A 44,676-nucleotide genomic window follows, 5' to 3' on the forward strand; every position below is an offset into this window, starting at 1 on the left:
GGCCGAGCAGGAGCAGGAGTGCGCCGAGCATCAGCGCGGCGCCGGCGACCGGGCGCGCGGCAACGTGGTTCGACATGCTGGATCCCCCCGGACCGTGGACGAGCGTCCATGGTGCGTTCGGACCCGGTGCGCGCTCAGTCGAACGACGAGATCACCGGGGGTGGTCTGGACATCGACCCGGTGGGGAGGCGGCGGCCGGACGCGGTCAGGCGGTCAGGCGGTCACTTCGACGGCTCGGGGACGTTCACGTCGACGTCGGCGCAGTCCACCTCCGGGTTGACCCCCATGTAGTTGAGCGGTCCGGCGACGACGGTGAGCGCGATGTTGCCCGCCTCGGCGCAGCTGGTCTCGGTGTCGGAGAAGTAGTCGCGCTGGTAGGCGGCGAACGCACCGATGACGAGCCACACGATGATGAGCAACGACAAGATCCTGGCCATCCCCGGAACGTAGGGGCCCCGTGGACACGTGTCCAGACCCCGCGGGGTGAGGGTGGTGCCCTACGCCCCGAGAACCGCGGGACCATCGACCCTGCTCCGTGGCCCTCGCCCGGGGGACGGTGGGTGTCATGACGACCGAGCGAACCGTCCTGGTGGGGTACGACGGCTCCAGCGACGCCCAGCGGGCCTTGCTGTGGGCGGCTGACGAGGCGGTCCGCAACGACGTGCCTCTGCGGGTGGCGGTGGTGGTGCACAAGATCGCCACCCCGTGGGAGGGCAACACCACGCACGACGTGGACCACGTGAGTGCCGCGGAGAAGATCCTGTCCGGGCTGGACGTCGCCGACTACGAGGCCCGGCAGTACAAGGGCCACGTCGCCGGCACCCTGCTGGAGCTGGCCGAGTCCGCCGACGAGATCGTCCTCGGCAGCCACGGCCACGGGCGCGTGGCCGGGGCCGCGATCGGCTCGGTCACCCAGCACGTGACCCGTCACGCTCCCTGCACCGTGGTGGTGGTGCGACCGGCCAAGAAGCCGGGCTCGGCGCGGATCGTCGTCGGCGTCGACGGCTCGGAGATGGCCCACGCCGCCCTGGAGTACGCCTGCCGCCGCGCCGAGCGGACCGGTGAGGTCGTCGTCGCCGTGCACGGGTGGAAGGAGCACACCCCCTCCTCCGACGTGCTGCGCAGCGAGCCGCGCTCGGTCACCGACGACGTCGAGGACCGTGAGGTGCTGGTCGGGGAGAGCGTCGCCGGCCTGCGCGAGGCCCACCCGGACGTCGTCCTCGCCACGGAGGCCATCCCGGTGGCGCCCGGCTCACTGCTCGTCGACGCCTCCGCGGACGCCACCTTGGTCGTTGTCGGCGCACGGGGGCACGGCTTCTTCGAGGGCCTGCAGCTCGGTTCCGTCACCCAGGACCTGATCCACCGGGCGCAGTGCCCCGTCGCCGTCGTCCGCTGATCCTCCGCTCACGGAGAAGACCAGCCCGGCGTCGTCCTTCACGATCACCAGGACCGAGCCGTCGTACCGCGCGTACTCGGAGCGGCCGTCGACCACAGAGCACGGTCTCCTCGATGACGCCGGTGGTCCGACCGGTGCCACGCTCGCGGACGCGGCCGGAGCACAGCACCCCTGAAGCGGGTGAGCGTGATCCGGCGCGGGAGTCGTCGCCACGGGCGCGTTCACCCGGTTCGGGTGAGTCCCACGACTCCGCTCGCCGACACCATGTGGACGTCATCGAGCCAACGAAGGGGACACACCATGGGAACTCTCACGGTCTGGAAGTTCGACACCGCCACCGGGGCGGAGGACGCGACGCACATCCTGCACGACCTCGCCACGCAGAACCTGATCACGATCCATGACGCCGCGACGGTGAGCTGGGAGACCGGCAAGAAGAAGCCCAAGACCCGCCAGCTCAGCAACCTCGCCGGTGCCGGGGCGCTCGGGGGTGCCTTCTGGGGGATGCTCTTCGGCCTGATCTTCTTCGTCCCGTTGCTGGGCGCCGCGATCGGCGCGGCCACGGGGGCCCTCGCCGGCTCGCTCCGCGACGTCGGCATCGACGACGGCTTCATCAACCGGGTGCGCGACGAGGTCACCCCCGGCACGTCGGCGTTGTTCGTGATGACCTCAGACGCCGTCATGGACAAGGTCAGCGACGCCTTCGCCGAGGCCAAGCCCCAGCTGATCTTCACGAACCTGAGCGACGCCCAGGAGAGCGCGATCCGCGAGKTCTTCGCCGAGCAGGACTGATCCGTGCCCCGGACGCCAGTCGGTCGGGTCCCCGGCCGACTGGCGTCCTGGCGACGCCGCGCTGGGCCACGGGTGGCGAGCGAGGCCGTCTCACCCGGCCAGGATCCGCGCCTTCTGAGCCTCGAACTCCGCCTCGGTCAGCACTCCCGCGTCCCTGAGCTCGCCCAGCTGTCGCAGGTGTCCCAGCATCGCGCCCGGGTCGTGCGGGGCTGCTGGCGCAGCCTCCGGCGCGGGGGCCGGCTCGGCTGCGGACGCCGCCGGCGGTGAGGCGGTCTGGCTCGCCCAGGCCCCCTGCTGCCGGGCCGCAACCCGACCGTGCACCCGCGTCGCGGTGCTGGTCACCACGGCAGTACGAGCGGCCGTCCTCAGCAGTCCCATGTCACCCTCCTGGGGGTCGGTCGGCATCGGTGGCGAGTGCGGCGTCGAGGTCGCGTCCGTCGACCTGGCCGCTGGCCACCAGTCGGCAGCCGTGCCGGTCGAGCGCGGAGGCCAGGGCGGCGGTCCAGACGTTCTCGAAGACCAGCACCAGGGCGTAGCCGCCCGGGGTGACCAGCTCGGCGACCGAGCCGATGTCCTCGGCGTCCAGCAGCCCCGACGCCGCTCCGGCGAGGGCGGCGAGCCCCGTCAGCTCCGCCGACGTCGAGCCTGCACCGTCCACCAGCAACGGGGGCGAGCCGTCGGCCGGGCGGTGGACCACCTCGGCGTCCAGCAGCCGGACCACGTCACGGTCGGCCAGGTCGAGCAACGGCCGCAGGTCGTCGACGGCGAACGCCCCCGAGCCGGGCAGCTCGATGACGAGGTACTCGACGACACCGAGGGCGGTGTCCTGGCTCATGGCGTGACCGTCGCCCTCTCGGCGCGCCTGCGGCTCAGGGCCACCAGGATCGCGATGCCCCCGGAGGCGAACAGCCAGGTGCAGGCCAGCACCACCAGCAGGCCGAGCGAGAGCTGCGGCTTGGCGAGCAGGACACCCCCCAGGATGACGCTGACCGCTCCGGACGCGAGGTCGCCCGTCCGGCGGGACCGGTCGGCATGCAGGAGCGCCTGGAGCAGGTCGAGGACACCGGACGCGACCAGCCACGCGCCCAGCAGGATGCCGAGCGCGAGCAGGCTCTGCAGCGGCTCGCGCAGGCACAGCAGGCCGACGATGAGGGCAAGGGCCCCGGAGAGCGCCAGCAGCGTCCGGGCCCCGGTGTCGAGGTGGCTGGACACGAGAGCCGAGAAGATCCGGTACGCGCCCACCAGCAGCAGTTCGATGGCCACGAGCACGGCACACACGGTCAGTGTCTGCTCCGGCCAGACCGCCAGCACCAGTCCCAGGCCCACCGAGACGAGCCCGAAGGTGAGCAGGGCCTGCCACAGCTCGGGGAGGCCCCGGATCGTCGGCGCGGTGACCGGCACCGGCGGCTCGGCCATCGTCGACTCCTGGCTCACGGCGACCTCCTCGGGCGGGCTCGACGGACATCCATCGTCGCGGGCGGACGTCGAGGCGGCCTCGCCCGTTTCGGGTGGCTCGCCCACTTCTCACCCGCTGGAGGCGAGCCGCGGAAGCGTGGTCGTCGATAGCCTCGTCGGACGCCGAGGGGACCAGTCGTCGGCGACCCGGACGCCGGCGGACAGGGTGCACTGGATGAGCGACAGCACAGGGGCCGTGACCACCCGGCGCTGGCGCCGGATCCCGATGGTCACCTGGCTGCCGGGCTATCACGCGTCGTGGCTGCGCGGGGACCTCGTCGCCGGGGCGGTGGTCGCGGCGCTCGCCGTGCCGCAGGCCCTCGGCTACGCCTCGATCGCGGGCGCACCGGTGCAGGTCGGCCTCTACGCGGTACCGGTGGCACTGGTGGCGTACGCCGTCCTCGGCTCGTCGCGCCAGCTCGTCGTGGGGCCGGTCTCGACCGTGTCGGTGCTCTCCGGATCCCTGCTGGCCACCTTCGGGGTCGCCGGCACGGCGCAGGCGGCGTCGTACACGGCGGCGCTGGCCCTGGGGTCGGGGCTGGTGCTCGTCGCGGCCGGATTCGCCCGGGTCGGCTGGCTGGCGGAGTTCTTGTCCAAGCCGATCGTGACCGGTTTCGTCCTCGGACTGACCGTCCTGGTGATCCTCAACGAGCTGCCGCACCTGCTCGGAGTGCCGACCCCGCAGGGCCAGGTGGTCGAACGCGTAGGGGCCCTGGGATCGAGCCTCACCCGAGGTGAGGCAGACCTCGCAACCGTCGCGGTGTCGGTCGTGTCACTGGTCGTCCTCTTCGCAGGCGCCTGGCTCGTGGCCGCGTTCCCCTGGGGGCTCCTCGTGCTGGTCGCGAGCCTGGCCTCGTCGGCGGCGCTGGACCTGCAGGCGCACGGCGTCGAGGTCGTCGGAACGGTCCCGCGCGGGCTCCCGACGCCGGGCATCCCCACCGTGGCCGCCGGGGACCTCATCCAGCTCCTCACCGCCGGCGCGGCGCTGGCGCTCGTGGGCCTGGCGGAGGGACTGAGCGCCGCCCGGCTCTTCGCCGGCCGTGGCGACTACCGGATCGACGCCGACCAGGAGCTGGTCGCCTCGGGCGCGGCCAACGTCGCCAGTGGCCTGTTCGGCGGGCTCGGCGTGGCCGGCAGCCTGTCGAAGACGGCGGCGCTCAGCGACGCTCGTGGGCGGACACAGGTGGCCGGCCTGGTCGCCGCCGTGGTGGCCCTGGTCGTGATCGTGGCCATCGCCCCCGCCCTCTCCGTGCTCCCCAGGGCGGTGCTCAGCGCGATCGTGGTCAATGCGGTGTGGAAGCTGATGGACCTGCCCGCGCTGCGCCGGTACGCCCGGGTGCGCCGCAACGACATCGTCGCCGCAGGTGTGGCCGCCGTCGGCGTGCTCGCGCTCGGCCCCCTCTACGGGCTGCTCCTCGCCGTCGCGGTGTCGGTGCTGGGCCTGGTCTTCCGCTCCAGCAGGGTCGACGTCGAGGTGATGGGCAGGGTGCCCCACGAGAAGGCGGCCTGGGGCGGCGTCCGCAACCACGAGGAGCGCTCGACCTACCCCGGTGTCCTCGTGCTCCGGATCGACGTCCCGATCTTCTGGGTCACCGCGGCGCCGGTCCTGGACAGGGTCCTGGCCCTGGTCGACGCCGCACCCGACACCCGCGCCCTCGTGCTCGACGTCGAGGCGACCAACCAGATGGACACCACGAGTGCCGATGTCCTGGCGGACCTGTTGGCGGCACTGCGGCAGCGGGACGTCGACCTCCACCTCGTCCGCGTGATGTGGCCGGTGCGCCGGGCGTTGCAGCGCTCGGGGCTGCTCGCCGACCTCGGCCAGGACCACCTGTGGCACAGCATCTCCCAGGGCGTCCGGCAGGCGCGCCGGGTGCACGACCTCACCGACCAGCCGGCCCGCGACGGGACGGTGTATCACGACGAACCCCTCGAGCCCGACCACGAGGAGCACATCGCGGCCCACCATCCGGGCCCCGCCCCGCCCGAGCCCGACGCGGAGTGACGCCGCCACGGGCGGCGGACACCGAACGGTTCAGAGCAGCTCCAGCCGGCGGGCGATCGCAAGCGCCTCGCTGCGTCGCGACGCGCCGAGCTTGCTGTAGAGGCTGGAGACGTGCGTCTTGACGGTGTTCTCGGAGACGAAGAGGCCGGCGGCGATGTCGGCGTACGTCGCCCCGCGCGCGAGCTCGCGGAGCACGTCGCGCTCGCGAGGGCTCAACGCCGTCGGGGCGACGGGCTCGTCGCCCGACGACCGTTCGCGGACCGTGGCGATCGTCGGGGCGAGGGTCGTCACGATGCCCGGCTGCCGGCCCGTGAGCACCACCAGCTCCTCCAGCCACCGGTGCGACCCACCGAGGTCCATCCGCCGCAGGAGCAGGTGCACGGGGGTCCCGTGTCGGCTCCACCCCAGGAAGGGCACGAAGTTGCCGCGGATCTCCGTGATCGCCACCGCGGTCCTCAGCGAGTGGTGCGCGAGCTGTCCGTCCCCGAGGGCATCGCTGAGCTGGGCCTGGCAGGTCAGGGCGAGCGCCCGGCAGGGGGGCTGGTCGATCATGGTCGCCTCCGTCGCCTCGGAGAAGTGCTCGATGGCCTGGCGCAGCTCTCCCACCATGTCCGCGTGGACCCCGCGGAGCAGTGCCGACTCCCCACGGAACCCGTGCTCGTCGAGCTCCTCGGCGAGGCTGCGCAGCCTCATGTGGTCGTCGCACAGCGCAGCGAGGAAGGCACGCTCGATCAGCAGGACGGCTCGCAGGTGGGCGGGCAGGAGCGGGGCGTCGATGAGCCCCTGCAGGGTGCGCTCGGCCTGGACGACCGAGCCCCGGGCCAGCCATGCGCGTGCGTCGCGGATCCGGTGCCAGAAGTGGGTCGTGGTGTCGGTGGGGTTGACGGAGGCGCCATCCGGGGCCGGCTCGTCCGGGGGGACCGGACTGAAGGTGGTGGACATGCGCACGAGGTCCGTCACCACCTGGGCGCGGTTGCGCGGAAACGGGGGCGTCCAGCCCGGCGGAGCGGAGTCCCGCTCCACGAGCACCTCGAGGGTCCGACCGGCCAGCGGTCCGGCCACGTGCTCCCGGCCCTCCATCCAGTAGAGCGTGGCCAGGTGGCTCATGGCTGCCAGGGCGTAGCCGGGCATCCGCAGGTCCTCACTGAGTCGCACCGCCCGGATCAGGTTGGGCTCGGCCTCCCGGAGCCGGCCCAGCTGCATCTGACTGGTGCCCACCTCCCGGAGGAGGTGTGGCCGGAGGTCGGTGGCGACCGACGCGAACCGGGGTGAGTCGATCAGGCGCTGGGCCTCGTCCACGACGGGCAGCGCCGGCTCGAGGGCGAGGCGGGAGCGCAGCAACCGGGCGCACAGGCGCTGCACCTCGAGGCGCCCCGTCCCGTCCGGATCCTCGACGGGGTGCGCGACCAGCCGGTCCAGCCACTGGACCGCCGTCGGCACGTCCTCGTGGCTCCACCGCTCCAGCGCCATCGTGAACCACGTCCCGGGGTGCGCATCGACGACGTCCGGCCAGCGTTGGGCGAAGGTGCGCACGTCCCGCGACCGCCCGTCCATGACGAGGAGCGGACCCTCGACGGCCAGCTGCTCGGCAGCCGCGGTGGTGTGCCCCAGGTCCACCAGCCGCCGGAACGCGCCCGCCGTGACCCCGCGTGCCACGTCGAGACGTACGGCGCGCAGCACGGTCGAGCGGGCACGCTCGACGTCGACACCCCCCGAGACGATGCGGCGACGCACGACCTCGACCAGCAGCGGGTGGACACGGAACCGCGCCTCCGGGGCGTCGGGCACCCCCAGCATGGCGTCGTCGAGGGAGGTCACGCCGTCGACCTCGGTGCGGGTCACCAGCAGCCCGGTCGACTCCAGGCCGTCGAGTGCGGTGCCTGCCTCGGGGTCGTGCGTGAGGTGCCGCGCCGTCTCAGCGCTCACCTCCCCCTCGCTCGCGATGCACAGGAGGAGGTGCCGCTCCTGCGGCGTCAGCGCGGCGAAGACCTCGCTGGCCACCTGGTCGGCGACCCGTGAGTTGCCCCGCGAGACCCGTCTCACCGCTGCGACCGGGTCCGGTGAGGCGGCGACCATCCGCGCGGTCAGCACCACCGCGGCGCACCAGCCCTCGGTGCGGGCGGTGATGGACGACACCACCTCGGGTTCCGTCGTCCCGGAGTGGGCTTCGACGAGGAGCCTGCACTCGTCGTCCGTCAGGCGCAGCACGTCCCCGCGCAGGGTGGTGAGATGCCCCATCATCTGGGGCGCCAGCCGGACGAAGGGCAGGTCCCACCGGCTCAGGAGAAGCACCCGCATCTCGTCCGGTGCCTCGTTGAGGCGGGCGTCCAGGAGGCGGACGGCCGAGGCCGGCAGCTGGTGGGCGTCGTCCACCACCACGAGGGGTCGACGTCCGTCCCGGGCGGTCCCGTCGACGTCGCCGCCGACACCACCGTCGAGGACCTCTCGGAGCCTGGTCTCCACGCCGTCGTCCGTGGCGGCCAGCCAGGCCACGTCGGCGCCGGACGACGTCCGGTGGGTCCGCAACCATCCCGCGACAGCCAGGGACTTCCCGGCGCCGGCAGGAGCCACCAGCAGGGTCATCGGCGCGCCGGTGGCGGCGTCGAGGCGCTGCCACAGGACCGGTCGCGACACGTAGGTGCGCGGCAGGTGCGGGACCCCGGGCGGCACGCCGAGGCCGGCGGCTGACGGCGACAGCCGACGTCCGGGCGGATCTCTCGTCATGGGTGCATCCGTCCTGCCGGCGTCCCTGGAGATGGGTACCGAAATCCAGTCCCCCCTGGAGGGTAGGCCCCTTCGGGGTGGCGCGCATCCCTCAGGGATCGGGGATGGTCAGGACCTCCACCACGTCGATGCCCAGGCTGGAGAGCAGGTTGAGCACTCCTTGGAGCTCCTCCTGGTCGACCATGTCGCCCGACAGCGTCGTCTGCGGTTGCTGTCGCCGGGCGGTCAGGTGCGGGAACGCGCTGAGGACCCCCTCGGAGAGCTCGGCGTCCACCCGGATCATCATCCTCGGCATGAGGCTCCCTCCGTGTGCGGTGAGTGCGGCCCCGTGACGGCTCCCTCGATCCTAGGGACGCCCGGCCGAGCACGGCTCACTCGAAACGGGCGAGGTGTCGCAGGGTCGATGCGGCGAGACTGCAGTGGAGCCCGGCCGTCCGGCGTACGACTGGACCACTCCCGGCGTGTATCTCCCGCCGCGTCCGCGGGTCCTTCCAGTAGGCCACTCGGCCACGACGCCCCAGGAGGGACCATGACCACCAGAACCGCCAGCAGATCGATGGGCAGAGCCGTCAGTGGACGCGCTTCCTGCTACTTCGTGCCGCCGTACGTCGAGGCGGCGCTCGCCGACAACGAGGCGGTGCTGTCGGTCGACGACGCCGACCTGAACCTCTCTGAGGCAGCCCGTCGGCGTCGCGCCGAGGCCACCGACCGGGGCGCGGGGGAGGCCGCACCGTCCCTCGCGCCGCCCCCGACCGGCACGGCGCGTCGGGAGGTCTACGACAGTGCGGGATCCACCAACCAGAGGGTCACCCTGGTGCGGCCCGAGGGCGGTCCGGAGACCAAGGACTCCGACGTCATCAACGCCTACGACAGCGCAGGGGTGGTGCGCTCCTTCTTCCGTCAGATGCTCAACCGGGACTCCATCGACAACCGGGCCCTGGACCTCGTCCTCAACGTCCACTACGGCACCAAGTACAACAACGCGTTCTGGGACGGCGACGAGATGACCTTCGGTGACGGCGACGGCGTCATCTTCTCCGGCTTCGCCCGCTCGCTCGACGTGGTCGGACACGAGCTGGCGCACGGCGTCACGCAGTACGCCTCCGGCCTGGTCTACCAGGGCGAGTCCGGGGCACTCAACGAGCACTTCAGCGACGTCTTCGGCACCGCGATCACGCAGTGGTCGGCCGGCGAGCGCCCCGAGGACGCCGACTGGCTGATCGGCGACGAGATCATGGCCCCGGACCTGTACGGCGAGGCGTTGCGCTCGATGCGCAACCCGGGGACGGCGTACGACAACCCGATCCTGGGCAAGGACCCGCAGCCGGCACGGTACGCCGACCGTTACACCGGCACCGCCGACAACGGCGGGGTCCACATCAACTCGGGCATCCCGAACCGGGTCTTCTACCGGGTGGCCACCGAGCTCGGGGACACCGTCGTGACGGCGCGCATGTGGTACCACGCGCTCCACTTCCTGTCCTCCACCGCGACGTTCGCGCAGGCCGCGGCGCAGGTCGCCGAGTCCGCCCGCGTGCTGGTCAAGGCCGGCATCGTGGAGAAGGGCGCGGCGCAGGTCGTGCGGGGGGCCTGGCGCGAGGCGGGCGTCGGGTGACGTGGCGATCTCGCTGACCTGGCTCGGCCACTCCACCGTCGTCCTCGACCTCGACGGGGTGCGGCTCGTGGCCGACCCGCTCCTGCGGACGCACGGGGGGATCCTGCGTCGGCGGGGGGAGCGGCCGGACAGCACCGCCTGGCGCGGGGCGGACGCGGTCCTGCTCTCCCACCTGCACCACGACCATGCCGAGGTGTCCTCGCTGCGGATGCTCGCCACGGCACCGGTGCTGACGTCGCCGGAGAACGCCGCCTGGGTCACCGGCAAGGGACTGTCCGGGCGCGGGCTGGCCGAGGGGGAGTGGGTGGCCGTGGGGCGATCCGGAGACGTCACGGTCCGCCTCGTGGAGGCGGTGCACCACTCCCGCCCGATGCCGCACCGGCCCAACGGCGCCCACGGCCACCTCGTGCGGGGCCCGTCCGGGGTCGTCTGGCTCGCCGGGGACACCAGCATCCATCCCGCGATGGCGGACCTGGCGGAGATGGCCGGAGCTCCCGTCGACGTGGCCGTCGTGCCGGTCGGCGGGTGGGGCCCGCGGCTCTCGCCGGGACACATGGGACCGGAGGAGGCGGCGGTCGCCTGCCGGATGAGCGGCGCGGCGTGCGCCGTCCCGGTCCACTGGGGGACCTTCCACGTGCCCGGCGGCTCGAGGCACCCGCGAGGCTGGATGGACACCGCCGGGCCGCGGTTCGAGGACGCGCTGGCCCGCGAGGCGCCCGCGTGCCGGGCGGTCGTGCTGGAGGTCGCCGGATCGGCGCGGGTGGCAGGCTGACCGTCGGCCGGTCTGGTGACGGCACGAGCCTGACGCCCTGCGTCAGGCGGTCGCCACGGCTGCCGGGTGACGCCAGGCCCACGGCTGGGCCTCCTCGAGCTGCGCCGCGAGCCGCAGGAGGTCGCCGTCGGAGCCGAGCGCGCCGACGAGCTGCACGCCCAGGGGCAGGCCCGCCTCCGTCCAGTGCAGCGGGACGCTGATGGCGGGCCGGCCGGTGAGGTTCGCCAGCTGCGTGTAGGGCACCCAGTCGAGGTTGTCGTGGATGATCTCGTCGAGCACCCCGGTGGCCGTCAGCACCCGGCCAGCGCGCAACCGGCTGACGACGCGCGCCAGCGTCTGCAGGCGGTCGGGCGTGCGGGTGGCGTGCACCAGCAGCGGGGGGCGGGCGAGGGTCGGGGTGAGGAAGACGTCGTAGCTCTCGTGGAACTCGGCCAGCGCGTGCACGTAGCCGTTGACGTTCTGCATGGCCCGCAGCATCGGGAGCAGCCCGGTGGCGCGACCGATCTCGGCGCTGGCCAGCGTGTCTGCCTCGAAGTGGCTGTCGGGCGCGCCCAGTCGCTCCCTGGCGTCGCTGACCTGGCCGTAGAGCTGGGCGAACCAGATGGTGAGGAAGTCCCGGGCGAGGGCCTCGTCGTTGTGGGGCGGCGAGACCTCCTCGACCTCGTGGCCGAGGTCGGTCAGGAGCTGGGCTGCCTGCTCGACGGCCGCGAACGCCTCGGGGTCGGGGTGGGCGTTGATGGCCGAGGAGACGGAGTAGCCGACGCGGAGCCGGCCCGGCCGCGCGCGGATCTGCTCCGCGAAGGGCTCGTCGTGCGTGGCGGAGCGGTAGCCCGCGCGCGGGTCGGGGCCGATGATCGCGTCCAGCAGGGCGGCGCTGTCGCGCACCGTCCGCGTCACGACTCCCTGGGTCACCATCCCGAACATCGTCTCGCCCGTCTGGGGGCCGTAGGGCCCCAGTCCGCGGCTGGTCTTGAGCCCGACCAGGCCGTTGCAGGCGGCCGGGATGCGCACGGACCCGCCCCCGTCGTTGGCGCCGGCGGCCGGGACGATGCCCGCGGCGACCGCGGCGCCGGACCCGCCCGATGACCCGCCGGGGGTGTGCGCGGTGTTCCACGGGTTGCGCGCCGGACCCCAGTGCTCGGACTCGGTGACGCCCTTGGCCCCGAACTCCGGGGTGTTGGTCTTGCCGAAGACGACGAGTCCCGCGTCCAGGAAGCGCTGGGTGACCAGGGCGTGCCGGTCCGCGACGTCGTGGGCCAGGGCCCGGGAGCCGCTGGAGGTCGGGAACCCGGCGTACTCCTGGCCGAGGTCCTTGACCAGGAAGGGGACGCCGGCGAACGGTCCGGCCAGCGACGGGTCGGCCGCCCGCTCGTCGGCGGCGGCGCCGAGGTCGGCAACCACGGCGTTCAGCAGGGGGTCCACCTCGGCCCGCCTGCCCCGGGCCAGCGCCAGCAGCTCGGCGGCGGTGACGTCCCCGCCGGCGACGAGCTCGGCAAGGGCGGTGGCGTCGTGGGTGAGGTACTCCTCGGGGGTCATGACGGGAGGCTAGCGGGGAGGACCGAAGTCCCGGGCACTGTTCGGAGGTGGTACGGGCCATCCGCACCGCGCTGGCGAGGCTGTCCGCGCCCGGTGGAAGGCTGTGCCCATGACCCGGCTCCAGCTCTCGCGCCTCCCGGCGGAGCGGGTGCTGGTGGTCGAGGCGGACACGGAGCAGACGGTGCCGCTGACCGAGCTGCCGGCGTACGTCGCGACCCGCGAGCCGGACTCGCCACGCTGGGTGTGGGACGACACCGCGCGGTGGTACCCGCCGCTCCTGGCCGCGGGGGTGCGGGTCGAGCGCTGCCACGACCTGCGGCTGGCCCGCCGGTTGCTCCGGCGGGCACCCGCCGTCGACGGCAGGTTGCTCCAGGGGGACCAGTCGGAGCACTGGGACCGGCTCGGCCCCAGCACGCAGTCCGACCCGACCCTGTTCTCGGCCGACGACACCGCCGAGCACCTGCGTGCCGACCTGGAGGACGCCCGCCAGCAGGCCGCTGTGGACGCCTCTCCCGAGTCGGCCCGGCTGGGCCTGCTGCTCGCCGCCGAGTCGGCCGGTGCGCTCGTCGCGGCCGAGATGACGTACGCCGGGGTGCCCTGGCGGCTCGACCTCCACGAGCGCCTGCTGGCCGACCTGCTCGGGCCCCGCCCGCCGCGCGGGAGCCGTCCGCAGCTCCTCGAGGCCGTGGTCGACGAGGTCCGTCGGGCCCTGGGGTCACCCAGCCTCAACCCGGACTCGCGCCCCGAGCTGCTGGCGGCGCTGCGCCGCGCGGGACTCGAGGTGACCGACACGCGCGCGTCGTCGCTGCGTGCGCTCGAGCACCCGGTCATCGTCCCGCTGCTGCGCTACAAGCAGCTGGCGCACCTCTTCCAGACCAACGGATGGGCGTGGATCGACCAGTGGGTCAGCGGTGGCCGGTTCCGTCCGTCGTACCAGCCGGCGGGCTCGGTCACGGGTCGGTGGTCCTCCAACGGCGGCGGTGCGCTGTCGTTCCCGGTGCAGGTGCGACCGGCCGCCGTCGCCGACGACGGATGGGTGCTGGTCGTCGCCGACGTCGCGCAGCTCGAGCCCCGCGTCCTCGCCGGGATGAGTGGTGACCGCGCGCTGGCCCACGCGGCACGCGGGGCCGACCTCTACCAGGGGATGGTCGAGGACGGCGCGGTGCAGAGTCGCCAGGACGCCAAGCTCGGCCTGCTCGGCGCGATGTACGGCGCGACCAGCGGCGAGAGCGGCCGCATGGTCGCCGGACTGACGCGGCGCTACCCCCRGGCCTTCGGCCTCGTCGAGGAGGCGGCCCGCGCCGGCGAGCGCGGACAGGTGGTGCGCACCCTCCTGGGACGCGGTTGCCCGGCCCTGGGCGAGGTGTGGGAGACCGACGCCGAGGCGGACGCGGCGTCCGTCGACCCCGACAGCCAGGCTCGCCGGCGACGCGCCCACGGCCGATTCACCCGCAACTTCGTCGTGCAGGGCACGGGCGCCGAGTGGGCTCTGTGCTGGATCGCCGACCTGCGCAACCGGCTGTGGCGCCTRGGAGGCGCCCGGGATCTCGTCGCGGGTCCGCACCTCGTCTTCTTCCTGCACGACGAGGTGGTCGTGCACACGCCGGTCGACCTCGCCGACGAGGTCGCCGCCCACGCGGCCGACGCCGCCGCGAGTGCCGGGAGGCTGGTGTTCCGCGACGCCGACCTCGACTTTCCGCTGAACGTCTCGATCGTGCGGTCGTACGCCGACGCCGGCAAGCCCGGCGCCACCACCGCCGGGGAGTGAAGCCGTCGTCTCGGTGCTGCCCATCTGGCTGTCGTCGAAGCTGGCCGAGTCCATCGCCGCGGTGCGCTGAGGACGGATCCGCTCAGAGCTCCCAGGCCTCGCCGTCGGGACTGGCGACCGCGACGACGTACCCGTCCGGGTCGCGCACCCAGATCTCGCGGTGGCCGGGTCCGTTCCCGTCGCCCGCGGGCGGGTTGCGGTGTGGCGCGTTGACCACCTCGGCGCCGAGGAGCGCGGCCCGCTCTACGACGCCGTCGAAGTCGCCCACCTCCCCGAACCACACCAGTACGCCGTTGCCCCGGGCGGCGGACGGGTCCCCGACGGGACCGTGGTGGTGGTCGGTCCCCTCGTGGTGGAGCTGCAGGACCAGCTCCCCGTCGGCGAGGAGGCGCTCGTAGTCGGGGCCACCGTGGTCGCTGGTGAGACCGAGCAGCTGCTGGTACCACCGGCTGCTGGCCTCGACGTCCCGCACCATCAGCATCGTCTGTGGGCGGGCCGTCCCGACCGGCGCGACCAGGCCGATCCGGTTGCCCGACGGGTCGTCGACCTCGACCAACCACCGCTCGCCCTGGTCGAGGGCCGGTCGGTCCCGCACCACGCCGCCTGCGTCGACGACCCGCTGCAGCGTGGGGTAGAGGTCCTCGACGGTGAACCAGAGCACGGGGCCGTCCGTGGCGGGCACGAGCTCCGTCGTCCACTGGCCGATCAGCCCGGAGCCCTCGAAGCTGCCGTACGCCGCCTCGCCGTGCCAGCCCAGCACGGAGGCGTAGAACGCGATCGAGGCGTCGAGGTCGGTCGTGGGCAGCTGGAGATAGGTGAGCGCACCACGGGGCGGGTGGTGGCGGGACGGTCGGGAGTCGGTGCTCATCGGTGGGCCTCCTGGGCGGGATGGTCGAGGTCGGGAACGACGTCGACGGGGTCACTCCTCCAACGCGCGCAGCTCCTTGCCCCGCGCCTGCCGCAGCTGCGTCACCCGGACGGACAGGTCGGTGACGTCGGCGTCGCTGCGACTGGTCAGCTGGTGCGGGTCGAGCGACAGGTCGTAGAGCTCCCACTCGCCGCGCTCGTGGTGCTCGATGTAGGCCTGTGGTCCCTCCCGGAGCATCGCCCAGCCCAGGTTGGTGTTCTCGACCAGCAGCCGGCGTCGCCACGAGGACCAGTCCCCGGTGCGCAGCGGGTCGAGCATCGAGCGGCCGGAGAGCTCGCGGCCGGCGTCGGGGTCGAGCCCGGCGATGGCGAGCGTGGTGGGCATCAGGTCGACCTGGGAGACGAGAGCGTTGCGAGCACCCGGCGCGACCCCTGGACCCCGCACGACGAACGGGATGCCGGAGGACTCCTCGTAGGGCTGCTCCTTGCGGAAGAGCCGGTGCTCGCCGAGCAGGTAGCCGTTGTCGGAGACGAAGAAGATCCAGGTCCGCCCGAGCTGGCCCGTGCGCCACAGCACGTCCAGCAGCAGGGCCACCTGGTCGTCGAGGTCCTGCAGCTCCTCGAGCTTGCCCTCCAGGACCCGTCGCATCAGCGCCTGGTCCTGGGCGGGGAGGTCCCGCAACCAGGAGGGCTTGTCGGACAGGTCGGCCTCGTTGAGGGCAGGCGGGTCCCAGGTGACGTCGTCGAAGTCGTGGCGGTGCTCGGCGCTCGGGGTGTAGGGGTCGTGCGGGGTGGACGGCGCCCACACGGCGAACCACGGACCGGAGTCCCGGTGCCGCTCCACGAAGCCCCGCAGCCGCTCTGCGGCGAAGGTGTCGGCGGCGCGCTGGCCGTCGAGCTGGCGCACGTCCCCGTCGACGTTCACCTGCCCGCGCTTGCCGACCGTGGCCACCCACCTCTGCCAGCCGGGGGCGACGTACGTCGGGTCCTCACCGAGGCCGTTCATGTACTTTCCGAAGTAGCCGGTGTCCACGCCGGCGCCCCGGATCCGGGTGGCGACGGTGTCCTGGTCAAGGCCCTGGTCGACGAACGGCCGGTGGGTCCGGTTGTCGTGGCAGCCGTGGTCGTGCGGGTAGCGGCTGGTGAGCATCGACGCCCTGGCCGGGCCACACCACGGCATCGCGGTGTAGCCGCGACGGAACCTGACGCCCTTCTCGACGATGCGGTTCGAGGTGGCGCGCATCGTGGGCAAGGTCGAGCGCATCTGGTCGTCGGTGATGATCCACAGGACGTTGTCGGCCATGCGCACCGACACTACGCTCGCGAGGATGAGCCGCATCTTCACCACGAGCGTCGCCTCGGTCTATCCCCACTACGTCACCAAGGTGGAGAGGAAGGGCCGCACGAAGGCCGAGCTGGACGAGGTGATCGAGTGGCTGACCGGCTTCGACGACGCCGCCCTGGGCCGACACCTCGCCGCGGGGACGACGTTCGAGGACTTCTTCGCCGAGGCGAGCCTCAATCCGCACGCGTCGGACATCACCGGTGTCGTCTGCGGGGTGCGGGTCGAGGAGGTCGAGGATCCGCTGATGCAGAAGATCCGCTACCTCGACAAGCTGGTGGACGAGGTGGCCCGCGGCAGGGCGATGGAGAAGGTCCTGAGGTCCTAGCCGGTGTAGGGGACCTCGCTGACCCACGCGTCGTCGGGTGTGGTGACCGCACGCCAGACGGCGTCGGCGACACGGTCGGGGGTGAAGGCGCCCTCGCGGGCGAGGGTCCCGCGGACGGTCACCGACACAGCGCGGATCCCGTCCGGGGCCAGGGTGTCGTCGAGGCTCCTCACGAGGTTGCGGACCCCCGCCTTCTGCACTCCCAGCGACGCGGCACCGTGCCACGGCCGATCGGCGGCCATGCTCCCGGTCACGCTGACCCGGCTGCCGGCCACCAGGAACGGCCGGGCCGCCTGGACGGCGGTCAGCAGGGCGCCGACTCCCAGCGCGACGTCCTCGAGGAGCTCGGGGACCGTCAGCGTCAGCGGGTCCTTCTCCCGGTAGGCACTGGGGTTGAAGTGCAGGACGTCGATCCGTCCCCACCCCCGCCCGAGCTCCCGGACGGCGTCCGTCGCGGCGCCGGTGTCGGTGAGGTCGACCGGGACGGACCGGACCGTCGCACCACGGCGCTCGAGTTCCGCCGTCAGCTGCTCGAGGGGGCCCGGGCTCCGGGCGAGCAGACCCACGTCGTACCCCTCGTCGGCGAAGCGACGAGCCACCGACCCGCCCACGCCCGGACCCGCACCCACCACGACGACCACCGGTCTGCTCATGGGGACTTTCTACGCCGCCACGGGTGTGGGACGTCTGGGTGGGCCTGACAGGGTGGGGACATGACCGAGCCGAACTCCTTGCCCGCCCTCGTCGTCGTCACCGGAGCCAACGGACTGGTGGGGAGCCGCGTCGTCGCGGCCCTCAGTGAGCGCGGGGCGAGCGTGCGTGCCGTCGTACGCCGGGCCGGCACCGCGCCGGCTCTTCCCGGCGTCGAGGAACGGATCGGCGACTTCGCCGACCCGGCCTTCGCAGCCGACGTGGTCACGGGCGCCGAGGCACTGGTGACCACCGTGCACCCCCTGGGTGGGGACCTGGCCACCCAGCGCACCGTGGGGCTCGACGGCACGCTCGCCATCGCCCTGGCCGCCGCGCAGGCCGGGGTGCACCGCCTCGTGCACGTGTCCACGGCGGCGGTCTACGACCGCAGCCCCGGGCTCGGTGACGTGGACGAGAACGCGGATCTCGCGGCCGACGACGCCGGGGACTACGCGGTCGTCAAGCGCGACGTCGACCTCGCCCTGGCCGAGCTCGAGGGACCCACCCGGGTCCTGGTGCGGCCGCCGGCCATCCTGGGCGCGGGTGAGACCTCGGTGTGGAACTCGGTGCGCCCGGCCCAGGTCCGCGACGACGAGCGCGCCCGGCACGCCGTGCCGGACCAGTCGTTCGCCTGGGTGCACGTCGACGACCTCGCGACGCTCGTCGCCGACGTGGCGGTCGGTGCGATCGCCACGTCCGACGACCCGGCGAGGGGCCCGGTGAGCGGCGGCTGCACGGCCGTCAACGTGGTCGGCGGACCCGCCACCCAGCGCGACTACCTCGGTGCGGTGACCCGCGCGCTCGGCCTGGAGCCGGTGTGGGACGAGGGGGACGCCTGGACCGGGCAGATCAGGGCGGACCGCGCCCGCGGGTGGGGCTGGCAGCCCCGCGTCGACCTGGACCGGGCGCTGGCCGAGCTCGCAGCCGGGCTGCGGGCCCGCGGCTAGCGCCGCAGGTCCGCGGCCATCGTCCCGGCCAGGACATCGGTCACCGGAGCGACGGCGCTCAGGCCATCTCGGGGACGTGCAGGTGGGCGTGGGCGAGCTCGTACTCGTGGACGTCGACGACCTCGCCCCTCGACTCGGTGGCGGTCCGGCTGCGCATGTCGTCGGCCGAGGCGCGGCTGGCCTCCATGGCGGCGCGGTCCTGCCACACCGTGCTGGCGCAGCCCAGACCGGTCGACCGGTTGACGAGCAGGCTGGCCCCGCAGAACCCCGGGGTCTCCTCGAGATCGGGGAGGACGCTGCTCCGGAAGGTCTCGGTCATGGCGTCGAGATCGCCCTGCAGCCAGCTGACCCGGCAGCACTGGCCGTGCTGGTCCCGGTGCATGACGGCGATCTCCCACACGTCGACCTGGAGGGACCCGCCCAGGATGGCTCGTCCGCGGTCCCGCATGACCCGGAGCTGCGCGTCGCCGGAGCGCATGGCCTCCTCGGTCTCCCAGGAGCTGGTGGCGATGCACTGCCCGTCGTGGCGATCGACGAGGAACGAGAGGCCGAGACAGCCCTCGATCTCGTGGAGCATGGGTGCGACCTCGTTCTCGACGAAGGCGATGCCTGCGTCCACGTGGGCCGGCATCCCGTGGAAGGTGCTGGAGCGTGCGTACACGGCGCACTCCTCTCTGGAGGGGCGGTGCCCCGTCCGGCACCGCCGGTCCCTCCTGCCTACTCCGATCGGCGTGGGGTCGCCATACCCAGTTGTCGGCCCGACGTGCCAGGGCGCCGGCCCCGGCTCGTCGTGCTCAGGCCACCCCGACGAGGGCGGCCGAGCGCTCCCAGAGACCGTCGATGATCGACTGGTCGTGGGCCTGCCTGTTCTCACGGCCGTCCGCGTGGAACCGACTGAAGTAGCGCCCGTTGATCTCCGGGTCGGGGCCGCGCTCGGCCAGGGCGATCAGCGGGGCTGCGCCGTCGGGGACGCTGATGGTCGCGAACCGCTTGAGCGGCGAGCGGTAGAGCAGGCCGACGACCCACGAGTCGCGACCGAACGAGCTGCCCACCGGACCGGGGTGCACGGCGACCGACGTGATCCGGTCGTCGGACCACCGTTGGGCGATGCCGCGGGTGAAGAGGATGTTCATCAGCTTGCCGGTGCCGTACGCCGTGAACTCGCGCGCCCTGCGGTGCTCGTAGTCGAGGTCGTCGAGCACGACCTTGCCCACCAGGTTGCCGATGCTGGAGGTGTTGACGACCAGCGACGAGCCGGCCGCGGCGAGCCGGGGCCGCAGCAGGTGGGTGAGCAGGAACGGCGCCAGGTGGTTGACCTGGAAGTTGGGCTCGTGACCGTCGGCGGTCGTCCTTGACGGGACGAACGTGCCGCCCGCGTTGTTCATCAGCACGTCGATCGTGTCGACGCGCTCGCCCACCTGGGCTGCGAGGCGGCGTACGTCGTCGAGACGGGAGAAGTCGGCCACCAGGGGCTCGGTGCCGACGGCCTCGGCGACGGGTCGCAGCTTGTCGGCGGAGCGGCCGGTCACCAGGACCGTCGCGCCCTTCGCCGCCAGGTCGCGAGCAGACTCGGCCCCGATCCCGTCGCTCGCGCCGGTCACCAGGACCGTGCGGCCCGCCATCGTCAGATCACTCATGCGGTGAGCCTAGGTCGGGGCCTCACACACGACGTCAGACGAGCGACGTACCGACGTAGGTCGAGAACGCCGCGGTCATCCCGGTCGTCGCGACGAACAGGGCGACGGTCGTGGCCACACCGAGCACGCGGCGGACCAGCGACGCGTCCTGCGGGATCACCGCCCGCCGTGCGCGGTCGATCAGCCGACCGCCGGAGACCAAGACACGGCGAGCCCAGTCGTACTCCAACGCCAGGAGAGCCGCACCCAGCGCCATCACCACCAGACCGGGTCCCGGAAGCACCAGCATCGCCACGCCGGCCACGATGACGAGTGGGCCGACGACGCTCACGCCGACCTTGACGACGACGGCCCGGACGGGCCCCCGGTGCGCCCACGTCTCGATGGACGTGACGAGCCGGTGGGCTCGCGGTGTCAGTGCCGTGCCGTTCATCGCTTCTCCCTGCTGAGGCCGGCCACCAGTGTGAGGGACGCGACTGAAGGCACCCTGAGGACGGACTCCGCTGATGGAGCTCAACCCCGCCGCTCCAGCACCCGCCACGACGGGACGTTGTCGGCGAATCCGGCTCGGCGAGCAGACGATGGTCACCCTGGGCCACACCTTCTCAGAGCACCGAGAAGCCCGCGGGAGGTGTCGGTCGGCCGGTCGCTGCCAGGAGGAGCTGGCCGGCGCGGCCCTCGCTGACCGCGAGGTCGGCGACGATGGAGAGGGCCTGTGCGGCCGCGGTGGACGGCACCTCCAKGGGCGCTGCGAGCGCCGTCGCGAGATCGGCGGTGTGGACGGCGAGCTCGAAGGTCCGGGTCGGCAGGTAGTCCCGGAGCAGCATCCCGCCCACGATCGTGGTGACCGGCTCCGTGCCGTCCCGGTCCTCGAGCAGGCGCAGCACGCGAGCGGCGACCTGGGCGACGGCGGCCCGCGGATCGGCGCCCAACGCGGCCCCCGCGTCACGCCCGCGCTGCGTCACTGCAGGGCCGCCGGCGACAGCGCTCGCGGCCCGGAAGTAGTCGGCGGGGGAGCCGACCTCCACCACCGGTGCGGGGCGACCGAGGTACGTCTCGACCGTGAGGAACGAGCGGCTCGTGTGCCCGACGAGGGCACGCACGTCCCACTCGCCCAGGCCGACGTGGTCCCAACGGTCACCCACCAGGGCGGTGGTGTCCACGAACCACTCCGCGGCGTCGGTGAAGGCACGACGCGACTCCGCCCACGCGAATCCCATGGAGCGAGGCTAGACCGCGGGTCCGCGCGGACCTTCCCGGCACCGGACCTGCGTGGAAGATTGGTCGTCGTGGCCACCTTCTCCCGGTCCGACGACCTGCGCGGGGCGGATTTCGTCGACGTCGACCTCCGTCGCGCCCGGTTCGTCGGGGTCGACCTCTCCGGAGCGGTGATGCGCGGGGTCGACGTGCAGGGGATGCACGTCGACGCGCCGTGGCTGGGCGAGCACGGCGCTCGCATGTACGTCAACGGTGTCGACGTCGCGCCCCTGGTCGAGGCCGAGCTCAACCGTCGCTTCCCCGGCCGTGCCGACCGCAGGGCCGAGGATCCGGACGGCCTGCGGGTGGCCTGGTCGCGTCTCCAGACGACCTGGGGAGCGACGCTCGAGCGGGTCGTCGCGATGCCGCCTGACATGGTCGACACCTCGGTGGCCGGCGAGTGGTCCTTCGCCCAGACGTTGCGACACCTCGTGATGGCGACGGACACCTGGCTCGGACGAACGGTCCTCGAGCTCGACGAGCCGTACCACCCCCTCGGCGTACCCCACGGCGACTATGCGAGCGACGGCCACGACGTCTCGGTGTTCACGACGCACGTCCCCTCCTGGGCGGACGTCCTCGAGGCGCGACGCGGCCGGGTCGCCATGGTGCGTGACTTCCTCGCCACGGTGACCGCCGACGATCTCGCCGCGACCCGGACCGATCCCTGGGACCCCGCACACCGCGTGACGGTGCTCCACTGCCTCCACGTGATCCTCAACGAGGAGTGGGAGCACCACCGGTACGCCCTGCGCGATCTCGACGTCGTCGCGGCCGGGTCGGGCGACTGAGCCGGGGGCAGGACGGCGGGGTCCCGTGACCACCGACGGCGCACAGATCACCCGGCGGGGATGAGGCACCGGCCGCCCTCCTGTTGCGAGGTTGGCCTCCTTGGCCGGACGGTCCTCGACACTCGAGCGGCGACGTGGCGGCCAACACCGACCGGGAGGTTCTCAGATGGCCATGGACACGCTGATCGTGATCGCAGGGGTCTACCCCGACCTCGCGTCCGCCGAGACGGACTACGACGCCGTGAAGGAGCTGCACAAGGAGGCAGACCTCATGGACGCGTACGACGCCGCGGTGATCCACCGCCGCGAGGACGGCAAGGTGAAGATCACGAAGAAGCACGAGACCCCGACCCGGGTCGGGGGCGTGCTCGGTGGCGGTGCCGGGCTGGCCACCGGCCTCGTCGTGGCGCTCTTCCCGTTCGCGGCCATCGGCGGCGGCCTCCTCGCGATGACCGCGGCCGGCGGGGCGGCGCTGGGGGCGGTGGCGGGCCACGCGTCCGCCGGCATGAGCCGCAACGACCTGAAGGAGCTGGGAGAGTCCCTGGACAGGGGGGAGGCCGGCCTGGTCGTCGTCGGCGTGATGGACATGGAGGCGCGCATCGAGCAGTCCATGCGCCACTCGGAGAACCTCGAGAAGAAGCAGCTCAAGGCCGACGTCGAGGCCATCGAGCGTGACGCGAAGGACGCCTCCGGCCAGGAGGAGTGACGATGGTGTCATCCACCGGGGCGACGCCCCGGGCGTTCACGGCCGAGGACTACGCGTCGCGCATGGCACGCGTCGTGGACCAGGCGGTCGAGGTGGGCCTCGACGGCGTCGTCGAGGCCCCGGGACCCCTGCCCCGACGAGCCGGCGGACTTCCAGGCTCTGGTCGACGACCTCAAGACCGACGACGTGGCGGGTGACTGACGCCATGGACCTGAGGGCCCGGGTCGACGGGCTGATGGCCCAGGCGCGCGACGAGCTGGCCGAGCTCGTCGCCATCAGGTCGGTCGCCAACGCACGTCAGTTCCCGCCCGAAGAGTGCCACCAGGCCGCCGAGTGGGTGCTCGACCGCTTCGCGGACCTCGGGTTCGCCGACGCCCGGCTGGCCGAGACGGCGGACGGCAGCAACGCGGTCGTCGGGTCCCGCCCGTGCGCGCAGCCCGACGCACCCACGGTGCTGCTCTACGCCCACTACGACGTGCAGCCACCGCTCGACGATGCCGCCTGGGAGACGCCGCCGTTCGAGCTGACCGAGAAGGACGGGCGCTGGTACGGCCGGGGGACGGCGGACTGCAAGGGAAACATCCTCATGCACCTCATCGCGCTCCGTGCTCTCGGAGACGACGTGCCCGTGAACCTCAAGCTCGTGGTGGAGGGTTCCGAGGAGCAGGGGACCGGTGGCCTGGAGGCCTTCGTAATCGACAACGCCGAGCTCCTCGCCGCCGACACGATCCTGCTCTGTGACGCGGGCAACGCGGCCGTCGGGCACCCGGCCGCCACCGTCAGCCTGCGTGGGATGGTCAACGTGGTGGTGACGGTCGAGGCGCTGGCCTCCGAGGTGCACTCCGGGATGTACGGCGGGGCGGCGCCCGACGCGCTCGCCGCCCTGATCGCCATGCTGGCGAGCCTGCGGGACGCCGCCGGCAACACCACCATCGACGGCCTGGACAGCTCCCGCCGCTGGGACGGCGAGCCCTACCCACCCGAGCAGTTCCGCGGCGACGCCGGGCTGCTGGACGGCCTCGAGCTTCTCGGGGACGGAGAGGTGTCGGACATGCTCTGGGCGCGGCCCGCGGTCACCGTGCTCGGCATCGACTGCCCTCCCGTGGTCGGCTCGGCGGCGGCGATCGTGCCCAGGGCCGGCGCGCGGCTCAACCTGCGCATTCCCCCCGGCCTCGCTCCCGACGGGGCCCTGGAGGCCCTGACGGCACACCTCCGTCGGGCAGCTCCGTGGGGAGTGCACGTCTCCATCGAGGTGGAGGCGACCGGATCGCCCTTCGAGGCCACGACCGACGGACCGGCGTACACGGCCATGGCGGAGGCCATGCAGGAGGCATACCACCGGCCGATGGCCCGGCTGGGGCAGGGCGGCTCGATCGCGCTGTGCAACGTCTTCACCGACACCTACCCCGATGCCGAGATCATCCTGATGGGGGTGGAGGAGCCGCTGGCCCTGATCCACGCGCCCAACGAGAGCGTCGACCCGCGGGAGATCTCCGCCATGGCGCTCACGGAGGCGCTGTTCCTCCAGCGGTACGCCGCCTCGGCGACCTGACCGGATCGTCGTCCGACGGATGGCGCTCTCCCAACCGGGGGACGTCTACGGGAGTCTCGACCCACCGTCCATCTCACCCGGTGCGGGTGAGGCAGGGCGGGCTTGACGCGGAGCAGGATCGGCGTGCCGACGCAGCGTCGCTGAGGCGGACGACCGGCGGGAGAATTTCTGATGACAGTGTCCACGGGTGGTGCCCACCCGGGCTTGACCGTCGGTCCGACGAGCGAGTTCAGCCTGTTCTTCACGGTGAAGCCGGGTGAGGGGGAGGCCTTGCGCACCGCTCTCACCAACCTCCAGCACACTCCCGGGTATCGGCCCGGGGACTACGGGATAACGATCCAGACCATCCACGAGGCACGGTTCGCGCTGTTCGAGAACGACACGCGGCTCGCGTTCGTCACGAGCTTCGACGGGCCGTGGGAGTCCTACATGGAGGACTTCTTCACGTCCGGCCCGACCCTGGGGCTGTTCAACGAGATCTTCCAGCACGTGGAGGGGTACGACGGCCTTCCGGACCTTGCCGCGGTGCGCGCCTTCGTCCTCGGGGCGGAGGTCCCGGCCTCGGCGTACGCACGCAACTACGGCGGCACGGTCAAGGAGATCCGGAAGGCCCAGCGTGTCAGCGCGGCGTTCCAGCAGGTTCTCGACCACCCGCAAGCGGCCGAGGCCCTCCAGCACCCGGCGCTGGCGCCGCTGCTGGACGAGGCCGCCGACTAGGCCGGCGACCACCGCCGTGTCCGACCACATCTCGGGGCCGCGGGCCCTCGCCGACCCGATCGCGGACATCACCGACGTCTACGCGTTCCCGAGCCCGGAACGGCAGGGCCACCTCACGCTGGTGATGAACACCCTCCCGTTCGCGCAGCCCACAGACCTGTTCTCCGACGGGCTGCTCTACCGTTTCCGGCTGCGGCCGCTCGCCGTGGCCTCCGGCGCGGCGCCCTCGCACGGTGATCGTGGACCCTTCGTGGTCGACGGCGACGAGCTGGTCGTCGACTGCGTGTTCTCCGATCCGACGGATGGCGACGGGACCGGGTCCTCCGGGCAGCAGGGGACCTGCACGCTCAGCACCGGCGGGTCCGTCTCGTTCCCGGTCGGGGACCCGGTCGGCGCCTCGGGTCCGGGCATCCGTGCCTTCGCCGGTCTGCGCTGGGACCCGTTCATCATGGACGCCCCGGCAGCGCTGAAGACGATCGCGACCCGCACGCTGGCGTTCACCGACCCCGGCGCCATCTACCTCGACGGCAAGAACGTGCTCAGCCTGGTCGTCGAGATCGAGGTCGGCATCCTGGGTGGCGCGTCGCTGGTCGGAGTGGTCGCCGAGACGCTCACCCGGGGACGGCACAACGTCCGGATCGAGCGCGTCGGCCGGCCCGAGGTGAAGAACATGATGCTCGCGCCCAAGGACTTCGACCCCGTCAACCGGGACCTGGAGATCCGGGACATCTACAACATGGAGGACGCCTTCCACCTCGAGGGCGGCTACCTGGGCGCCTACCGGGCGAGGCTCAACGCCAACCTCGCCTTCTGGGACGGACTCGACGGGAAGGTGGACTGGCCACCGGACGACGAGGGGACCCACCCCCTGACCGAGCTGGTGCTCGCCGACTTCCTGGTCGTGGACGTCACCAAGCCGTACGTCGAGCAGGGCTCCTTCCTCGAGATCGAGACCGCGGCTCTCGGCGGCCGCAGGCACACGACCTGCGGGGGCCGGACCCTGAACGACGACGTCATCGACACGCTGTTCACCCAGCTCGTCAACGCGGGGAACGGTCCGGTCATCCGGGACGGGGTGGACCACGCAACCCGACCCGGCGGGCTCGAGTTCCCCTATCTCGCGGAGCCCAACCCGGACCCGCCGCAGCTACCCGAGCACCACTAGAGACCTGGAGGAGTGACGACCATGACGTCCACGTCCGACACCGTCCTGGAACTGGACGACATCCAGGCCGGAGCGCTGCGCGAGCGGCCGTCGCCCTACGTCGGGGTCTACCTGCTGCTGCGCATCGACGACCGCGCGGACGGCCGCGAGCTGGTCCGGAGACTCCACCGCCTCGCCAACCCGGCGACCTCGTCGCTCGGCGGCGCAGGGGACACGACCGTCACCGTCGCCTTCACCCACCGCGGCCTCCGGGCACTGGGGGTGCCGCAGGCCTCGCTCGACAGCTTCGCGCCCGAGTTCCAGGAGGGGATGGCGGCCCGCGCCCCGGTCCTGGGCGACGTCGGCGAGAGCGGCCCCGAGCGCTGGGAGGAGCCGCTGGGGAGCCCCGACGTGCATGTCGCCATCGCCGTGCTGACCTCCGACGCCGCGACGCTCGACCTCGTCGCCGAGAGGGCCCGCCAGGCGCACCAGGAGCTCGGTGGGATCACGCTTCTGTGGCGCCAGGACTGCTACCAGCTGGAGAGCGGCCGGACGTCCTTCGGTTTCAAGGACGGGATCGGCCAGCCGGCGGTGGAGGGCAGCGGCCGGGCGCCCACCAACCCGCACGACCCCCCGCTCCGGGCCGGGGAGATCGTCCTGGGCTACCCGGACGAGTCCGGTGAGCTGCCGCCCATGCCGACCCCGGACGTCCTGGGTCGCAACGGCACCTACGTGGTCCTACGCAAGCTGCACACCAGGGTGGCTGCCTACCGCCGTTACCTGCGTTCCCGGGCGAGCGACCGGGCGGACGAGGCCCTCCTCGGCGCCAAGATGGTCGGGCGCTGGCAGAGCGGAGCACCGTTGGTGCTCGCGCCCGACGAGGACGATCCGACGCTCGGCGCCGACCCTCGGCGGCACAACGACTTCGGGTACGCCGCGGACCCTCGCGGCCTCAAGTGCCCGCTCGGCGCCCACGCGCGCCGGGCCAACCCTCGGGACGCCTTCGACCAGGACGGGGGCGTCGACGTACGGCTGCACCGGATGATCCGGCGGGGCACCAGCTACGGCCCGCCACTGCCCGACGGCGTCCTCGAGGACGACGGCGCCGACCGGGGGATCATCTTCGTCTTCGCCGGGGCCCACCTGCGCAGGCAGTTCGAGTTCGTCAAGACCCAGTGGCTCAACGACGGCATCTTCATCGGTGCCCCGACGGAGAGGGACCCGCTCGTGGGAGCGAACGACGAGACCAGTGGCTTCACCATTCCGCACCGCCCCATCCGACGGCGCCTGGACGCCCTGCCACCCTTCGTGGTCACCCGGGGTGGCGAGTACTTCTTCGCACCGGGACTGCGGGCGATGCAATGGCTGGCGGAGCTCGAGTCATGACCGGCCGGTGGGACGCCCTCGACTTCGGGCCGCCGCCCGCGGACATCGAGGAGACGGAGCCGCCGGTGCTCCTGCACTACCGCTCCGAGGGCCGGGTCGCGGTGGTCACGCTGAACCGTCCGCACGCCGACAACGCCATCAGCACCGAGATGGGTGTCCTGCTGACCGAGGTCGTCGAGACGATCGCCGTCCGTACCTCGGTGCGGGTCGTCGTCCTGACCGGCGCCGGGCAGCGAGCGTTCTCGGTCGGCAGCGACCTGCGCCAGCGCAGGAGCATGACCAAGGAGGACTGGCTGCGCCAGCGGCAGGACTTCGATCGCACCCTCTACACCGTCCGGCAGCTGCGCAAGCCGCTCTTCGCCGCGGTGAACGGGCTCGCGTACGGCGGTGGGTCCGAGCTCGCCCAGAGCGCCGACTTCATCATCGCCTCCGAGAACGCCGTGTTCGCCCAGCCCGAGGCGATGCTGGGCCTGGCCGCCGGTGGCGGCTCGCCGGCGCTGCTCCCGCGGCTGCTCCCGCGTGGACGGGCACTGCAGATGCTGATGACCGGCGAGCTCCTCACCGTGCAGGAGGCGCACCGGCTCGGCATGGTCAACGAGGTCCATCCCTCCGACGCCCTGATGGACGCCGCTCACCGCATCGCCGACAGGATCGCCGGCAACTCCCCGACCGCGGTGCAGGCGGTCAAGCGCGCCGTGCAGCTGGGCGAGGGGCAGCCGGTGGAGCAGGCGATCGCGACCATGATGGACGCCCACTGGCGCTCCGCGGTCCACCCCGACCGCGTCGAGGGCATCGGGGCCTTCAACGACGACCGCGAGCCGACCTTCCTGGACCCGGACTTCTGATGACCGGCTCTCCGCGACCATCCACCCCCTCACCCAGGAGGCCTGCACCATGACCACGACCGACGATCTCGAGGCGGCACGCTCCGCACTGGTGATGATCAACCCGGCTCCCTACAACGCTGAGGCCCCACCGGCCGCCCTGGACGGGGAGACCACGCCCACCGAGCTCCACTACGTCCGCAGCAACTTCGCGGTGCCCGACCACGACGGACTCCTGGAGATCGGGGGAGCGGTGGAGACTCCCACGACCCTCACCCTCGAGGACCTGCGCGCGCTGCCGGCACACGAGCACGCGGTGACCCTGGAGTGCGCCGGCAACGGCCGCCTCGACATGCGGCCGCTGCCGACCGGGGAGCCCTGGGGCGACTTCGCGATCTCCACCGCCAGCTGGAGGGGCGCCCTGCTGCGCGACGTGCTGGCGCTGGCCGGCCCGTCCTCCGACGGTGTCGAGGTCAAGTTCGAGGGCGCGGACCACGGCGCGTACCACCTCACGCCCGTGCTCCCGGAGACCAGTCGCGACGACCTGTCCTTCGAGCGCGCGTTGCCGCTCGACCTGGTCGCCGACCCGGACGCGGACATCCTGGTCGCCTACGAGATGAACGGGCAGCCGCTCGCGCCCGACCACGGGGCACCGTTCCGGTTGGTCGTGCCGCACTGGTACGCCGTCGCCTCGGTCAAGTGGCTGAAGCACATCGAGGTCCTGACCGCACCGTTCGTGGGGGAGTTCCAGACCGGCCACTACATGTACCAGTGGCCCGACCGACCCCAGGAGGCCGTCGACCTCATGCGGGTACGCGCTCGCATCATCGACCCCGCACCCGGGGCCACGATCGGGGTCGGGCCGTGCACCGTCCGGGGCAAGGCCTGGTCGGGTCGCGGCCCCATCACCCGCGTCGAGGTCAGCCTCACCGGTGAGGGGGAGTGGCAGCCCGCCCGGGTCGAGCCGCCCCGGGGGCCATACCAGTGGCAGGACTGGTCGTTCGAGTGGGACGCGGTCGGGGTCGGCCGGCACACGCTCCGGGCCCGCGCGACCGACGCGGCCGGGAACACGCAACCCGAGGTGCCGCCCTGGAACCGGCTCGGGTACGGCAACAACGCCATCGAGGTGCTGTACGTCGACCTGCGCTGACATGGCGCCCGACGGTCGGCCGGAATCCGGAGGGAGTCAGTCGTGCCGCGAGACGAGTGGGTGACGGAGCGGCTCCACGTCGGCGGAGCGACCATTCATTGCCGACGCAGCACGCGTGGCGACGGCGTGCCGATCGTCCACGTCCACGGCTTCGCGATCTCCGGCGAGTACCTGATGCCCGCCGCGCGACTGCTCGCCGGCCGGCGGGTCAACGTGGTCCCGGACCTGCCCGGGTACGGACGCAGCGAGCGCCGCGATCGGGTCCTGGACATCCCTGCACTGGCCGAGGCGTTGATGGCGGTCCTCGACGCACTCGACATCGAGAAGGCCGTCCTGCTGGGGAACTCGATGGGGTGCCCGGTCGCCCTCGAGGTGGCACACGCGGTGCCCGACCGGGTGCACGGCCTCGTCCTCGTCTCACCCGCAGGCGGCGTGCAGAACCAACCCCTCGTCCGCGCGCTCGGCCAGCTGGGGAAGGACGTGCTGCGGGAGAGCCCGAGGATGTTCCCGATCGCCTTGCCGGACTACGTCAGGTTCGGGCCCGTCAACGGCCTGCGCCTGTTCCACGAGCTGACGCGCTACCCGTCCCTGGRGCGTCTGCTGCACAGCCCGGCCCCGAGCCTGGCCGTGCTGGGTCTTCGTGACCCACTGATGCCCTCGCCGGCTCGCGTCAGCGAGATCGTTCACCTCGCCTCCCAAGACCTTGCGGTTGCGCTCGTCGACACGGCGGCCCACGCGGTGAACTTCAGCCATCCGGCGGAGCTCGCCGCAACGGTCGAGGCCTGGCTCGACGATGCGCTCGTCGGGGGGAGCGCGCGTCTTCCCGCCGGTGTGCGCCTCTTCGCCAGCAACCGCGCCACCGGCTGACGCGTCGCTGGTCGATCAGCTGGTCGGCTCGATCTCCGCGGGCTGCGTGTGGGAGGGACCGACGTCCTCGTGCGCCAGCTCTGATCGGACTCGGGCATCGAAGTAGAGGTAGGCCATGGTGAGCGCGACGTACGGCATCAGCACCGCGTAGGTGACACCCGCCACGATGTTGGCGACCGGGAAGGGAGCGCCGGTGAGCAGGATCAGGAGGGTTCCCAGGATCGGCCCGACGATGCCGGCCACCAGGATCGAGCCGGCCAGCAGGACGATGGTCTTGAGGACCTGGACCCTGACCAGGCCGGCGCTGCGACGGAGGGACCGCAGGGCCGGCAACCCCTCGAAGGCGATGACCGGCACGAAGAGGGCGGCCAGGACGACCACGACCACGGCGAGGGGCGACAGCACGACCGTCAGGCTGAGCAGTCCCACCAGTACCGACGCGACCACGAAGGCGCCGAGCAGCGACCTCCATCGGGTCAGGGCAAGGAGGTAGGCGCGGCGTACGCCGACCTCGTTGCCACGATCCACCTCGCCGAGGGCGTACGTGGTGGCAGCCAGCACCAGCAGGATGCTCGTCCCGATCAGGACATAGCCCAGTGACGCAGCCAGCATGACGCGGATGCCGCCCTCCTCGCCGTTGCCGGAGACCCCTGCGATGTCGGACGCGCTCAGGACCAGGCCCTGCAGGCCGGCCGCGAGGAGGGAGGCCGGGATCGTGAGGAACCCGATGCCGATGAACAACCGCCACCGTGAGGCGTACATGCGTGCTGCCGCACGGACCAGCTGCCCTCCGGCCCTGCGCCTGGCGAGGTGCAGGGGCGTCACCGGGGTCCACGACGTCCGGCGAGCGAGGTAGACCACGAGCAACCCGATGCCGGCGAAGATCAGGAGCAGGCGAGAGGGGTCGGCGACAAGCCTGCGGACGACCTCGGAGCCGCTGGACACCGCGCTGCAGAAGAAGTCGGTGGCGGAGGTGCCGAACAGACCGGCCGCGGGGACCGCGTAGCTCACGTCGCGCCCCTTGGCCTCCTGGTAGCTGATGGGGCGGGTCCAGCTCTCCTTGGTGTTCGGGCCGGTCGGTCCGTTGTAGAACGCCTGCTCGCGTTGGCCCCATCGTCCCTCGAAGCCGATCCAGGGGAAGGCGAGGCGAGCGGCTCGGGGGTCGCTGGGGATCACCGCAACGGCAGGACGCACGTCGTCGGCCGGACCGCGGGTGTCGTCGCAGCCGAATCCCTGCTCACCGGACGTTCCGAGGTACAGCGCGTCGTCGAAGTAGTTGGCGTGGGAGCCGGCGGCGGCATGCACGACGGGGTGGGTGCCGTCGACGACCTGGACCTTCGGGTCGTCCCACCGTGCGACCTCGAGACCCTCGTGCTGGCTGTAGCCCACCTCGAGCGGGTCCTGGTCGAGCGCGTCCGACGCGTCCGAGGCGGCAAACACCAGCTGGATCATCTCCCAGTCGCCCTCGTGCTTGTTCGTGTAGTCGTTGAACGGGTACAGGAACCAGTACTGCAGGGCGAGCCGGTCGTCCCGACCGGCCTCCGTCGCGACGTGTGCGTACGTCGTGGCCCGAGCGCCCGCCGCGGTGGCCCGCACCCACTCCTCGTAGTCGCATCCCGGCTGGAGGGGGTCGCCGGGAAGGTCCAGGTGGTAGCCGTAGAGGCCCTCGCCCACGTCGTCGGCAGTGGGGCCCACCTTGATGAGCTCGTCGCCAGACCAGGGCCCCCGCAGGGCCACACTGCTGCTGCCCAGGACCAGGTCGACGTCGCTGGGTTGATAGGGCTCTCCGGGCCCGCACTCCACGTCCTGGTGCACCAGTGCGACCACGGGAGCGAACCGCTCGGCGAGCGCCTGCTCGGCGTCCTGGGCCACGATTCCTGTCCGCGCCCCGACCGTGACGCTGCTGGCGGGTCCAGCGCTGACCGCTCCTGACAGCACCACCGCCACTGCCAGCGACCAGGCCGTCCACAGCTGTCTGTGCCTCATCGGTTGCTCCATCGTGGCGCGACTTTGTGGACCCCGCAGCGGCGACCTGATCAACGACTATAGGGAATCGGGGGCCGCTTCGGCGGGTGCGCGACCCCGGACAGGTCGACGAGTCCATGCGTGCGCTCGGGTCGCCACGCGACGTGCGTCAGCAGGAGTCCGCGGGTCGGAGTGAGATCACGTCGGCCAGGTCGACCCGCACCACCGTGCCGCGTACGTCGAGGTCGATCCAGCCCTCGGCGCTGTCCACCACCTCGCCGCAGGCGCTCCCGCTGCTGGTCCTGACCTGCACAGAGCTCCCCGCGCTGGACTCCGGCCACCAGTTGCTGGACGCCGAGAGCGCGGTGAGGCCCACCGCGACACAGGTCAGGATGACGCCGGCCCGGAGTCGGCGGGCGCCGGTGCCCGGGTCCGCCGGCGCGCCGAGCGGCCACGCCACGAGCGCCACCAGGAGGAGCCCGGCACCGGCGACCCCGAGGGCGAGGAGCGCCAGCACGCCGGCGACGACCTGCAGCCACAGGGGAAGCCGGGTTCCGTTGTCACCGGTGAACACGCCACACAGCCCGACGAAGGCCAGTGCAGCGAGCTGCAGCTTGTGCCACTCGCGCGCCGATGTGATGAGCGCATCGGGGGCTGCGGGTTGTCGAGGGTCCTGCTCGCGAGGATCAGCCATCGTCCATGCACCCGTCGTTGCGGTTGTCTCGACGGTACGCCCGGCGAACCGCATCTCGCCATGGAAGATGCCTGACCGCGACCGGTAGGTCGCTGGATGCGGATCCTCACGTCCGGGGCCACGATCGGGGTCGGCGCGACGTACCCCAAATGCGGCTGGCAGCCCGACTCGCGTGCGTCCTAGATTGGCACCCCGGAGTGAGGCCGAGCGATGCGCAGATCGATCCTTCCCATGGCGACGTTCCTCCTGGTCGCACTGCCCGTTGGACCCTCCGGGCCCTCGTCGGCCGAGACGGCTCGATCACTCGAGGTCACCACGGCGCCCACCGCCGTCCTGCTCTCGCCGACGACGGTGCAGGTCAACGGCACGCTCGCGTGCGTGGGCGAGGGGGAGTCCGGGTCGATCGGGGTCGTCCTCGTCCAGCCCCCGCAGGACGTCGCCCTGGACGGAGGCGGCTCGACGCCGTTCTCGTGCTCGGCCGGAGAGACGCTGCCGTGGACGGTGGTCGTGAGCGCGAACGAGCCCTCGACGTTCACCACCGGCGCGGCGCGGTTCGACACCTTCGCGAGCACCGACTGCTCGGATGACGAGGTGGACTGCCCGAGCAACGGCATGGACGGGACGCTGCAGATCAGGAAGGCACCCACCTGTCTCGGCAGGTCGGYGACCATCGTGGGGACCCGAGGCGATGACCGCATCGACGGCACGCCCCAGGACGATGTGATCGTCGGGCGCGGGGGCCGCGACGTCATCTTCGCGGCGGCGGGGGACGACCTCGTCTGCGGCGACGACGGCAGCGACGTGATCGACGCCGGCGCCGGCGACGACCGCGCGTCCGGCGCGACGGGGCCGGACTTCATCACCGGGGTGGACGGCGACGACGAGATCCGCGGCGGTTCGGGGGAGGACGTGCTGAACTTCGGCGACGAGGAGAACGGCGACGACGTCGTGATCGGCGGCGAGGGCGACGACGACCTCCATGCCGGCGTCGGACGCGACCGACTCTTCGGCAACGGTGGCGACGACACCCTCTATGAGGGGGAGGTGGACGCGCCGTTGGTCGACCTGTTCTCCGGTGGGATCGGCATCGACCTCTGCTGGGCGGGTGCCGAGGACGTCGTCCGAGGGTGTGAATAGGACCCACTCGGCCGTGGGGCATCGAAGTCCTGGTCACCGTCGACCCCGACCGTGACTACCAGCCACGAACCCCGGAAATGACCAACGGACCTACGTTTCCGTAGGTCCGTTGTCGCTCATGTCCTGAGACATCACACGGTCGGGCTGACAGGATTTGAACCTGCGACCCCCTGACCCCCAGTCAGGTGCGCTACCAAGCTGCGCTACAGCCCGAACACCCATCACCTGCGTGATGGGCGAGCGAAACCTTACCCCAGCGCTCGCGTCGATCGACAATCAGGTCGGACGCGTCGCGAGGGGTCAGGCCATGGTGCCCAGCGAGGGCCCGACGAAGCCAGGGAAGACGCGGCTGGAGTCGGCTCCGAAACGGCTCCGCACCACCTCGGCGAGGACGCTGCGGTAGTCCGTGGTGACCGTCAGATCGGCGTCCGGACTGTTGGTGAGGCCGGGCCAGCTGCCGTGGTAGCGACCGCCCTGCACTCCCGCCCCGGCCAGGAACATGACATTGCCGTGACCGTGGTCGAGGCCGTAGTTGGCGTTCTCGGCCACCCGGCGGCCGAACTCGCTCAGGCACACCACCGTCACCTTGTCGCCGAACGAGCCGATGTCGGTGAAGAAGGCCGCCAGCGCGGAGGCGAAGGTGGCAGCGTTGTCCTTGAGCTTGCCCCACTCGAGGGTGCCGACGCCGGTGTGCATGTCCCAGTCGCCCTGGTCGACGGTGATGACCTGGACGCCGACATCGCCGCGGATGATGCGGGCGGCGTGCGCAAGGGCCTGGCCGAGGTCTCCGCGGGGGTACGTCGCGCCGCCCACCGGCGTCGCCGAGCCCGCCACGACGGGGGCCAGGATGTCGACGGCCGCGAAGGTGTCCCGGGCCGCGATGCCCAGCGCGGACCTGTCCGAGCCCCACAGGGTCTTCAGGCTCGAGCGACGCCTGGCCGCCTGGCCGTCCTCCTCGCCCGGGATCGAGAGCCGGTCGAGCGACGAGGCCGCCATGGCGGGCGACGGCCCGGACAGCGAGGTGGGTACGACGCCGCTGCCGAGACCGATGCCCTGCACCGGGCTGGTGAGGGCGTCGAGACCGATGAGGCGGTTGAGCCACCCGACGCGGGTCGAGGAGCCGGCGCTTGCGTCCTCGATCTCCTCCATGGCCGAGAAGTGCGAGCGGTTGGCCGCAGGCAGGCCGGTGGCGTGCACGGCCGCGAGCCGACCCGAGCTCCACAGGGGGAGCAGGGGAGCCAGTGAGGGGTGCAGCCCGAACATCCCGTCGCGGGCGAGCAGCCGCTCGGCGGGGACCGCGATGCCCGGACGCGCCGCGTAGTAGACCGGGTCGGCGTGCGGCACCACCAGGGAGAGGCCGTCGGCCGCGCCCCTCAGGGACACCACCACCAGCACCGACGGGGCCGGGGCGGAGGCAGCCGCCGAGGCGCGCACCTCGGCGCCGCCGTACACCACCGAGAGGCCGGCCAGGCCGGCCGCGGTCCCGAGGAGGGTCCGCCGTGACAGGCGGGCGCCGGCGAACTCTGCGCAGCAGTCGTCGTCGAGGGTCGTCATGTCGGTCACCGGGTCATGTGGGCGGGGGAGTCGAGCAGGGTCACGAGCAGGCGGGGCATGCCCCACTTCACGAGGTCGTGGGACGTGGTGATGGTGGTGCCGGGGCGCAGCCCGGTCGCCTGGCAGCACGCCTTGAGGAGCTGCTTGCTGGCCGGGCGGAACAGGATCCGCTCCGCGAGGTGGTCGACGAGGTCGTCGAAGCGGACCTTCTTCTGCGGCAGCCAGGAGTGGGGGGAGCGGTAGGAGATGTCCTTGCTCGGCCACCAGGCCCCGGCCATGCCCCAGTGCATGCCGAACGACGCGGCCATCCGGCCGGCCGATGCCCAGGCCTCGTTGGTGATCGGGGCTCCGTCGGGCCGGCTCCAGGAGAACGGACGTCCACCGAGGCCGTCGGTCTGCCACAGGATGGCCTCGGCGGCCGAGTCCTGGGTGGACGGTCGGCGCACGGTCACGCCCAGGGCCCGGTACGTCGCGACCACGTCCTCGGCCGGGTCGCGGACCTTGGTGCCCCGCGAGGCCTTGAAGACGGACGACCCGACCAGCGCCTCGAGCACCGGGACGATGGCGGTGTCGTGGTGGAGGTAGACCTTGGCCAGCATGTCGACCAGCGACTGCGGAGGGTCGTCGCGGACGAACTTCACGGCCAGTCGGCGCGCGATGCGCTTCGCGGTGGCCGGGTGGTGGGCGAGGTGGTCGGTGTAGCGCCGGGTCAGGTCGCGGCCGTCGGCGGAGCGGTTGGGATCGCTGAACCCCATCACCCGGACCGGGCCGGTCGCGTGGTCCTCGGGGGAGTACGCCGCCGCGAAGGTCTTCCAGACGTCCACCCGCCACCCGGTGAGGATGCGCGCCGAGTCCTTGACGTCGGCCTCGGTGAACAGGCCGCGGCCGACGGTGTGCAGCTCGAGCAGCTCGCGCCCGAGGTTCTCGTTGGGGTGGGAGGCGGTGGAGGTGGCGTTGTCCAGGTAGATCCCCATCGCCGGGTGCGTGGTGACGGTGAAGAGGAGGTCGCTGAACCGGCCGAGCGCACGCTCGCGGATCGCGTCGCCGTACGCCACCCGGTGCGTGAACACGCCGTCGGCGGCGACGGGCACGTGGAAGTGGTTCTCCCAGAGCTCGGTCATCACCTCGAGGACCTGGCGACGGGAGGTCACCCGGCGGACCAGCGCCCGGCGCATGTAGTCCTCCATCACCATCCAGCCGGGCTCGACCTCGCTCTGGGTGCGCTGCCACAGGTCGAGCGGGCTGCGCTGCAGTGACGGCCACCAGCCGTCGACCGCACGGCCCGGACCGTCCCCGACCGCGCCGGGGGAGAGCTGGTCGGCGAACCACGCCTCGGCGCCGTGGCGACGGACGTCGCGCACCAGCTCCTTGGTCAGTCCGTAGGAGAACYGGGTGACGAGGTGGCGATCGGCGCCGGGGAGCACGTCGGCGGACGGCTTCTTCCGGCGCTTGTCTCCACGGGGCTTCCGCCCCTTCGTCCCAGGCACGGGCACGAGGTTATGTCCGTTGTTACCAAGGTAAAGAAGCAATGGTCCGGGATGGCCCGAAAGGACTAGTCATCCGGACCGGTCAGCCGACGCCGGGCTCCGGGAGCGCCCCGAAGGTCTGGTTGCAGTCCTCGCCCCGGCAGGTGATCAGCTGGCTGCGGCGCTGCTCGAGAGCCGCGCGGACCGCTGCGTACGCCGGGTCGTCGATGCGGTTGACCAGCTGGTCGGGATCGAGGTCGTCGTCGTAGAGGAACGCATCGGCACCGTTGACGCCGTACAGGTAGCGGTCGGTCCGCACGCCGCGGTAGGCCCACCCGTCGCCGCCGTCGTCCCCGGTCTGCACGAGGGTCGTGTCACGGAAGGGCTGGTCGAGACCGCGCAGGGTGGGCACGAAGGACGTCCCGTCGACGGACCACTCCGCGGAGGCGCCGGCGATCGCGGCGAAGGTCGCGGGCAGGTCGACGAGGGTCACCGGCAGGTCGGAGGTCGTGCCGGGGGCGATGCCGGGTCCGCGCACCAGCAGCGGCACCTGCAGGACCGGCTGCGTCAGGACGTTCTTGCCGACGAAGCGGTGCTCGCCCAGCGAGTACCCGTTGTCGGAGCCGAAGACGATCACGGTGTGGTCGAGCTCACCGGTCTCGCGCAGCGTGTCGATCAGGGAGCCGACGGCGCGGTCCACGGACTGAAGCGCCCGGAGGCGCGCCCGGTGCTCGTCGACGACCATCTGCGGATCGGCCTCGCGGCGGTTGCGGAACGGCCGGGGCTGGTCGAGGACCGCCCGCTCGTTGAAGGCCGGGTCCTTCATCGAGGGCGGCATGGCGTGCGGGAACCGGTCCGCGTCCCGGGGGGCGCTCGGGGGGAGCACCGCCCTGCCGTCGTCGAGCCGGTAGTGCGGAGCCAGGTGCCACGAGAAGAGGAGGAACGGCTCGTCCTTGCGGGCGAACTGGCGCACGGTGTCGTTGGTGCGCTCGGCGATCACGTCCGTGACGTAGCTGTCCTTGAAGACCGCGGGACTGTCGTCGTCGTCGGCGAACGCGAAGTTGAGGTAGTCGTACACGCCGGCCACGAGCGCGTCCCAGTGGGTCCACCCCGAGGGTCGGACGTCGTCGGCGGTGTAGCCGTTGAGGAACTTGCCCACGAACCCGGTCTGGTAGCCGGACCTGCCGAACCAGCTGCTGATCTCGTGCGTCGGGTCCAGCGCCTGGAAGCCGCCGAAGGGACCGGCGTTGTGCTGGACGCCGTTGTTCTGGGCGTACTGGCCGGTGACCAGCTCGGCCCTTGCCGGACAGCACAGCGGGTGCGGCGAGATGGCGTCGGTGAAGTCGAGCCCCTGGTCGGCGATCAGCCGCTGGGTCCGGGGCATCCACTGCAGGTCGTCGTCGCGCATGTCGTCGGTCATCACGAAGACCACGTTCGGGCGCTCGTCGCGGAGGGCGCCGCGCGACACCGGACCCTTGTCTGCGGAGACCGGGAGCCGGTCGGTGCCGGCCGCCACCGGGACCACGGTGGGAGTCGGCTCGGAGGGGCCTGCGAGGCCGGCCGCGGCCGACGACACCACCAGCGCGGCGGCCAGCACGGCCGTGCCGCCCCGCATCCACCCGTGCATCATGTCCCCTGGATCGCCCCGCTCGAAGGCCCCAGAGTAGGGGGACGGGAGGCAGTCACCCAAAGCGACGCAGTGTCTTGGACGGGTGTCCTCTACTCTGGTGCGCGAAGTACTGCCAGCACCCGAGTGGAAGGGCCTCCCCAGACCCCCATGGACGGCTATCAAAGTCGCCGCACGACCGTTTCCCTGAGCATCGCAGGAGGCGCGTCGTGACCCCGTGGCTCCTCCTGCTCGTCTCGTTCGCCCTCATCGCGATCTGCGGTGTGTTCGTCGCGGCCGAGTTCTCCTTCGTCACCGTGGACCGGGCCACCGTCGAACGCGCCGCCAGCGGCGGCGACGCCTCGGCCGCCGGCGTCCAGCGGGCCCTGAAGTCCCTCTCGACGCAGCTCTCCGGGGCCCAGGTGGGCATCACGGTGACCAACCTGGCGGTCGGCTTCCTGGCCGAGCCCGCCATCGCCACGCTGGTGCGCGACCCGCTGACGGCGGTCGGGGTGCCGGCGGGGTGGGTGCCGCCCATCTCGGTCGCCATCGGCCTGACCCTCGGCACGATCCTCACGATGCTCTTCGGCGAGATGGTCCCCAAGAACCTCGCGCTGGCGAAGCCGCTCGAGACCGCGCGCGCCACGCAGGGCTTCATGCGCGGCTTCACGGCCGCGTCCCGCTGGCCCATCAAGGTGCTCAACAACTCCGCCAATGCGCTCGTACGACGCCTCGGCATCGAGCCCCAGGAGGAGCTGCGCTCGGCGCGGAGCTCCGAGGAGCTCGCGTCGCTCGTGCAGCGCTCCGCCGACCAGGGCACGCTCGACGCCGAGACCGCCGAGCTCATGGAGCGCAGTGTGGAGTTCGGAACCCGCACCGCCGGCGAGATCATGACGCCCCGGGTCCGCACCAGGACCGTCGAGGAGGGCGACCGCGCGAGCACGATCATCGAGCTGGCCCGCCAGACGGGGCTCTCCCGCTTCCCGGTCCTCGACCAGGAGGACGCCGTCGTGGGCACCGTCCACGTCAAGCACGCCGTGGCGCTCCCGGTCCACGAGCGGGCCACCACCCGGATCAAGCACATCATGGTCAAGCCGACGGTCGTCCCCGACAGCCTGCGGCTCGACCCGCTGCTGGCACTGCTCCGCGGTGACGGCTTCCAGATGGCCATCGTGCTCGACGAGTACGGCGGCCACGCGGGCATCGTGACCCTGGAGGACGTCGTCGAGGAGATCGTCGGCGACATCTCCGACGAGCACGACCGTCTCGGGGCGCGCGCCCGCCAGCGACGCGACGGCGCCTGGAGTCTGTCGGGCCTGCTGCGACCCGACGAGGTCGAGGACGCCACCGGCATCGAGCTGCCCGACCACGAGGACTACGACACCATCGGCGGGCTGGTGATGCAGCGTCTCGGCAAGATCCCGCACGCCGGCGACCGGGTCGAGGTGCCGGTGCCGGACCGCTCGGTTCCCGACGAGCCGCGCGAGGACCTCGCGACCCTCACCGTCGAGCGAATGGACGGGCTGCGCATCGACCGGCTCGAGCTGCGGCTGGTCACCCTGGACGAGCTGTCCGGCGAGGGTCCGGACGCGGACGACGAGGAGGTGGACGAGCGTGGGTGACGTCACCGGCGTGGTCGTGGCCGTCGTGCTCCTCGTCCTCAACGCCTTCTTCGTGGGCGCGGAGTTCGCCCTGCTGTCGGCCCGCCGCAGCCAGATCGAGCCGCTGGCCCAGGCCGGCTCCCGGTCGGGGCGCACCGCGCTGCGCGCGATGGAGCAGGTCTCCCTCGTCATGGCCGGCGCCCAGCTCGGCATCACGGTCTGCTCGCTCGGCCTCGGTGCCGTCGGCGAGCCTGCCGTGGCCCACCTGCTCGAGCCGGTGTTCCACGCGCTCCGCGTCCCGGAGGCGGCCCTGCACCCGGTGTCCTTCGTGGTCGCGATGTCGATCGTCGTCTACCTGCACGTGGTGCTGGGCGAGATGGTCCCCAAGAACATCGCCCTGGCCGGTCCCACCCGCGCCGCGCTGATGCTCGGTCCGCCCATGATGGTCATCGTCACCGTGCTGCGACCGGTCATCCTGCTGCTCAACCTGGCCGCCAACGGCATCCTGCGGCTCATCCGGGTCGAGCCCAAGGAGGAGGTCAGCTCGAGCTACACCCGCGAGGAGGTCGCGGCCCTGGTCGAGGAGTCACGCGGCGAGGGCATGATCGCCGCCGACGAGTACGACCGTCTCGCCGGCGCCCTGGGCTTCACCGAGAAGACCGTGACGACCGTGCTGATGCCCGTGGAGGGCCTCGCCACCGTGCTGCGCGGGTCGACGGCGGCCGACGTGGAGGCCCTGTGTGCCGCGACCGGCTTCAGCCGCTTCCCGGTCGCCGAGCCGGATGGCACGCTCGTGGGCTACCTCCACATCAAGGACGTGCTCGAGAGCGACGAGGAGCGGCGCCAGCGCCCGGTCGACGACAAGTGGGTACGTCCCTTCGCCACCGTCGGGACCGACGACCTGCTCCACGAGGCCCTCGAGAGCCTCCAGCTGCGCGGCGCCCACATGGCACGCGTCGTACGCCGCGACGGCGAGGTCCTCGGCCTCGTCACCCTCGAGGACGTCCTCGAGGAGCTGGTCGGCGTGATCCGCGACGGTTCGCACCACGAGGCCGGGTCGAGTGCCGTCGAGTCGTGACCGTCCGCGCGACCCTCGCTGGATAGGGTGAGCAGGAAGTGATCCCGACTCACCCGATGGCAGGCGATTCCGTGCAGGAGCAGACCCACCGCTCACGCGTGTGGACGATCCCCAACCTGCTCAGCATGGCTCGGCTGGCCGGCGTGCCCGTCTTCCTCTGGCTCGTCCTCGGACCCGAGGCCGACGCCCTGGCCCTGGCCCTGCTGATGGTCTCCGGCGTCACCGACTGGCTCGACGGCTACCTCGCGCGCCGGCTCGACCAGCACTCGAGCCTGGGGGAGATCCTCGACCCCGTCGCCGACCGCCTCTACATCCTGGCGGTCGTCGTGGGACTCGCGCTGCGCGACATCGTCCCGTGGTGGGTCGCGATCATCCTGCCGCTGCGCGACCTGCTGCTGTGGGGCCTGGTGCCCATCCTGCGCACCCGCGGCTACAGCGCCCTGCCGGTGCACTTCCTCGGCAAGGCCGCGACCTTCAACCTGCTCTACGCCTTCCCGCTGCTGCTGCTCGGTGAGGGCGACGGTGCGGTGCCGATGCTCGCCCGGGTGTTCGGCTGGGCCTTCGCGTTCTGGGGGATCGGCCTCTACTGGTGGGCCGGCGTCCTGTACGCCTGGCAGGTGCGGGCGCTGGTGCGCGACACCGAGCGACGACCACCACGGGTGGGCCGCGATGCCTGACCTGTCCGCGCCCGAGCGGCAGCGCGAGCTGCCCGAGCACGTCACCACGCCCTTGCTCGCCCTGGTCACGACGCGCTCGATGGACGAGGACTACGCCCACGTGGCCCGCCGCAAGGCGGAGCGGGGCGAGTCCACGGCCACGGCGGGGCGCGGGTGGACCACGCTGCTCATCGTCGGCACCTTCGGGCTCCTGGTCACGGTGGCCGGGGTCCAGACGTCGCGGGACGCCGACGTGCAGGAGCTCGGCCGGTCGACCCTGATCTCCAAGATCGACGAGGGGCGCGACGAGGTCGCGGCGCTCCAGCGCGACATCCGCACGCTGAGCGAGTCGCGGATCACCGCCCAGGACCGCAACGACACCCTCGCGACCCAGGCCGACGACCTCGACACCCGTCTGCGCCGCCTGGAGGTGCGCACCGGGTTCGTCCCGGTCCGCGGCGAGGGCGTGCGGATCACCGTCACCAACCCGCAGAGCGACGACCCCAACGACGAGGTCCGCGACGAGGACCTGGCGACGCTGGTCGACGGTCTGTGGCAGGCCGGGGCCGAGGCCATCGCCATCAACGGGATCCGGCTCACCGCGCTCAGCGGGATCCGCAACACCGGCCGGGCCATCCTGGTCAACAGCCAACCCCTCACCCCGCCGTACGTCGTCGAGGCCATCGGCGACAACGCCACCCTCCAGGCCCGGCTGCTCGAGACCAGCCAGGGACAGGAGTGGTTCGGCCTCGTCAACGGCCTCGGCTTCGGCTACGAGGCCGAGAATGTCACCATGGTCCGACTTCCGGCGAGCACGTTGCGCCCCTTGCGCGACGTCACCGAGAAGTCCTCGGACAACCCGGCCAACACGGAGGAGGGGGTCACGCCGTGATCGCAGCACTCGGACTCCTGCTCGGCGTGCTCGCCGGACTCGTCTTCGCCCCCGACGTCCCGCTGGGCCTCGAGCCCTACCTGCCGATCGCGGTGGTGGCCGCCCTCGATGCCGTCTTCGGCGGCCTGCGCGCCTTCCTGGACGGCATCTTCGACGACAAGGTCTTCGTCGTCTCCTTCATCAGCAACGTCGTGATCGCCGCGCTCATCGTCTACATGGGCGACAAGCTCGGGGTCGGCAGCCAGCTGTCGACCGGTGTCATCGTGGTGCTCGGGATCCGCATCTTCTCCAACGTCGCCGCCATCCGGCGCCACCTCTTCCATGCCTGAGCCCACGTCCGACTCCGAGCCCGGCGCCGAGCCCGGGGCCGCGGCGGCGCCCGGGACGGAGCAGCCGCCCGAGCACCCGGAGCCCCACCACCCGGAGCCCCACCACCACAGGCGCGGTCCCGATCGCCCGGCCCCGGACGAGGAGGACGCCGGCCGCCAGCGGCTCGCGTTCACCCTGCGCCACGGCTCCCGGGCCCAGGTCGTCGTGGCGGTGCTCCTCGCGGTGCTCGGCTTCGCGTCCGTCGTCCAGGTGCGCAACAACGAGCAGGACAACACCTACGCGGGCCTGCGCGAGCAGGACCTCATCGAGATCCTCAACGCCCTCACCGGCACCGCCGAGCGCGCGCGGCGCGAGCGCGACCGGCTCGAGCAGACCCGCGATGAGCTCCGCTCCGAGAACACCAGCCGTGAGGCCGCCCTGTCCCAGACCCAGCAGCGGGCCCAGACGCTCAACATCCTGGCCGGCCTCGTGCCGGTGACCGGACCCGGCATCCGGATCACGATCGAGGAGGGGGCCGGGCCGGTGAGCGTCGGGTCGCTGCTCGACATCGTCCAGGAGATGCGGACCGCCGACGCCGAGGCCATCGAGTTCAACGACAAGTACCGGGTGGTCGCCCAGAGCTCCTTCAACGAGGCCGTCGGCGGCATCGAGCTCGACGGCAACCTGCTGGAGCCGCCGTACGTCATCGACGTCATCGGCGACCCGCACTCGCTGCACGGCGGCCTCACCTTCGCGAGCGGTCCGATCGAGACGCTCGAGCAGTACGACGGCGCCACCGTGGACGTGCAGGAGCTCGACTCCCTGGACATCACCAGCGTCCGCGACCCCGTCCGACCCGTCAACGCAGAAGCCGATCCCGACCAGTAGCCTGCCCGTGCACCGACCAGCAACCGAGGAGACACCGTGTACCCCGAGGACCTGAAGTACACCAGCGAGCACGAGTGGGTGCGCATGSCCGGCGAGACCGAGGGCTCGGTCCGCATCGGGATCACGCACTTCGCACAGGACGCGCTCGGCGACATCGTCTACGTGTCGCTGCCCGAGGTGGGGGCGCAGGTGACCGGCGGCGAGACGTGCGGCGAGCTGGAGTCCACCAAGTCGGTGAGCGACGTCTACGCCCCGCTGACCGGTGAGGTCGTGTCCCGCAACGACGCTCTCGACGCGACTCCCGAGCTGGTCAACACCGACCCGTACGCCGCCGGCTGGCTCTTCGAGCTCGTACCCTCGGATGCCGGCCAGGTCGAGGGTCTGCTCGACGCCGCCGCGTACCAGGCCGGGCTCGAGGGCTGAGGCTCCCACTCCCACCCCTGGCTGGTAGGTTCGTCACAACCGTCAACCTCAGGCCACGCCTGAGGGTTGGCGGTTCCCAGTACCGTCAGGTCTCAGCCCCGAGGAGGGTTCATGCCGTTCTGCACCGCTTGTGGCAAGC

At 72.1% G+C, this 44,676-nt stretch carries 44 protein-coding genes and 1 tRNA gene; 25 read left to right on the forward strand and 20 right to left on the reverse strand.

Annotated features, from left to right (window positions below):
- Positions 1–221 precede the first annotated feature (221 nt).
- Positions 222–437, reverse strand: coding sequence for a hypothetical protein (locus AC1DQF_RS08220; protein ID WP_477524728.1), 216 nt, complete (start codon positions 435–437; stop codon positions 222–224).
- 128 nt (positions 438–565) lie between these two features.
- Here AC1DQF_RS08220 and AC1DQF_RS08225 point away from each other — a divergent pair, with 128 nt between their 5' ends.
- Positions 566–1,396, forward strand: a complete 831-nt coding sequence (locus AC1DQF_RS08225) for a universal stress protein (protein WP_477524729.1) — start codon at positions 566–568, stop codon at positions 1,394–1,396.
- A 300-nt stretch (positions 1,397–1,696) separates the two neighbouring features.
- A complete protein-coding gene (locus AC1DQF_RS08230; protein ID WP_477524730.1) occupies positions 1,697–2,188 on the forward strand; it encodes a DUF1269 domain-containing protein in 492 nt (163 codons plus the stop codon).
- Between the two features lie 90 nt (positions 2,189–2,278).
- Here AC1DQF_RS08230 and AC1DQF_RS08235 read toward each other — a convergent pair whose 3' ends face one another.
- From AC1DQF_RS08235 to AC1DQF_RS08245, 3 genes are read right to left on the reverse strand one after another with little or no spacing between them, the layout of a single operon-like run.
- Complete coding sequence (locus AC1DQF_RS08235; protein ID WP_477524731.1) at positions 2,279–2,566, reverse strand: SHOCT domain-containing protein; 288 nt, start codon at positions 2,564–2,566, stop codon at positions 2,279–2,281.
- 1 nt (position 2,567) lies between these two features.
- Positions 2,568–3,023: a hypothetical protein gene (locus AC1DQF_RS08240; protein ID WP_477524732.1), complete on the reverse strand. Its 456-nt coding sequence runs from the start codon at positions 3,021–3,023 to the stop codon at positions 2,568–2,570.
- On the reverse strand, positions 3,020–3,622 hold the full coding sequence (locus tag AC1DQF_RS08245; RefSeq protein ID WP_477524733.1) for an HdeD family acid-resistance protein: 603 nt from the start codon (positions 3,620–3,622) through the stop codon (positions 3,020–3,022). Before AC1DQF_RS08245 ends, AC1DQF_RS08240 begins: the two co-directional genes overlap by 4 nt.
- Before the next feature lie 196 nt (positions 3,623–3,818).
- On the opposite strand from AC1DQF_RS08245, the gene AC1DQF_RS08250 reads away from it, so the two are divergent.
- Complete coding sequence (locus AC1DQF_RS08250) at positions 3,819–5,648, forward strand: SulP family inorganic anion transporter (RefSeq protein ID WP_477524734.1); 1,830 nt, start codon at positions 3,819–3,821, stop codon at positions 5,646–5,648.
- Positions 5,649–5,678: 30 nt separating this feature from the next.
- Here AC1DQF_RS08250 and AC1DQF_RS08255 read toward each other — a convergent pair whose 3' ends face one another.
- Both AC1DQF_RS08255 and AC1DQF_RS08260 read right to left on the reverse strand, forming a co-directional pair.
- Positions 5,679–8,372, reverse strand: a complete 2,694-nt coding sequence (locus AC1DQF_RS08255) for a helix-turn-helix transcriptional regulator (RefSeq protein WP_477524735.1) — start codon at positions 8,370–8,372, stop codon at positions 5,679–5,681.
- A gap of 91 nt (positions 8,373–8,463) precedes the next feature.
- Positions 8,464–8,667 carry a hypothetical protein gene (locus AC1DQF_RS08260; protein WP_477524736.1) on the reverse strand — a complete coding sequence of 68 codons (204 nt, stop codon included), beginning with the start codon at positions 8,665–8,667 and terminating at the stop codon, positions 8,464–8,466.
- A 234-nt stretch (positions 8,668–8,901) separates the two neighbouring features.
- Here AC1DQF_RS08260 and AC1DQF_RS08265 point away from each other — a divergent pair, with 234 nt between their 5' ends.
- Both AC1DQF_RS08265 and AC1DQF_RS08270 read left to right on the forward strand, forming a co-directional pair.
- Entirely contained in the window at positions 8,902–9,987 is a 1,086-nt protein-coding gene (locus AC1DQF_RS08265) for a M4 family metallopeptidase (RefSeq protein WP_477524737.1), read from the forward strand.
- A gap of 1 nt (position 9,988) precedes the next feature.
- Complete coding sequence (locus AC1DQF_RS08270; RefSeq protein WP_477524738.1) at positions 9,989–10,759, forward strand: MBL fold metallo-hydrolase; 771 nt, start codon at positions 9,989–9,991, stop codon at positions 10,757–10,759.
- A gap of 42 nt (positions 10,760–10,801) precedes the next feature.
- Here the strand turns inward: AC1DQF_RS08270 and AC1DQF_RS08275 are convergent, their stop codons facing one another.
- Complete coding sequence (locus tag AC1DQF_RS08275) at positions 10,802–12,295, reverse strand: amidase (RefSeq protein ID WP_477524739.1); 1,494 nt, start codon at positions 12,293–12,295, stop codon at positions 10,802–10,804.
- A gap of 109 nt (positions 12,296–12,404) precedes the next feature.
- Here AC1DQF_RS08275 and AC1DQF_RS08280 point away from each other — a divergent pair, with 109 nt between their 5' ends.
- Positions 12,405–14,063, forward strand: a complete 1,659-nt coding sequence (locus tag AC1DQF_RS08280; RefSeq protein ID WP_477524740.1) for a bifunctional 3'-5' exonuclease/DNA polymerase — start codon at positions 12,405–12,407, stop codon at positions 14,061–14,063.
- A gap of 82 nt (positions 14,064–14,145) precedes the next feature.
- Here the strand turns inward: AC1DQF_RS08280 and AC1DQF_RS08285 are convergent, their stop codons facing one another.
- Positions 14,146–14,931 carry a VOC family protein gene (locus AC1DQF_RS08285; RefSeq protein WP_477524741.1) on the reverse strand — a complete coding sequence of 262 codons (786 nt, stop codon included), beginning with the start codon at positions 14,929–14,931 and terminating at the stop codon, positions 14,146–14,148.
- Between the two features lie 51 nt (positions 14,932–14,982).
- Complete coding sequence (locus tag AC1DQF_RS08290) at positions 14,983–16,233, reverse strand: sulfatase-like hydrolase/transferase (RefSeq protein ID WP_477524742.1); 1,251 nt, start codon at positions 16,231–16,233, stop codon at positions 14,983–14,985.
- Positions 16,234–16,258: 25 nt separating this feature from the next.
- On the opposite strand from AC1DQF_RS08290, the gene AC1DQF_RS08295 reads away from it, so the two are divergent.
- Positions 16,259–16,600 carry a DUF2200 domain-containing protein gene (locus AC1DQF_RS08295; RefSeq protein ID WP_477524743.1) on the forward strand — a complete coding sequence of 114 codons (342 nt, stop codon included), beginning with the start codon at positions 16,259–16,261 and terminating at the stop codon, positions 16,598–16,600.
- Here the strand turns inward: AC1DQF_RS08295 and AC1DQF_RS08300 are convergent.
- On the reverse strand, positions 16,597–17,253 hold the full coding sequence (locus tag AC1DQF_RS08300; RefSeq protein WP_477524744.1) for an SDR family oxidoreductase: 657 nt from the start codon (positions 17,251–17,253) through the stop codon (positions 16,597–16,599). The two genes, AC1DQF_RS08295 and AC1DQF_RS08300, sit on opposite strands and share 4 nt — an antisense overlap.
- Before the next feature lie 60 nt (positions 17,254–17,313).
- Between AC1DQF_RS08300 and AC1DQF_RS08305 the strand changes: the two genes are divergently transcribed.
- The gene (locus tag AC1DQF_RS08305; RefSeq protein ID WP_477524745.1) at positions 17,314–18,237 is read left to right on the forward strand and encodes an NAD-dependent epimerase/dehydratase family protein; all 924 of its coding nucleotides are present in this window, start codon (positions 17,314–17,316) and stop codon (positions 18,235–18,237) included.
- A gap of 58 nt (positions 18,238–18,295) precedes the next feature.
- On the opposite strand, the gene AC1DQF_RS08310 is transcribed toward AC1DQF_RS08305, so the two are convergent.
- The 4 genes from AC1DQF_RS08310 to AC1DQF_RS08325 all read right to left on the reverse strand — a co-directional run bounded on the left by AC1DQF_RS08310 (position 18,296) and on the right by AC1DQF_RS08325 (position 21,094).
- Positions 18,296–18,898, reverse strand: a complete 603-nt coding sequence (locus tag AC1DQF_RS08310; protein ID WP_477524746.1) for a hypothetical protein — start codon at positions 18,896–18,898, stop codon at positions 18,296–18,298.
- 133 nt (positions 18,899–19,031) lie between these two features.
- Positions 19,032–19,874, reverse strand: coding sequence for an SDR family NAD(P)-dependent oxidoreductase (locus AC1DQF_RS08315; protein ID WP_477524747.1), 843 nt, complete (start codon positions 19,872–19,874; stop codon positions 19,032–19,034).
- A gap of 34 nt (positions 19,875–19,908) precedes the next feature.
- Complete coding sequence (locus tag AC1DQF_RS08320) at positions 19,909–20,307, reverse strand: PGPGW domain-containing protein (protein WP_477524748.1); 399 nt, start codon at positions 20,305–20,307, stop codon at positions 19,909–19,911.
- Positions 20,308–20,479: 172 nt separating this feature from the next.
- Positions 20,480–21,094 carry a maleylpyruvate isomerase N-terminal domain-containing protein gene (locus tag AC1DQF_RS08325; protein WP_477524749.1) on the reverse strand — a complete coding sequence of 205 codons (615 nt, stop codon included), beginning with the start codon at positions 21,092–21,094 and terminating at the stop codon, positions 20,480–20,482.
- A gap of 69 nt (positions 21,095–21,163) precedes the next feature.
- Here AC1DQF_RS08325 and AC1DQF_RS08330 point away from each other — a divergent pair, with 69 nt between their 5' ends.
- The 9 genes from AC1DQF_RS08330 to AC1DQF_RS08370 all read left to right on the forward strand — a co-directional run bounded on the left by AC1DQF_RS08330 (position 21,164) and on the right by AC1DQF_RS08370 (position 30,268).
- Complete coding sequence (locus tag AC1DQF_RS08330; protein ID WP_477524750.1) at positions 21,164–21,922, forward strand: DinB family protein; 759 nt, start codon at positions 21,164–21,166, stop codon at positions 21,920–21,922.
- A 172-nt stretch (positions 21,923–22,094) separates the two neighbouring features.
- Positions 22,095–22,628, forward strand: a complete 534-nt coding sequence (locus AC1DQF_RS08335; RefSeq protein WP_477524751.1) for a DUF1269 domain-containing protein — start codon at positions 22,095–22,097, stop codon at positions 22,626–22,628.
- 193 nt (positions 22,629–22,821) lie between these two features.
- Complete coding sequence (locus tag AC1DQF_RS08340; RefSeq protein ID WP_477524752.1) at positions 22,822–24,180, forward strand: M20/M25/M40 family metallo-hydrolase; 1,359 nt, start codon at positions 22,822–22,824, stop codon at positions 24,178–24,180.
- A 171-nt stretch (positions 24,181–24,351) separates the two neighbouring features.
- A complete protein-coding gene (locus AC1DQF_RS08345) occupies positions 24,352–24,897 on the forward strand; it encodes a hypothetical protein (protein WP_477524753.1) in 546 nt (181 codons plus the stop codon).
- Positions 24,898–24,913: 16 nt separating this feature from the next.
- Positions 24,914–26,062 carry a DUF4331 family protein gene (locus AC1DQF_RS08350; protein WP_477524754.1) on the forward strand — a complete coding sequence of 383 codons (1,149 nt, stop codon included), beginning with the start codon at positions 24,914–24,916 and terminating at the stop codon, positions 26,060–26,062.
- Between the two features lie 21 nt (positions 26,063–26,083).
- Positions 26,084–27,427, forward strand: coding sequence for a Dyp-type peroxidase (locus AC1DQF_RS08355; protein ID WP_477524755.1), 1,344 nt, complete (start codon positions 26,084–26,086; stop codon positions 27,425–27,427).
- Positions 27,424–28,272, forward strand: coding sequence for an enoyl-CoA hydratase/isomerase family protein (locus tag AC1DQF_RS08360; RefSeq protein ID WP_477524756.1), 849 nt, complete (start codon positions 27,424–27,426; stop codon positions 28,270–28,272). Before AC1DQF_RS08355 ends, AC1DQF_RS08360 begins: the two co-directional genes overlap by 4 nt.
- Positions 28,273–28,321: 49 nt before the next feature.
- The gene (locus AC1DQF_RS08365) at positions 28,322–29,401 is read left to right on the forward strand and encodes a sulfite oxidase (protein WP_477524757.1); all 1,080 of its coding nucleotides are present in this window, start codon (positions 28,322–28,324) and stop codon (positions 29,399–29,401) included.
- 42 nt (positions 29,402–29,443) lie between these two features.
- Positions 29,444–30,268: an alpha/beta fold hydrolase gene (locus tag AC1DQF_RS08370; protein WP_477524758.1), complete on the forward strand. Its 825-nt coding sequence runs from the start codon at positions 29,444–29,446 to the stop codon at positions 30,266–30,268.
- Positions 30,269–30,283: 15 nt separating this feature from the next.
- Here the strand turns inward: AC1DQF_RS08370 and AC1DQF_RS08375 are convergent, their stop codons facing one another.
- A complete protein-coding gene (locus AC1DQF_RS08375; protein WP_477524759.1) occupies positions 30,284–32,254 on the reverse strand; it encodes a hypothetical protein in 1,971 nt (656 codons plus the stop codon).
- A 148-nt stretch (positions 32,255–32,402) separates the two neighbouring features.
- Positions 32,403–32,927, reverse strand: coding sequence for a hypothetical protein (locus tag AC1DQF_RS08380; RefSeq protein WP_477524760.1), 525 nt, complete (start codon positions 32,925–32,927; stop codon positions 32,403–32,405).
- Between the two features lie 231 nt (positions 32,928–33,158).
- Here AC1DQF_RS08380 and AC1DQF_RS08385 point away from each other — a divergent pair, with 231 nt between their 5' ends.
- Positions 33,159–34,064: a calcium-binding protein gene (locus AC1DQF_RS08385; protein ID WP_477524761.1), complete on the forward strand. Its 906-nt coding sequence runs from the start codon at positions 33,159–33,161 to the stop codon at positions 34,062–34,064.
- A gap of 139 nt (positions 34,065–34,203) precedes the next feature.
- Here AC1DQF_RS08385 and AC1DQF_RS08390 read toward each other — a convergent pair.
- From AC1DQF_RS08390 to AC1DQF_RS08405, 4 genes are all read right to left on the reverse strand, one after another.
- Positions 34,204–34,277: transfer RNA gene (locus AC1DQF_RS08390), tRNA-Pro, on the reverse strand.
- Positions 34,278–34,364: 87 nt separating this feature from the next.
- Positions 34,365–35,618: a DUF1501 domain-containing protein gene (locus AC1DQF_RS08395; RefSeq protein ID WP_477524762.1), complete on the reverse strand. Its 1,254-nt coding sequence runs from the start codon at positions 35,616–35,618 to the stop codon at positions 34,365–34,367.
- 5 nt (positions 35,619–35,623) lie between these two features.
- Positions 35,624–37,105, reverse strand: a complete 1,482-nt coding sequence (locus tag AC1DQF_RS08400) for a DUF1800 domain-containing protein (RefSeq protein WP_477524763.1) — start codon at positions 37,103–37,105, stop codon at positions 35,624–35,626.
- Positions 37,106–37,187: 82 nt separating this feature from the next.
- Entirely contained in the window at positions 37,188–38,714 is a 1,527-nt protein-coding gene (locus AC1DQF_RS08405) for a sulfatase family protein (RefSeq protein ID WP_477524764.1), read from the reverse strand.
- Positions 38,715–38,920: 206 nt separating this feature from the next.
- On the opposite strand from AC1DQF_RS08405, the gene AC1DQF_RS08410 reads away from it, so the two are divergent.
- Genes AC1DQF_RS08410 through gcvH form a run of 7 tightly spaced genes read left to right on the forward strand, consistent with a single transcriptional unit; the run spans position 38,921 to position 44,537 of the window.
- Positions 38,921–40,312 (forward strand): hemolysin family protein, encoded by a 1,392-nt coding sequence (locus AC1DQF_RS08410; RefSeq protein WP_477524765.1) that lies wholly within the window; start codon positions 38,921–38,923, stop codon positions 40,310–40,312.
- Positions 40,305–41,369, forward strand: coding sequence for a hemolysin family protein (locus tag AC1DQF_RS08415; RefSeq protein WP_477524766.1), 1,065 nt, complete (start codon positions 40,305–40,307; stop codon positions 41,367–41,369). The genes AC1DQF_RS08410 and AC1DQF_RS08415 overlap by 8 nt, the downstream gene beginning before the upstream one ends.
- Positions 41,370–41,425: 56 nt before the next feature.
- A complete protein-coding gene (gene clsA, locus AC1DQF_RS08420; protein WP_477524767.1) occupies positions 41,426–42,046 on the forward strand; it encodes a cardiolipin synthase ClsA in 621 nt (206 codons plus the stop codon).
- The gene (locus tag AC1DQF_RS08425; RefSeq protein WP_477524768.1) at positions 42,039–42,917 is read left to right on the forward strand and encodes a DUF881 domain-containing protein; all 879 of its coding nucleotides are present in this window, start codon (positions 42,039–42,041) and stop codon (positions 42,915–42,917) included. The genes clsA and AC1DQF_RS08425 overlap by 8 nt, the downstream gene beginning before the upstream one ends.
- Positions 42,914–43,246, forward strand: a complete 333-nt coding sequence (locus AC1DQF_RS08430) for a small basic family protein (RefSeq protein ID WP_056927906.1) — start codon at positions 42,914–42,916, stop codon at positions 43,244–43,246. The genes AC1DQF_RS08425 and AC1DQF_RS08430 overlap by 4 nt, the downstream gene beginning before the upstream one ends.
- Positions 43,239–44,114, forward strand: a complete 876-nt coding sequence (locus AC1DQF_RS08435) for a DUF881 domain-containing protein (RefSeq protein ID WP_477524769.1) — start codon at positions 43,239–43,241, stop codon at positions 44,112–44,114. The genes AC1DQF_RS08430 and AC1DQF_RS08435 overlap by 8 nt, the downstream gene beginning before the upstream one ends.
- Before the next feature lie 36 nt (positions 44,115–44,150).
- Positions 44,151–44,537 (forward strand): glycine cleavage system protein GcvH, encoded by a 387-nt coding sequence (gene gcvH, locus AC1DQF_RS08440; protein ID WP_477524770.1) that lies wholly within the window; start codon positions 44,151–44,153, stop codon positions 44,535–44,537.
- Positions 44,538–44,676: the final 139 nt, after the last annotated feature.

The organism is Nocardioides sp. P4_G4 (genome assembly GCF_056401085.1).

Bases quoted from the DNA above. Each gene is read 5' to 3' on its own strand.
- AC1DQF_RS08260 (WP_477524736.1), bottom strand. From the start codon at position 8,667: ATGCCGAGGATGATGATCCGGGTGGACGCCGAGCTCTCCGAGGGGGTC.
- AC1DQF_RS08355 (WP_477524755.1), top strand. From the start codon at position 26,084: ATGACGTCCACGTCCGACACCGTCCTGGAACTGGACGACATCCAGGCC.
- AC1DQF_RS08300 (WP_477524744.1), bottom strand. From the start codon at position 17,253: ATGAGCAGACCGGTGGTCGTCGTGGTGGGTGCGGGTCCGGGCGTGGGC.
- AC1DQF_RS08250 (WP_477524734.1), top strand. From the start codon at position 3,819: ATGAGCGACAGCACAGGGGCCGTGACCACCCGGCGCTGGCGCCGGATC.
- AC1DQF_RS08335 (WP_477524751.1), top strand. From the start codon at position 22,095: ATGGACACGCTGATCGTGATCGCAGGGGTCTACCCCGACCTCGCGTCC.
- AC1DQF_RS08275 (WP_477524739.1), bottom strand. From the start codon at position 12,295: ATGACCCCCGAGGAGTACCTCACCCACGACGCCACCGCCCTTGCCGAG.
- AC1DQF_RS08320 (WP_477524748.1), bottom strand. From the start codon at position 20,307: ATGAACGGCACGGCACTGACACCGCGAGCCCACCGGCTCGTCACGTCC.
- AC1DQF_RS08375 (WP_477524759.1), bottom strand. From the start codon at position 32,254: ATGAGGCACAGACAGCTGTGGACGGCCTGGTCGCTGGCAGTGGCGGTG.
- AC1DQF_RS08365 (WP_477524757.1), top strand. From the start codon at position 28,322: ATGACCACGACCGACGATCTCGAGGCGGCACGCTCCGCACTGGTGATG.
- AC1DQF_RS08315 (WP_477524747.1), bottom strand. From the start codon at position 19,874: ATGAGTGATCTGACGATGGCGGGCCGCACGGTCCTGGTGACCGGCGCG.
- AC1DQF_RS08425 (WP_477524768.1), top strand. From the start codon at position 42,039: ATGCCTGACCTGTCCGCGCCCGAGCGGCAGCGCGAGCTGCCCGAGCAC.
- AC1DQF_RS08360 (WP_477524756.1), top strand. From the start codon at position 27,424: ATGACCGGCCGGTGGGACGCCCTCGACTTCGGGCCGCCGCCCGCGGAC.
- AC1DQF_RS08405 (WP_477524764.1), bottom strand. From the start codon at position 38,714: ATGATGCACGGGTGGATGCGGGGCGGCACGGCCGTGCTGGCCGCCGCG.
- AC1DQF_RS08255 (WP_477524735.1), bottom strand. From the start codon at position 8,372: ATGACGAGAGATCCGCCCGGACGTCGGCTGTCGCCGTCAGCCGCCGGC.
- AC1DQF_RS08235 (WP_477524731.1), bottom strand. From the start codon at position 2,566: ATGGGACTGCTGAGGACGGCCGCTCGTACTGCCGTGGTGACCAGCACC.
- AC1DQF_RS08285 (WP_477524741.1), bottom strand. From the start codon at position 14,931: ATGAGCACCGACTCCCGACCGTCCCGCCACCACCCGCCCCGTGGTGCG.
- AC1DQF_RS08435 (WP_477524769.1), top strand. From the start codon at position 43,239: ATGCCTGAGCCCACGTCCGACTCCGAGCCCGGCGCCGAGCCCGGGGCC.
- AC1DQF_RS08395 (WP_477524762.1), bottom strand. From the start codon at position 35,618: ATGACGACCCTCGACGACGACTGCTGCGCAGAGTTCGCCGGCGCCCGC.
- AC1DQF_RS08225 (WP_477524729.1), top strand. From the start codon at position 566: ATGACGACCGAGCGAACCGTCCTGGTGGGGTACGACGGCTCCAGCGAC.
- AC1DQF_RS08345 (WP_477524753.1), top strand. From the start codon at position 24,352: ATGACAGTGTCCACGGGTGGTGCCCACCCGGGCTTGACCGTCGGTCCG.
- AC1DQF_RS08220 (WP_477524728.1), bottom strand. From the start codon at position 437: ATGGCCAGGATCTTGTCGTTGCTCATCATCGTGTGGCTCGTCATCGGT.
- AC1DQF_RS08295 (WP_477524743.1), top strand. From the start codon at position 16,259: ATGAGCCGCATCTTCACCACGAGCGTCGCCTCGGTCTATCCCCACTAC.
- AC1DQF_RS08265 (WP_477524737.1), top strand. From the start codon at position 8,902: ATGACCACCAGAACCGCCAGCAGATCGATGGGCAGAGCCGTCAGTGGA.
- AC1DQF_RS08305 (WP_477524745.1), top strand. From the start codon at position 17,314: ATGACCGAGCCGAACTCCTTGCCCGCCCTCGTCGTCGTCACCGGAGCC.
- clsA (WP_477524767.1), top strand. From the start codon at position 41,426: ATGGCAGGCGATTCCGTGCAGGAGCAGACCCACCGCTCACGCGTGTGG.
- AC1DQF_RS08240 (WP_477524732.1), bottom strand. From the start codon at position 3,023: ATGAGCCAGGACACCGCCCTCGGTGTCGTCGAGTACCTCGTCATCGAG.
- AC1DQF_RS08380 (WP_477524760.1), bottom strand. From the start codon at position 32,927: ATGGCTGATCCTCGCGAGCAGGACCCTCGACAACCCGCAGCCCCCGAT.
- AC1DQF_RS08290 (WP_477524742.1), bottom strand. From the start codon at position 16,233: ATGGCCGACAACGTCCTGTGGATCATCACCGACGACCAGATGCGCTCG.